Consider the following 57671-nt stretch of genomic DNA (forward strand, 5'->3'; position numbering starts at 1 on the left):
GGCGGGCCAGCCCGCGCGGCGCCGCCGGCGCGGAGCCGACCGGGTGCGCGACCAGCGGCGGCGCGGCGCCGCCCAGCAGCTCGTGCGCCTCGTCCAGCACCACCAGCGAGTGCGGGACCAGCACGATCGCGGTCGTCCCGCCGTACGGGGACGGCTGCAGCGAGACGCTGATGCCGTGCCGGTCGGCGAGCCGCGCGACGACGAACAGCCCGAGCCGCTCGGTGTCGACGAGGTCGAACTCCACGGTGCTGGACAGCCGCCGGTTCAGCTCGTCGCGCTCGTCGGGGTCGAGCCCGACGCCGCGGTCGACGATCTCGACGGCCAGCCCGTTGGCGACCGTGTCGAGCTTGACGGTGACCTCGGTGGTCGGCGGGGAGAACGACGCGGCGTTCTCGATCAGCTCGGCGAGCAGGTGGATGACGTCGGCGACGACGGTGCCGGTCACCGCCGCCGCGGACGCGCCGGTCACCTCGACCCGGGTGTAGTCCTCGACCTCGGCGATCGCGGCGCGGATGACGTCCTCGGCGGACACGGGGTGGTCCCAGGCGCGGACGGTCGGCGAGCCGGACAGGATGACCAGGCCCTCGGCGTGCCTGCGCATGCGGGTGGTGAGGTGGTCGAGCCGGAACAGGTCGTCCAGTTCCTCGGGGCTGGCGGCGCGGCGCTCCATCTGGTCCAGCAGCCGGAGCTGGCGGTGCAGCAGCGACTGGCTGCGCCACGACAGGTTCACGAACACCCGGTTGATGCTCGCGCGCAGGTCGGCCTCGCCGACCGCGGTACTCACCGCGGTCCGCTGGACGGCGCCGAACGCCTCGCCGACCAGCGCGATCTCGCGGGTGCCGCCGATCACCGGCGGCGGCACCTCGGCCTCCACGTCGACCTTGTCGCCGCGCCGCAGCCGCGCCACCACCCGCGGCAGCCGCTCGTGCGCCAGCTCCTGCGCGGTCCGCTGCAGGTGCCGCAGCTCCTCGGTGATGCGCCGGGCGAACAGCAGCGACAGCACCACCGACGCCGCGACGGCCAGCAGCCCGAGCCCGCCGATCAGGTAGAAGGCGAGCATGATGCGGCGGCCGGCGGGCTTGACGTCCTTGTTGCTCACCTGGTCGCCGGCCTTGGCGGCGGCCTGCAGCCAGACCGGGGACAGCGCCGAGATCGTGCCGCGCCACTCGCGCTGGGACGGGGCGAACCCGTTGTCCACCACCGCGTTCTCCAGCGCGGTGTAGGCGGTGTACTGCGAGGAGTTCGCCAGGTCCTCCATGATCTTGGAGATCGGGCCGTTCCCGGCGGCGCGGCCGAGCTCGAAGAACTGGGCGCGGGTGCTCGCCCAGCCGGCGAACGCGGTCCGCTCGTCGGAGCCGAGTGTGCCGCGCCGCAGCCCCGACACCAGGTCGGCCTCGCGCAGCATGAACTCGCGCGCCCAGTAGTTGTCCAGCAGCGCGTTGGTCTGCTGGTACACCGGGACGGCGTTGACGCTGACCAGCGTGGTGAGCACCCGGATCGTGCCGTCGATGATCTTGCTGTAGCCGCCGATCGCGCCGAGCGGGGTGGTCCCGTCGATGCTGATCTGTGCGCGCAGCGTCTCCAGCCCGTCGAACGCGCCGCTGAGCAGGCGGACGCGCCGCTCGACGGAGTCGTCCATCGCGCCGGTGGCGGCCGAGGAGAACGCGGACTTGCGGAACGCGGCGACCTTGGCGTCGGTGAGCGCGGCCTGCTCCTTGAACCGCGTCGCGTTCGCGGGCTTCTGGCGGGTCAGCGACGCGACGGCCGCGGTGCGCTCCTGCTGCATCGCCTCGATGACGGTGGTGGCCGGCACCCCGATCTTGTCGTACACCGTCGCGAAGTCGTACCGCTCGAGCGCGTTCGACAGCGTGACGCCGGTCGGGACGAGCCACAGGAGCAGCAGCGAGGCCAGCGGGACGGCCAGCAGCAGCGCGATCCGGCGCCTGATGCTGCGGGTGCGCGCCCGGCCGGTCCGGATGCGCGGACGCCGCGGCGTCGCGGGCGCCTCGTCGGGTCCCGTCACCGGATCACTCCCTGTGTGTGTGCGTCGCGGAGCTCGTTCCGTCGCCGAGCTGCAAAGGCCCGCAGCATACTGAGTCGGATTTATCGCTGACCAGGGGTATCAATTGTTATTTATCGGGTGCGTACGCAGTGTGACCTCGGATTCGGGGCGCCATGGGGTTCCGGTGGGAGGTGCTGGCCGCTTCCGGCTACCGCCGAGGATTGGCAACTCTAGATCTTGTTGGGGGTAAGCCCACATGTCACGCTTCGTGGAATTTGTCCCCCACGCAAACGGAGACACGGTCATGCGCAGAGCCGCGCTCGCCTCCCTCCTGGGGCTCTCGCTCGCCGCCGCCACACTGGCCGCGACCGACGCCCAGGCCGCCGGACCGGACCGGTCCCGGCTGGCCGAACTCGTGACGCTCAAGGCCGTCCGCGCGCACCAGCTCGACCTGCAGAAGATCGCGGACGCCAACGGCGGCAACCGGGCCGCCGGCCTGGACGGCAACAAGATCACCATCAAGTACATCGCCGACCAGCTGAAGCGGTACGGCTACCACCCGACCGTCCAGAACTTCTCCTTCGACTACTGGCAGGAGAACACGCCCGCCACGTTCGCCGAGACCGCGCCGGCGCCGAAGACCTACACCCCCGAGACCGACTTCGCGACGCTGCAGTACTCGGGGAGCGGCGACGTCACCGCCGCCGCGACGCCCGTCGACCCGGGGGCGACCGGAACCGGCAGCGGCTGCGAGGCCGGGGACTTCACCGGCTTCACCAAGGGGAACGTCGCGCTGATCCAGCGCGGCGGCTGCTTCTTCTCCGTCAAGGCCGACAACGCCATCGCCGCCGGCGCGAGCGCCGTCGTCATCTACCAGCTGCCCGGCGAACCCGGACCGGTGTCGGGCACCCTCACCACCCCGTACTCGATCCCGGTCGTCGGCCCGACCAACGCGGTCGGCACCGACCTGGTGAAGCAGGCGCAGAACGGCGGCGTGACGCTGCACGTCAAGACCGACACCACCGCCGAGAAGCGGCAGGCCGCCAACGTCATCGCCGACACCGGCCGCGGCCGTCCCGACAACGTCGTGGTCGTCGGCGCGCACAACGACAGCGTCACCGCGGGGCCCGGCATCAACGACGACGGCTCCGGCACCGCGACGCTGCTGGAGATGGCCAAGCAGATCCACAAGCTCGGCAAGAAGGTCCGCAACCAGGTGCGGTTCGCCTTCTGGGGTGCCGAGGAGGAGGGCCTGCTCGGCTCCCAGTACTACGTCGACAACCTGCCGCAGGCCGAGCGCGACAAGGTCGCGCTGATGCTCGACTTCGACATGCTCGCCTCGCCGAACTACGTCCGGTTCGTCTACGACGGCGACAACAGCGAGGGCGGCAACAACGTCGACACCCCGGCCGGGACCGGCGCGATCGAGAAGGCGTTCAACGACCACTTCTCCGGCCGGCACCTCGCCACCGACCCGACCGCGTTCGACGGCCGCTCCGACTACAACGCCTTCATCACCGCGGGCATCCCGGCCGGCGGCATCTTCACCGGCGCCGAGAAGATCAAGACCCCGGAGCAGGCGAAGGTGTACGGCGGCACCGCCGGCGTCGCCTACGACCCCTGCTACCACTCGGTGTGCGACCGCTACGACAACGTGAACCTGCAGGGCTTCGACCAGATGATCGACGCCACCGCGGCGGTCACCGAGCTGTTCGCGAACAGCACCCTCACCGTCAACGGCAACGCGCTCGCGCGCAAGCACGCGCTCGCGAAGAAGGTCCCGCCGGCCCGCCTCGGCTCCTACCTCACCCGCTGACCCCGCGTTGACCTGCGGCGTGTCGGCCCCAAAACCGCGGTTTTGAGGCCGACACGCCGCAACTCGACGAAGGCAGGGGTCAGGGCTTGCGGCCGACGCCGACCAGGAACCAGAAGCGGGACGGGTCGTCCGGCACGTCGCCGGGCGGGTCGGGGCGCCACAGCGGGCCGTGCACGAGACCGGGATCGAGCAGGTCGAAACCCGTGAAGAAGGCGCCGATCTCCTCGGCGGTGCGCAGCGTCGGCTCGCCCTGGGCGACCGCCTGCCGGTACACCTTCGTGACGGCCTCGCCGGTCTCCTGCTTGTGCGTGCCGTGGCTGACGGCCAGATGGCTGCCGGGCGCCAGCGGCGCGGTCAGCTCGGCCAGCACGCCGCCCGGGTCCTGCTCGTCGGTGATGAAGTGCAGGACGGCGACCAGCAGCAGCCCCACCGGCTCATCGAAGTCGATCATCTTCCGGACGGTCGGGTGGCCGAGGATGTCCGCGGGGCGGGTCAGGTCCGCCTGGACCACCGCGGCGTTCGGGTCCCCGTCCAGCAGCGCGGTGCTGTGCGCGACCGCCACCGGGTCGCGGTCGACGTAGACGACCCGAGCTTCCGGGGCCGTCCCGCGGACGATCTCGTGCACGTTGCCCTGCGTGGGGATGCCCGAGCCGATGTCGAGGAACTGCCGGACGCCGGCCTCGGCGGCGAGGAACCGCACCGCCCGCACCAGGAACGCCCGGTTCGCCGCCGCGATCGCGCGGGCCTGCGGCTCGATCGCCTCCAGCGTCCGGGCGATGTCGCGGTCGGCGGAGAAGTTGTGCGCGCCGCCCAGCAGGTAGTCGTAGACGCGCGCGACGCTCGCCCGGCTCGGGTCGATGCCGGTCGCCCAGTCCCGGTCGTTCAACGGGTCCCCTCTCGTTGTGCGTTCGGCGCGCCCGCGCCGGTCAGGTGCCGGTGCGGACGAGCATCACGGTGACGTCGTCGTGGTTCGGCGGGACGACGAGCTTGTCGACGACGCCGGCGCAGGCGTCCTCCAGCCGGTCCGCGCCGCCCGCGAGCGCGGCCCGCAGCGCTTCGATGCCGGCCTCCAGGTCGCGGGCGCGGGTCTCGATCAGCCCGTCGGTGTAGAGCACGAGGGTGGACCCGCCGGGGACGGCCACCCGGGTGTTCTCGTAGTCGGCGCCGTCCAGGCCGAGCGGCAGGCCCGGCGGCAGGTCGAGGACGGCGCAGCCGCCGCCTGGGTCCAGCAGGACCGGCGGGGGATGCCCGGCGCGGCATATCTCGGCGGTGCCGGACTCGGTGTCCAGCACGGCGCACGCGCACGTCGCGAACTGGACGGGCCCGATCCCCGGCGCGATGCGGTCCAGCCAGGTGAGGATCTGCGCCGGGTCCTTGCCGAGCATCGCGAGGGTGCGCGCGGCGGCGCGCAGCTGCACCATGGCCGCGGCGGCGGCCGACCCGTGCCCCATCGCGTCGCCGATGACGAGCGCGATCCGGCCGGACGGCAGCGGGATGATGTCGCACCAGTCGCCGCCGACGAGGTTGGCCTGCCCGGCGGGCACCGACCGGTGCGCCACCTGCACGCCCGGGACCGCGCCCGGCGGCAGCGGCAGCAGCCCCGTCTGCAGCGCCCGCGCCGCGGCGTGCTCGCGCTGGTAGCGGCGCGCGCCGTCCAGGCAGCGGGCGGTCAGCGCGGCGAGCTCCTCGGCGAGGGCGGCGTCGGCGGTGGTGAACGGCCCGGACACCGGCCCGCGCGCGAACACCACGAACCCGAGGACGGTCCCGGCGGCCCGCAGCGGGACGAGCAGGAAGTCGCACATGCCGGCCAGCAGCTCGCGGGCGGGCCGCGGCGGCGGCACCCGCGGCTCCAGGACGACGTGCCCTTCCAGCTCGGAGAACCGCTGCGGCGTCCCGTCGGTGAGGCACGCGGCGCAGGCGGTGCCGGCCGGGAACACCACCATCTCCCCGGCGGGGAACAGCGGCTCGAGGTCGGCGCCGGCCGCGCCGACCGCGATCCGGCGCGCCTCCACCGCCCGGACGCCGGGCGGGCGCGGCAGCTCGTCGCCGGCGATGAGCTGCTCGGCGACGTACACCCCGGCGCCGTCGGCGAACCCGCCGAGGGCGACCGCGACCAGGTGCCGCGCGACCCGCTCCATGTCCAGGACGCCGGCCATCCGGGTGCTCGCGGCGCTCAGCAGCCGGAGCCCTGTGGACTCGGATTCGGCGTTCACGTCCTACGCCTCCTGCGGGCGCTCGGGTGAATCGTGACGGGGGGCGCTGAACCGTGCAGACATGATCATTCCGCGCCTCCGGCGGTCGCCGCAAGACCTTCGCGGAAGGTCCCTCCGCTTTCGCGGGACGGCCCGGCGGCGGCGCCCCGGCGCGCGCGGCTGCGAGGATGGGGGCCATGACCGACCGGCCGCGCCTGCTGCTCCTGGACGGCCACTCGCTGGCCTACCGCGCGTTCTACGCCCTGCCGGTCGAGAACTTCAGCACGACGGCGGGCCAGCCCACCAACGCCGTCTACGGGTTCGCGAACATGCTGGCCAACGCGCTGCGCGACGAGCGCCCGACGCACCTCGCGGTCGCGTTCGACGTCTCGCGCCGCACGTTCCGCACCGAGGCGTTCCCCGAGTACAAGGCGACGCGGTCGCGCTCGCCCGAGGAGTTCGGGAGCCAGCTCGGGATCCTCGACGACCTGCTCGGCGCGATGAACGTCCCCGTGCTGCGGGCGCCCGGCTACGAGGCCGACGACGTCATCGCGACGCTCGCCACCAGGGCCGTCGCGGACGGCCTCGACGTCCTGGTCGTCACCGGCGACCGTGACGCGCTCCAGCTCGTCTCCGGCGACGTCACCGTCCTGTACTTCTACCGGACGGCGTCGGAGATGATCCGGTACACGCCGGAGGCGGTCGAGGCGAAGTACGGCCTGACGCCCGCGCAGTACCCCGACTTCGCGGCGCTGCGCGGCGACCCGTCCGACAACCTGCCGAGCATTCCCGGCATCGGAGAGAAGACCGCGGCGAAGTGGATCCGCGAGTACGGGTCGCTGGCCGCGCTGCTGGAGCGGGCGGACGAGGTGAAGGGCAAGGCGGGGGAGCGGCTGCGCGCCGCGCTCGACACGGTCCGGCTGAACCGGCGGCTCACCGAGCTGGTCCGCGACGTCGGCCTTCCCGTGGACGTCGGCGACCTGCGGCGCCGGCCCTACGACATCGCCGCGTTCACCTCGCTCCTGGACGACCTGGAGTTCCGCAACGCGAGCCTGCGGCAGCGCCTGTTCGCCGCCGACCCGGGCGGCGGCCGTCCCGAGGAGCCCACCGGGCCGGTGCTGCACGGCCATCAGCTCGGTCCGGACGAGCTGGCGCCGTGGCTCGCGGCCAGGGTGACCGGCCTGGTCGGCCTCGCCGTCGACTGCACCTGGGCGCGCGGGTCCGGTGGCATCGGGCTGATCGCGCTGGCCACCGCCGACGGGTTCGCCGCCGCGTTCGAGCCGTCCGCGCTGACCGCCGGAGACGAGGCCGCGTTCGCGCGATGGCTCGCCGACCCGGAGCGTCCCAAGGCCGTCCACGACGCCAAGGCGCTCCTGCGGGTCCTGCCGGAGCACGGGTGGCGGCTCGGCGGTGCCGCCATCGACACCGCGATGGCCGCCTACCTGCTGCTGCCCGGCCTCGCCGCGTACGGGGTCGCCGACGTCGCCGCCCGCCACCTCGGCCGCCGCCCGCCCGAAGAGGGCCCGGACGGGCTGATGCTGCAGGCCGTCGCCGTCCTCGACCTGGCCGAGAAGCTCGCCCCCGACCTGGCGTCCACCGGGATGGACGAGCTGCTCCGCGACGTCGAGCTGCCGCTGTCCGGCCTGCTCGCCCGCGCCGAGCGCACCGGCGTCGCCGTGGACGCCGAAGCCCTGCACGAGCTGGAACGGCATTTCGCCGACGGGATGGAGCGCGCCGCCGACGACGCCGCCGAGATCGCCGGCCGCCGCTTCAACCCCGGCTCCACCAAGCAGCTCCAGGAGGTGCTGTTCGGCGAGCTGGGACTGCCGAGGACGAAGAAGATCAAGTCGGGGTACTCCACCGACCTGGACGCGCTGACCTGGCTGGCGACGCAGACCGACAACGGTCTCCCGCAGATCCTGCTGCGCCACCGCGACCAGGCCCGGCTGCGCGCGACGGTCGCCGGGCTCGTCCGGGAGGTCGGCGCGGACGGCCGCGTCCACACCACGTTCCAGCAGACCGTCGCGGCGACCGGCCGGCTCACCTCCACCGAGCCGAACCTGCAGGTCATCCCCGTCCGCACCGAGGAGGGCCGGCGGATCCGCCGCGCGTTCCGGCCCGGCGAGGGCTTCGACGCGCTGCTGACCGCCGACTACGGCCAGCTCGAACTGCGCGTCATGGCGCATCTGTCGCAGGACCCGACGCTGGTCGCGGCGTTCGCGTCCGGCGAGGACCTACACAGCACGATGGCGGCGCGGGTCTTCCAGGTCGCTCCGGAGGCGGTGACCCCGGACATGCGCCGCAAGATCAAGGCGATGTCCTACGGGCTGGCCTACGGGCTCTCGGCGTTCGGGCTCGCCAAGCAGCTCGGCATCCCGATGGCGGAGGCGCGCCCGCTGATGGACGCCTACTTCGCGCGGCTCGGCGGCGTCCGCGACTACCTGGAGGAGGTCGTCGCGGAGGCACGCGTCACCGGCTACACCCGCACGCTCCTCGGCCGCCGCCGCTACCTGCCGCACCTGACCAGCGACAACAGGCAGCGGCGCGAGACGGCCGAGCGGATGGCGCTGAACGCCCCGGTGCAGGGCTCCGCCGCCGACATCGTCAAGATCGCGATGCTGCGGGTGGACGCGGCGCTCGCCGCCGCCGGGGCGCGCAGCCGGCTGCTGCTGCAGGTCCACGACGAGATCGTCCTGGAGGTCGCGCCGGGCGAGCACGACGCCGTCCGCGACCTCGTCCGCGACGGGATGACGGCCGCCTACCCGCTCAGCGTCGGCCTGGACGTGGCGATCGGCACGGGCGCCGACTGGGCGCAGGCCGCCCACTGACGCCCGCCCGCCGGGTCACTGGAACGCGGACTCGCCGGTGAGGGCGCGGCCGATGACCAGCGAGTGCACCTCGGAGGTGCCCTCGTAGGTGAGCACCGACTCCAGGTTCGCCGCGTGCCGGATCACCGGGTACTCCAGCGTGATGCCGTTGGCGCCGAGCAGCGTCCGGCACGTGCGGGCGATGTCGATGGCCTCGCGGACGTTGTTGAGCTTGCCGACGCTCACCTGCTCGGGGGTGATCGTCCCGGCCTCCTTCAGGCGGCCGAGGTGGATCGCCAGCAGCAGCCCCTTGCCCGCCTCCAGTGCCATGTCGGCGAGCTTCTGCTGGGTGAGCTGGTACGAGGCGAGGGGGCGGTCGAACACCCGCCGCTCGCCGACGTAGTCGATGGTCGTCTCCAGGCAGTCCAGGGCGGCGCCGATCGCGCCGAACACGATCCCGAAGCGCGCCTCGTTCAGGCAGCTCAGCGGCCCGGACAGGCCGCGCGCCTCCGGCAGCATCGCGTCCGCGGGCAGCCGCACCTCGTCCAGCACCAGCTCGCTGGTCACGCTGGCGCGCAGCGACAGCTTGCGCTCGATGTCGCGGGCCTGGAAGCCGGGGGTGCCGGCGGGGACGAGGAAGCCGCGGATGCCGTCGTCGGTGCGCGCCCACACGACCGCGACGTCGGCGACCGACCCGTTGGTGATCCACATCTTGGTGCCGGACAGCACCCAGTCGGAGCCGTCGCGGCGGGCCCGGGTGCGCATCCCGGCCGGGTCGGAGCCGAAGTCGGGCTCGGTAAGGCCGAAGCAGCCGATCGCCTCGCCGCGCGCCATCGCGGGCAGCCACTGCTGCTTCTGCTCCTCGCTGCCGTGCTTCCAGATCGCGAACATCGCGAGGGACCCCTGCACGGACACCAGGCTGCGCAGCCCCGAGTCGGCGGCCTCCAGCTCCAGGCAGGCCAGGCCGTAGGAGACGGCGCCCATCCCGGCGCAGCCGTAGCCCTCCAGGTGCATGCCCAGCACGCCGATGGAGCCGAACTGCCTGGCCAGCTCGCGCGCCGGGATGCCGCCCTTGTCGAACCATTCGGGCAGGTGGGGGCGCAGCTCCTTGTCACAGAGCTTGCGGACGGTGGCGCGGATCTCGCGCTCCTCGTCGGTGAGGAGCCCGTCGATGGCGAACAGGGCGGTGGGGTGGACGGTCCGGTGCCGCGGAGAGGTCGTCATGGCCCGGAGTCTAGTATTGGATCCAATATCCGTGATCCAGTGACCCCCGGCGTGGGAGGGTGGGCCGATGACGACCCAGCGCACGAGGCCGCCCACGGCCCAGCAGTTCGTCCTGGACGAGCTGCGCCGCGCCATCACCAGCGGCCGGCTGCGCCCGGGCGCGCCGATCCGGCAGGACGTGGTGGCCGAGGAGTTCGGCGTCAGCCGCGTCCCGCTGCGCGAGGCGCTCAAGACGCTGCAGGGCGAGGGCCTGGTCACCTACCACGCGCACCGCGGCTACCACGTCGAGGAGCTGTCCCTCGGCGACCTGCGCGAGGTGTACCGGATCCGCGCGCTGCTGGAGGACGAGGCCGTCCGCCGCGCCGCCGCCCTGATGACGGCCGCCGACCTGGACGTCCTCGACCGCGCCGAGGACGAGGTGGAGCGCGCCGCCCAGGCCGGGGACGTGCTCGCGATGGCGGCGGCGAACCGGGCGTTCCACATGGCGCTGTACGAGTACGCCGGCATGCCGCGCCTCGTCCGGCTCATCCGCACGCTGTGGGACTCCACCGACGCCTACCGCTCCATCTATTACGGCGAGGGCGTCAACCGGGAACGCGTCATCGGCGAGCACCGCGCGGCCGTCGCCGCACTGCGCGCCGGCGACGCCGAGGAGGCCGTCCGCGTCCTGGACGTGCACCGAGCGCACGCGGTCGCGGCCCTGGAACACCTCATGGCCCCGGTGAGCTGAGGGCCGGCGCGTCAGCGCTGAGCCGCGGCGCGTCAGCGGGGCAGGCCGCCGCCGTGCGGGCGGGTGCGGTCGGTCTCCGGCAGGGTGCGGATGACGCTGCGCAGGTGCTCGCGGGCGGCCCGCTCGGCGGCCGCGGCGTCGCGGGCGCAGACCGCCTCGATGATCGCCAGGTGCTCGGGCAGCGACACCGCCGGGCGGCCGGGGTGCATCGCCAGCTTGAACTGGTGCCGGACGCTCTGCGCGCGCAGCCGCTCCAGCACGCCGGCGGCGGTGCGCTGCCCGCTGATCTCGCGGATCTCGTGGTGCAGCCGCTCGTTCAGCCGGGAGTAGCCGAACACGTCGCCGGACGCGACGGCGGCGCGCATGCCGTCGCCGATCTCGGTGAGCAGCCGGACGCCGTCCTCGGTGATCCGCTCGGCGGCCTTCGCGGCGCACAGCCCCTCGATCACCATGCGCAGCTCGCTGATCTCGATGGCCTCCTCCAGGGAGACCGCGCGGACCCGGGCGCCGCGGTTCTGCACGCGCTCGATCAGCCCCTCGTTGGCCAGCTCCAGCAGCGCGGCGCGGACCGCCGCCCGGCTCGCGGCGAACCGTTCGGCGAGGTCGGCCTCGACCAGCCGCTGGTTGGGGACGAACTCGCCGGAGAGGATCGCCTCCCGGATCCCGGTCACCACCGGGGCGCCGGTGTCCCGGGCGTCGGCTGTCGGCACTGTCCCTCCCGTGGAACCCGTGCGAAGATATTGTCGCCAATTTTGTCGCGCCCCAGTCTAGCGGCCGGGGCGGTCGTGTCACCGTGCTCGAGGAGGCTCGAATGACGCAGGCTACCGGGCGCACGCCGGTCGTGGCCGTGCTCGGACTGGGCGAGGCCGGCGGCGCGATCGCGCGCGACCTGGTCGCCGCCGGCGCGGCCGTCCGGGCCTACGACCCCGCCGTCGCCGCCCCGGACGGGACGGTCGCGGCGGCCGGCGAGGCCGACGCCGCCGCGGGCGCCGACCTGGTGCTGAGCGTCAACAGCGCGCACGACGCCGAGGCGGCGCTGCGCGCCGGGATCCCGGGCGCGGGCGGCGCCGTCTGGGCCGAGCTGAACACCGCGTCCCCCGGGCTGAAGCGCCGGCTCGCCGCGATCGCGCGGGAGGGCGGCGTGCGGTTCGCCGACATCGCGATCATGGCGCCGGTGCCGGGCCGCGGCCTGTACACGCCCATGCTGGCCAGCGGGGACGCGGCGGCGGACGCCGCGGCGATCCTCACCGGGCTCGGCGCGGCCGTCGAGGTGATGGACGCCGAGGCGGGCGCCGCCGCGACCCGCAAGCTGCTGCGCAGCGTGTTCTTCAAGGGCCTGGCCGCGTCCGTCGTGGAGGCGCTGGAGGCGGCGCGCGCCGCCGGCTGCGAGGACTGGCTGCGCGGCAACATCGTCGAGGAGCTCGCCGCGGCGGGGGAGCCGACCGTCGACCGCCTCGTCCGCGGGACGCACAAGCACGCCGTCCGCCGTGCCGCCGAGATGGCCGCGGCGGCCGACATGCTCACCGAGCTGGACGTCCCGCCCACGATGGCCGCCGCCAGCCGCGACCTCCTCCGGCGCCTCCGTTGACTTGCGGCGTGTCGGCCTCAAGAGGCCGGTTTTAAGGCCGACACGCCGCAAGTCGACGCGTCAGAGGGGCGGGGTGCCGTGGGTGTGGAACGACTCGATCGTCTTCAGGCCCCACGCCTGGCCCTTGGCGCGCTCCGCCTCCGTCCAGGTGATCGGCTTCCAGTCGGGCGCCAGCACCAGCCGCGCGCACGGGTTGCACAGCTCGATCCGGTTGCCGCCCGGCTCGTAGACGTAGAGGAAGAACGTCTGCTGGATCGCGTGCTTGTGCGGGCCCGTCTCGATGAAGACGCCGTTGTCGAGGAAGATGTCGGCGGCCCGCAGGATGTCCTCGCGGGTGTCGGTCGCGAACGCGATGTGGTGCAGGCGCCCGTTCGCGCCCGTCCAGTCGCGGGTGTAGACGATGTCGTAGGACTTGTTGGTGAAGTGCAGCCAGCGTCCCGAGATGTCGCCGTTGTCGAGCTGGATCTGCTCGGTGGTGCGGCCGCCCAGCACGTCGATCAGGAACTCGGTGCTCGGCTCGACCTCCGCCGACAGGAAGTTGACGTGGTCGAGCCGCCGGACGCACACGCCCCGCGCCGGGTACGCCTGCGCCTGGTTCTTCAGCGCCGGCTTCAGCTCCGGCGGCGCCTCGTACCACTCGCTCTCCCAGTACAGCTCCAGCTCGTGGCCGTCGGGGTCGCGGAACACGTACGTCGGGCCGACGCCGGGGTCGCCGTCGCGCCAGCTGACGCCGAGCCCCGCCTCCTCGATCGCCTTCACCCGCCGGTCGAGGGCCTCCTGCGACCAGGTCCGCAGCGCGGTCCGGCGGATCCCGGACGTGCTGTGCGCGGTGAGCTTGACGGTGTGGTGCTCGTAGTCGTCCCACGTGCGCAGGTACACCGAGTCGCCCTCGGCGCCGACCTCGGTCATGCCCATGACGCGGGTGAAGAACCGCAGGCTCTCCTCCGGTACGGGCGTCAGCAGCTCGACGCTGCCGACATGCGCGATCTCATGCGTGATCAAAGGGACCTCCGGGGGAAGACGGTTCCGTCGAAGAGCTTGCGTGCGGTGCGGACGATGCTGGACCGCCGCACGGTCGTTCCGTCGAGCTCGACATCGACGTCCAGGGCGCCGGTGGGGTGCTCGATGCTCATCGGCACGCCGGGGGCGGGGAGGACGGCGAGGTCGTGGCCGACCGCGCCGTCCATCAGCACCGCGGTCGCCACCGTGACGGCGCCGAGCACGCCGATCGAGGTGTGGACGCGCAGCGGGATGAACGTGCGGGTGCAGATCGTCCCGCCGTCGCGGGGCGGTGCGACCAGCGTGGTCTTGGGGACGGACGCGCCCGACACGTCGCCGAGGCCCATCGCCTTCCCGGCCGCCAGCCGCAGCGACTGGATCCGGTCCCGCAGCCCGGCGAGCGCGGCGGGGTCCTCGTGGCCGGTGGCGCCGAGGTCGGACGCGGCGGCGACCACGACCGGCATCCCGTTGTCGATCAGGGTGACCTCGATGCCGGCGACGACGTCGCGGACGTTCCCGGTCGGCAGCAGCGCGCCGCAGGCCGAGCCCGCGGTGTCCTCGAAGTCCAGGACGATGGGCGCGGCGGTGCCCGGCACCCCGGAGATCGCGGTGCCACCGTCGTAGTCGACGGCGCCGTCCGGGGTCGGGAACGTCGCGGTCGCGATGGAGTCGGAGTTGACCATCCTGATCCGGGCGCTCGTGCGGTCCGGCGCCGCCGCGACGAGGCCGCGCTCGACCGCGAACGGGCCGATCCCGGCGAGCAGGTTGCCGCAGTTCTGCCGGTCGGAGACGGTCGGCTCCTCGACGCCGAGCTGCAGGAACAGGTACTCGACGTCGACGCCGGGCCGGCCGGACGGGGACACCACCGCGACTTTGCTGGTCAGCGGGTGCGCGCCGCCGATCCCGTCGATCTGCCGGGCGTCGGGCGCGCCCATGACGCGCAGCAGCAGCTCGTCGCGCTCGGCGGGGTCGGCGGGCAGGTCGTCGGCGAGGAAGTAGGCGCCCTTGGACGTCCCGCCCCGCATCATCATGCAGCGGATGCCGCCGATCATGACTCGCCGTACTCGCTGTAGGGGACGTACTCGATGCCCATGCCGGGCAGCCGCTCGCGCAGCCCGTAGCGGTCGAGGCCGAGTTCGCCCTTCTGGAAGGCCGCTCGTGTCGCGGCCTCCTTCTCCTCCCGCGCGCGCGCCGCCTTCACCGCGTCCGCGACGGTCTCGCGCGGGACGTGCACCACGCCGTCGTCGTCGGCGAGGATCGCGTCGCCGGCGCGGATGACCTGGCCGCCGATGGTCACCGGCACGTTGACCGCGCCGGGCGTGGCCTTCACCGTGCCCTGCGCGCTCACCGCCGCCGACCACACCGGGAACCCCATCTCGTGCAGGTCGGCGACGTCCCGCACCCCGGCGGCGGTGACGAGCCCGCGCACGCCCCGGTGCTGCAGCGCCGTCGCGAACAGCTCGCCGAACATCCCGTCGGTGGACGGCGACGTCGTCGCCACCACGAGCACGTCGCCCGGGCGGCACTGCTCGACCGCGACGTGGATCATCAGGTTGTCGCCGGGCCACGACAGCACGGTCACGGCCGTGCCGGCGATCCGCGACCCCAGGTGCACCGGGCGGATGCCGGGGCCGAGATAGCCGACCCGTCCCATCGCCTCGTGGACGGTCGCGACCCCGAAACCGGCCAGCTCGTCGACCGCGCCGGCGTCCGCGCGCGGCGGGTCGGTGACGACCACCGTCCTCACGCGAGCACCCCCGTCGTCTGCGGGTACACGCGCACGTACGCCTCGGCCATCGTCTCGTGCGCAAGCCCCAGGTTCGGGCCCGCGTTCCGCTTCAGCTGGACGCCGCGCCGCTTCGCCAGCTCGGTGTAGTACTCCCACATGTGCACCTGGGCGGGCAGGCACTCCATCGCCTTGCGCTTGCGCTCGAACACCGGGGTGATGTCCAGCAGCATGTCCGGCGTGAAGTCGCACATCTCCGGCTGGTGCGGCTCAAAGAAGAAGACCGGCGGCGCCCCCAGCGGCTCGCCCGGCGCGTCGTACCCGATGGCCTGCGCCAGCACCCGCGCCTGCATCGCCATCCGCGCCGCCGCCGGGTGGTCGCCGTTGTACGGGTCGGTCAGCGTGTGCGTGAGCACCACCGCGGGCTCGAACTCGCGGTACACCCGGACGAGGCGGTCCACCAGCTCGGGCGTCTCGCGCAGCGGGTAGTCGCCGGCGTCGAGGAACTCGATCTCGGCGCCCAGCTCGGCCGCCGCGGCCTCCGCCTCGCCCCGCCGCAGCTCCTTGATCTCCTCCAGGCCCTTGCCCGCGCGCCACGCCTTCGCCGACTCGCCGCGCTCCCCGTAGCTCAGGCACACGACCTTCGCCCGGTCGCCGCGCTCGGCGGCCAGCGCGATCGCCCCCGCGGCGCGCCACACGAAGTCACCGGCGTGCGCGCTCACCACGAGCAGCGGACTGGCGGCATCGGTGCTCATCAGAATCCTCCATCACAGCGAGAACCCGCCCCTGGACGGGGCCGGTCAGCACCGATCCTGAAACCTGTCGCCCAAATTGTCAACAATTCTGGCGCTTATCGTGGCCCAGTGGAGGGTGCTGGACGGGCCTCAGGCCGGACGGCGGTCGAGCGCCCCGGTCTCGGTGTCGGTCCCGGGCTCGGTGTCGTCGTCCTCGGTGAGGAAGCCGCCGGACTGGTGGTGCCACAGCCGGGCGTACGCGCCGTCGGCCTGGAGCAGCTCCCGGTGCGAGCCCTGCTCGAGGACGCGGCCCCGGTCGAGGACGACCAGCCGGTCCATGCGGACGACCGTGCTCAGGCGGTGCGCGACGACCAGCGCGGTCCGGTCGCGCATCAGGTGCCACAGCGCCTCCTGGACGAGGATCTCGCTCTCGGAGTCGAGGGCGCTGGTGGCCTCGTCCAGCAGCAGGATCGGGGCGTCCCGCAGGATCGCGCGGGCGAGCGCGAGGCGCTGCCGCTGCCCGCCGGAGAGCTTGACGCCGCGCTCGCCGACCAGGGTGCCGAGCCCGTCCGGGAGGCCGTCGGTGAACTCGGTGACGTGCGCCGCCCGCGCGGCGCGCAGGATCTCCTCCTCGGTGGCGCCAGGCCGGGCGAAGGCGATGTTGTCGCGCACCGACCGGTGGAACATCGCGGGCTCCTGCGGCACGTACGCGATCAGGGCGCGCAGGTCGGTCTGGCGCAGCCGCGCGATGTCCTGGCCGCCGACCAGGATGCGTCCGCCGTCGACGTCCATGAGGCGCAGCAGCAGCCGGGTGAGGGTGGTCTTTCCCCCGCCGGACCGGCCCACCAGCCCGATCTTGGCGCCCCCGGGGATCGCCAGGTCCAGCCCGTCGAACAGGGGCGGGCCGTCGCCGTGCGCGAAGCGCACCCGGTCGAAGCGGACCGACGCGTCGGCCGGGGCCGGCGGCTCCGGATCGGGCGGGTCGACGACGGCCGGCGGCGCCAGGAGCAGCTCGGTGAACTGCGCGGCCTCGGTGAGCGTGCTCTCGAGCCGCCGGTAGACCTGGTTGAACTCGAACATGATCCGGGTGGCGTTGGTGTAGTAGGTGAACGTCACCACGACGGCCTCCACCCCGAGCCCGCCGCGCAGCGCCACCGCGGCCAGCAGGCCGAGGACGCTCGTCAGGATCGACATCGGGGCGACGATCATGTCGACGCGCAGGTTGGCGTAGTCCCAGGAGAGCAGCGACAGCCGGCGCTGCTCGACCACCCGGGTCCGGTACTCCGCGGCCTCCCGGTCCTCGGCGGCGAACGCGCGGACCGTCTCCATGTTGGTCACCACGTCGGCGACGTGCCCCGACACCCGCACCTTGGCGGCCTCGCGCGCGTCCACCAGGGCCTGCCTGCGGCGGATGAGCGGGACGACGAGCAGGCCGGTCAGGACGATCATCCCGACGAGCACCACGACCAGCAGCGGGTGGAACCGCCACAGGACCACCGAGGCGAACGACAGCGGGATCACGTTGGCCATGATCGAGAAGGCGAGCGTGTCGGTGAAGTTCTCGAACCCGCTGGAGAAGTTCAGGATCCGCTTGGTGAGCGCGCCGGCGAAATTGTCGTGGAAGAACGCGGTCTCCTTGGCGAGCAGCTCGTCCATGCCGAGGATGCCGAGCCACTCGATCCCCCGGCCCTCCGTCCGGTTGATGCAGTGCAGGCCCGCCCGCCAGAACGCCTCGCCCGCCAGCATCAGGCCGGCGAAGCCGAGCAGGAAGGGCAGGAGCACGCCGGCGCCGGCGTCCCCGCTTCCGGCCAGGCGCCCGATCAGGGCGGCCACCACCAGCGGTGTCAGGTAGTAGAGGCACGTGTTGCCGATGGCCGGGAACGTCACCGCCGGGACCGAGACCCGCCAGTGCCGGCGCAGGGCGGCGCCGTAGTACCGCAACGCCAGCAGCACCGCCCGCCTGCGGGGAGCCGCGCCGTCCTGAGAACCCTTCCGTGCTCCTGGCAGAACCACGCGCCCCTCCCACGCCGCCGCGGCATTCATGCTGCCTCGAACCCGCCGGGGCGGGCGAACGCATTTCCGCGGGCGGCGCGGGCCGGCGAGCCGCGCCTTCCGAAAACGAGGAACATCGCGTCCCGGCGCACGCCGAAAGCGGGGGAGAAGGGCGGCATGCCGCCCTTCCGTGCGGCGTCGGCCGGGCAGGAGGACGCCCGGAAACGGGACGACTGTTATCCGCCGGCCGCACATCCGAATGTCCCCGAGCCGGTAGGGGCGGGCGGCTAGAGGTCGACGCTGATCCCCAGCCCGCGATCGCGGGCCGCGCGGTGGACCACGGCGGCCGCCGCGACGTCGAGGGCGGCGTGGCCGGTCGACTTGAAGAGCGTCAGCTCCGCGTCCGTGCCCCGGCCGGGGCGGCGCCCGGCGAGGACGTCGCCGATGAGGCGGGCGGACGCCGGGTCGGCCCCCTGCAGTTCCCAGGCGCCGGCCGGCGGCGGTTCGGTCACGGCGCCGGCCCACTCGACGAACAGCGAGGACGCCCGGAGGGTCTCGGCGTCGAACTCCGGGCCGTCGGAGCCGCCGACCGAGCTGAGGTGGGCGCCGTCGCGCAGCCACGAGCGCCGCAGGACCGGTTCGCGGCTGGAGGTGCAGCAGAACACGACGTCCGACGACCTGACCGCCGCCTCGACCCCGGTGGCGGACGCCCCGGGCAGGTCCGCCACCAGGTGCTCGGCCTTGCCGGGGTCGCGGGCGCCGACCACGAGTTCCACGCCGTCCATCCGGGTGACGAACTCGATCTGCGCGCGAGCCTGCGTCCCGGTGCCGATCACGGCGATCCGGGAGGCGCCGGGCCGGGCGAGCGCGCGCATGGCGACCGTCGCGGCCGCGGCCGTCCGGACCGCGGTGACCGCCTCGGCGTCCATGATGGCGAGCGGCCGTCCGGTCTCGGCGTCGAAGTGGGCGACGATGCCGCGGTGCGAGCCGTGGCCGCCCGCCGCGCCGGGGAAGACCGCCACCAGCTTCGCCGACAGCCCGAGCCCCGGGACGTGGCCCGGCATCGCGCCCAGCAGGCCGTGCCCCGAGCGGGCCGCGACGCGCGGCGGCGCCGACACCTCGCCGGCGCCGATCGCGACGAGGGCGGTGCGCACCGCCTCCGCCACCGCGTCCGGCCGCGCGGCCTCCCTGGTCCGCGCCCGGTCGAGGACGAGCACGCCGCCGTCCGCGAGGTCAGTCACGGCCGGCTCCCGCGTCCGGGCCGGCGAGCACGTGCTCCAGTTCCGCAGTGGCGGCGGCGAGGTGCTCCTGGAGCCCGGCGAGCGCGGGGTCGTCGAACTCGCCGTCCAGGCCGACGACCGTGATCGCGCACAGCGGGCGGCCGTTGCCGCCGAGGACCGCGCGGCTCAGCGACGCGATCACCTCGTCGTTGCGCCCGCGCTGCAGCGCGAAGCCGGTGCGGCGGGTCCGCTCGACGTCCTCCAGCAGGCCGTCCGGCGGATGCCCCTGCCGCTCGGCGGCGCGCAGGTACGGCACCCGGGCGGCCTCGTCGAGCGCGGAGACGAGGGCCATGGGCCCGGCGAAGGTGTGGATCGGCAGCAGCTCGCCCAGCAGGTCGGTGAACATCGCCAGCCGCGGCGGGCGGACCGCGTCGATCACGCGTCCGCCCTCGGGTTCGAGCACCTGGAGGTTCGCCATCATCCCCGTCCCGTCCGAGAGCGACTGGAGCACCGGCCGGCCCAGCACGGCCAGCGGGGCTCCGGCGGCGGCCTGGGAGAACCGCAGCACGACCGGCCCCGGCAGGTAGCGGTCCTCGCTGCGCATGATCCAGCCGCGCCGCACCAGGTCCACCAGGATGCGGTAGGCGGTGGCGCGGTGCATGCCCGTCTCGCCCGCCAGCTCGCTCAGGCGCAGCGGGCGGCCGGCCCGCACGGTGGACTCGATGAGGTCCAAGGCCTTGTCGACGGCGGAGCCGGCCGGTCTGGACAACGTCCCTCCACGGTCGCTGGACGGAACACCGATCTTCGGGCACTCTAACAGACGTTGCCATCCGCGCAACGATTGTTACGGTGTATGTAACGTACCTGGTCAAGGGCTGCTTGTAGCCCGGCCCGGGATCGAGAACGGAGACCGCGCGATCGCCATGACGGACGCCATCACCGATGCCATCACGGGCCAGGACGAGCCCCCGGTCGCGGAGAACGACCCGGCCCCCGCCCCGTTCGCGGCCGCCGAGCCGGGCCGCGTGACCGCCTACCGCGGCGTCTCGCTGATCGACGGGACTGGCGGCCCGGTCCGGCACGGCATGGCCGTGGTGACGGACGGCCCGGTGATCAAGGCGGTCGTCCCCGACGCCGACCTCGGCGCGTCGGGCCCGCCCGGCGCCGAGACGGTCGACATGCGCGGCATGTTCCTGCTCCCCGGCCTGATCGACGCCCACCAGCACCTGTCGACCCCGCCCAACCGCGTCCAGGCGGAGGCGATGATGCGGCGCCAGGTCCACGGCGGCGTCACCGCGATCCGCGAGATGGCCGGCGACCTGCGGCAGATGGCCGACCTCGCGCGCGCCGCGCTCGTCGGCGAGATCCCCGGCCCGGACGTCCACTGCGCCGCGCTGATGGCGGGCCCGGGGTTCTTCGACGACCCCCGCACCCATCAGGTGACCCAGGGTGCGAAAGCCGGCGCCGTGCCGTGGATGCAGGCGGTCGACGAGGACACCGCCCTGCCGCTGGCCGTCGCCGCGGCGCGCGGCACGGGCGCGATCGCCATCAAGATCTACGCCGACCTCGACGCCTCGCTGGTCGCCCGGATCGCCGCCGAGGCGCACCGCCAGGGGATGCTCGTGTGGGCGCACGCGGCCGTGTTCCCGGCGTTGCCCGGCGAGGTCGTCGCGGCGGGCGTCGACGTGGTGTCGCATGCGCACATGCTCGTCCACGACCTTCCCGGCGACCGGCCCGGCGCGTACCGACGGCAGCGCGGCCACCTCGCGGACGCCTACCGGCGCCTCCTCGACGCGCCCGTGGACGTCCTCGATCCGCTCTTCGGCGAGATGCGGCGCCGCGGGACGATCCTCGACGCGACCGCGAGCCTCATGGTCCGGATGCCTTCGAGCGCGCCCGGCGCGGCGGAACTCGCCCCGCGGGTGCTGCGGCGGCTGATCGACCGGGCGCGGCACGCGGGCGTCGCGATCTGCACCGGCACCGACTACGAGACGTCCCCGGGCAGCCGCTTCCCTTCGCTCCACGACGAACTCCGGTTCCTCGTCCGGTCGATGGGGATGCCGCCGCACGAGGTGATCCGCGCGGCCACCGCCACCGGTGCCGCCGCCATCGGGCTCCGGGACGCGGTCGGCACCGTCGAGCCCGGCAAGCAGGCCGACCTCCTCATCGTCGAGGCGGACCCGCACGAGGACATCGACAACCTCCGCCGGATCGTCACCACCGTCAAGCGCGGCAGGCGCTACGAGCGGGCCGACTACGACACCGCAGGCACCGGAGAAGGGAGCACCCGATGAGCGTCGACCTCGACGACCTCGTCATCGTCAACGCGCTCGGCGAGCTGGACAACCCGAACGCGCCCGCGTCGGCGGCCGCGTCCGCCGCGCTCGCCCCGACCAGCGCCCAGCTGACCATCGACGAGCGGACGCTCGCGGACGCGCACGCCTCCGGCGTGACCGCGATCAACGTGACGCTGGGCTACACGCTCGGCGACCTCCCGCCCTACCGGCACACCCTGGACGAGATCGCGACCTGGGACGCGATCATCGCCGCCCACCCGCGCGACCTGGTGCGCGTCGAGACCGCCGCCGGCATCGCCGAGGCCAAGCGGCAGGGCAGGATCGGCATCATCTACGGGTTCCAGAACGCCGCCGCCGTCGAGGACCGCCCCGAGCGGGTCGCGGAGTTCGCGGGCCTCGGCGTGCGGATCGTCCAGCTCACCTACAACCAGGCGAACCTGATCGGCGACGGCTCGATGGCGCCCGGCAACCGGGGCCTCACACCGCTCGGGCGCGAGGTCGTCGAGGCCCTCAACGAGCAGCGCCTCATGGTGGACCTCTCGCACAGCGGCGAGCGGACGTGCCTGGAGGCCGCGCGCGTGTCCGCGCAGCCGGTCTCGATCAACCACACGGGCTGCCGCGCCCTGGTCGACCTGCCCCGCAACAAGACCGATGAGGAGCTGCGACTGGTCGCCTCGCGGGGCGGTTTCGTCGGCATCTACTTCATGCCGTTCGTCAACGCCACCGGCCACGCCACGGCCGAGGACGTGGTGGCGCACATCGCGCACGCGGTCGACGTCTGCGGCGAGGACCACGTCGGCATCGGCACCGACGGCGCGATCACCGCGATCGACGACCTGGACGCCTACCGGGAGCGGCTCGCCGAGCAGGTGGCGCGGCGGCGGGCGGCCGGGGCGTCGGCGGCGGGGGAACGCGCCGACACCTACCCGTTCGTCGTCGACCTGCGCGGCGTCGACCAGTTCCGCGAGCTGGCGCGGCTGCTGGAGCGGCGCGGCTACACCTCGGCCCGGATCGAGAAGATCCTCGGCCTGAACTTCCTGAACTACGCGCGGACGGTCTGGGGGAGCTGACGCCCGCCGGGGCGCCGGAGGACGCGGCCGGCTAGACCGCGCCGTGCAGGGCGAGGGAGAGGGTGACGGCGCCGTCCACGACCGCGTCGAGGTCGGTGCCGAGCCGGCCGTCGGCCCACTGCTGGGCCAGCTCGGTCATGGCGCCGGTGAACATGGTGGCGGCGATGACGACCGGGAGCGGCGGGTCCTGGTCGCGGGTCATCGCGAGCACGCCCTCCAGCAGCGCGGTCTGCGCGGCGCGGCGGCGGGCGGCGAGGATCTCGTTGCCGCGTGCCTCGGCGAACAGCACGCGCCCGCGGCCCGGCTCGTCGCTGATGAACCGCAGGACGGCCCGGATGCCGGCGCGCGTGCGGGCGTCGGGGCGCGGGCCCGCGTCCTCCACCGCGCGGGCCAGGACGTCGGCGAGCGCGGTGGCCTGCTGGTCGTAGACCGCCGCGAGCAGCTCGGCGGTGTCGGCGAAGTTCTCGTAGAAGTAGCGCGTGTGCAGCTCGGCCTCGCGGCACACCGCGCGGACGGCGAGGGCGGCCTCGCCTCCGGCGGTGAACAGCCGGTACGCGGCCCGGACGAGCATGTCGCGGCGCTCGTCGCGGCGCCGGGCGGCGGGGATCCCGGCCCACCGGGTGTTCGCGGCCGTCCGGGCGTTCGCCATGGCGGCCACGATACCAAGTCTGGACACGCATGTACCCAAACACTTACGCTGAGGTCTGGACACGGTCGTATCCAGACTTTGACGGGAGCGCCGGGATGGCACCCAGGACGAACATCCTCGCGGCACGCTTCGAGCGGGCCTTCGACGCCGAGATCCGGTCCCGGTTCTTCCGGGGCCTGGAGTTCGCCGGACCCGAGGGCGACCCGGGCTGGTTCGGCCCGGACAGCGCGGTCTGGTACGTCCACTCGCACCTGCCGACCCTGGTCCTCGGCCTGGTCGGCGCCGCCTACATCGAGGGCCTCGACCCCAGCATCAGCTGGATGGCCTACGACCACTCCCGCATCCCCGAGCGGGTGGACGGCGTCCCGACCGGCGGCATCGACCCGGAGGGCGCCGCCGTCCGGCTCGGCCACTCGCTGTCGTTCTTCATCGGCACCGCCTACGGCTCCACCGAGACCGCCGAGCGGCTCGCGCGCACCGTCCGCGCCATGCACCACACCGTGAAGGGCACCCGCCCGGACGGCCTGCCCTACGACGCCGACGACCCCGACTGGCTGCGCTGGAACTACGCCACCGTCGTGTGGGGGCTCGCCACGGCGCACGAGCGCTACCACCGCAAGCCGCTGCGCGGCGCCGGCCTGGACCGCTACTACGGCGAGTTCGTCCGGGTGGGGGAGGCGCTCGGCGGCACCGACCTGCCCGCCACGAAGGCGGAGGTCGCCGAGTGCCTGGAGTCCTACCTGCCGCGCCTGGCCGTCACGCCGATCAAGGCGTTCGGGACGGGCCCGAACCTGCGCGGCAACGGCACCAAGCCGTGGGAGCCCGGCAGTCCGTTCATGGACTGGGCGGCCCGCGACATGCTCCCCCACTGGGCGCAGAAGCTGGCCCTCTACCAGCGGCCCAACCCGGTGGTGCTGCGCATGCGCCGCAGCGCCCTGTGGCTCGCGCTCAACGGGCTGTACGACGCGACCGGTCCGCTGACGGAGTTCCGGCAGGCCGAGGCCCGCGTCGCCGGCGGAACGTCCGCCCCCGTCGCCGCGACGGCGCCGGCCGAGCCCGACCCCGTCCTGACCCGCGAAGAGGTGGAGGCCACCGCGTAGCGGAACCACCGGCCTAGCGGGCGCGTTCCGCTCGGCTGGTGCCGAGGCAGGCCAGCACGGCGAGCGCGGACAGCGCCGCCATGCAGGCCAGCGCGTACCGGTAGCCGACGACGAGCTGCTGGACGCCCTGCCCCGAGACCCGCGACAGGTCCCCGGCGAACACGTGCGCGCGCAGCGCCGCCGGCACCGGCCCCGCGATGATCGAGAAGGCCAGGGCGGTGCTCACCACGACGCCGGTGTTCTGCACCATCAGCCGCATCGCGTTGACGATGCCGAGCCGGTGCGACGGCAGGCCGCTGAGCAGCGCCGTCGCGTTCGAGGGCAGGAACGTCCCCGACCCGGCGCCGAGCAGCATCAGGCCCGCCGCGACCGCCGCGTACGGGACGTCCCGCGCGATCACCGCCAGCAGTTCGACCAGGCCGAGCGTGGTGAGGGCGGTGGCGGCCACCGTCATCGTCCGGGCGCCGACGCGGTTCTCCAGGAAGCCGGCGCCGGTGGACGCCAGCACCGCGACCGCCGACATCGGCAGCACCTTGAGCCCGGCCGTGACGGGGTCGTCGCCCTGCGCGGACTGGAAGAACAGCGCGAGCAGCACGACGGCCCCCATCCGCGCGGTCGCGTTGAGGAACGTGGCGAGCTGCCCGAGCGCGAACGGGACGTCCCGGAACAGCGCGGTGTCGACGACGGGGCGGGCCGCGCGCCGCTCCACGGCGAGGAACACCGGCAGCAGCACCGCGAAGACCGCGACGCCGGCCAGCACGGCGGGGCTGTGCCAGCCACGCTCGTTGACCTGCGACAGCCCGAACAGGAGGCCGCCGAGCCCGGCGAGGACGAGCACGTTGCCGGGGACGTCGACGCCGCGCTCGCGCGACGCCGCCTCCACGGGCCGCAGCGCGACGGCGCCCCAGACCAGGCACAGCACGCCGAACGGGACGTTGTACCAGAACACCCACCGCCAGCCGAAGGCGTCGGTGAGGTAGCCGCCGAGCGTGGGCCCGGCGAGTTGCGCGATGGAGAACGAGGCGGTGTAGACGCCCATGGCGCGGCCGAGCCGCTCGCGCGGGAACGCGTCGGTGACGATGGCGGCGCTGTTGGCCAGCAGCATCGCGCCGCCCGCGGCCTGCAGGACGCGCAGGCCGACGACCGTCCAGGCGGTCGGGGCGAAGCCGAGCAGCAGGCTCGCGAAGGTGTAGGCGCCGAGGCCGGACAGGTACATCGCGCGGCGGCCGAACATGTCGGCGAACCGTCCGAACACCACGATGAGGACGGTGTTGGCCAGCATGAACGCCAGCAGCATCCAGTTCGCGGCGGCGGGCCCGGCGTGGAAGTGCCGCACGACCGAGGGCAGCGCGACGTTGAGGGTGTTGCCGCCGAGGCCGGTCAGGACGCTCGCCAGGCTCACCGCGGACAGCGTCCACCAGGGGTCGCCGGGCCGTCCGGCGGCGGGCTCCTGGTGCCGGACGGCGGGCGTCGTCCCGGTCACCCGGGCGCGCCGGCATCGACCATGCGGCGCCTCCCGGCCGACGAGACACGAAGCTCTTTCTAGATCTTGATACTAGAATTAAATTCGAGAATCTAGCCCTTGACGGTACTGAATGAACGGTCTTTTAATTCCGTGCATGGGCCGGATCGCGGGCGTCACGGCCGCCGAGACGCGGGAGCGGCTGCTGCGCGCGGCAGCGGACGTCTTCGCCGAGCGCGGCTACGACGGCACGCGCGTCGCCGACATCGCGGCCGCCGCCGGCGTCAGCAACGGCGCGCTGTACGCGCACTTCGGCTCCAAGGGCGAGCTGCTCGTCGCGGCGCTGCGCACGCACGGCCGGCAGATGCTCGCCGAGCTCGTCGCCGCCGACCCCGGGCGGCCCGTCACCGAGTCGCTGCTGATCATCGGGCGGTGGCTGCCGAAACGCCGCGACGCGCGCGGCCACCTGGTCGTGGAGGCGCTGGTGGCGGCCCGCCGGGACGCGGACGTGGCCCGGCCGATGCACGACTACATGGGCGAGCGCGCCGCGATGCTCGAGGAACTGGTGCGCGCCGCGCAGGCCGGCGGGGAGATGGACGGCGCGCTGTCGCCGGACGCGATCGCGCACTTCTGCCTCCTGCTGGCGATGGGCAGCGTGCTGGTCCCCCCGGAGATGCACGGGGTCGGCGACGAGGAGTGGTCGGCGCTGCTGACCCGCGTCGTGGCGGCCTTCGCGCCGACCCGCCCCGCGGCGGAGGCGGCCGGTCCCGAAGCGGAGACAGGAGGAACGCGATGAAGGTGCGGATCGATCCCGGGCGCTGCCAGGGGCACGGCCGCTGCTACGACCTGGCCCCCGGCCTGTTCGGCGAGGACGACGAGGGCTACGGCACCGTCCTCGGCGACGGCACCGTCCCGGCGGACGGAGAGCAGGACGCGCGCCGCGCGGCGGCCAACTGCCCCGAGCGCGCGATCACCGTCGTGAAGGAGGCGGAGGCATGACCACCGGCGACGAGACCACCACCCGCGAAGAGACCACCACCCGCGACGAGACGGGCGGCGCCGACGACGACCGCTTCACCCGCGGCTTCCAGGAGATGCGCGACAGCCGGCCGCTCGGCACCCGCAACGAGGTCGTCACCGGCCCGGTCGCGGACTGGGCGACCGACTTCTCGCACATGGAGCCCGAGTGGGCGGCCGACCCCTACCCGATCCAGGACGACCTGCGCGGACGCTGCCCGATCGCGCACACCGGCCGGTTCGGCGGCGGCTGGCTGCCGACCCGCTACGAGGACGTCAGCGCGATCGCCTACGACACCGAGCGGTTCTCGTCCCGGTCGATCGTCATGAGCAACTTCCGCCCGCCGCTGGAGTCGGCGCCGGTCGGCGGGGTGCCGCCGATCTCGTCCGACCCGCCGTTCCACCACGACGCGCGCAAGCTGCTGCTCCCGGCGTTCACCAAGACGGCCGTCTCCCGGCTGGAGCCCGCGACCCGCGCGTTCTGCCACTCCCTCATCGACGGCCTGCAGGACGGCGACGTCGTCGACGCCGCCCGCGACTACGCCCAGCACATCCCGATGCGCGTCATCGCCGACATGCTCGGCTTCCCGCCGGAGGACGGCCCGAAGTTCCGCGAGTTCGTCGAGAACGCGCTGGAGGGCGTCAACCGGCCGCCCGACGAGCGCATCGCGCGGATGGAGGAGCTGTTCGACTACCTGCTCGAACAGATCCGCGACCACGTCGACCGCCCGCGCGACGACCTCACCACCTACCTGATCAACGCCGAGCTGTACGGCCGCCGGCTCGACCCGTCGCACGTCTCCGGGACGATGGCGCTGCTGCTGATCGCGGGCATCGACACCACCTGGAGCGCGATCGGCGCGTCGCTGTGGCACCTGGCGAGGACGCCCGCGGACCGGGAGCGGCTGGTCGCCGAACCCGGCCTGCTGCCGACGGCGATGGAGGAGTTCCTGCGCGCCTACGCGCCGGTGACGATGGCGCGGCTGGTCAAGCAGGACATGCACTGGCGCGGCGCCGACATGAAGGCCGAGGACTGGGTCCTGCTGTCGTTCCCCGCCGCCAACCGCGACCCCGACCAGTTCGACCGCGCCGGCGAGGTCGTCATCGACCGCGAGGTCAACCGGCACGCCGCGTTCGGGCTCGGCATCCACCGGTGCGTCGGCTCGCACCTGGCCCGGATGGAGCTGCGCGTCGCCCTCGAAGTCTGGCTCGAGCGGTTCCCGCGCTTCACCCTCGACGACCCGTCGGCGGTGACGTGGGCCGCCGGGCAGGTCCGCGGGCCCCGCACCCTGCCGCTGCGCGTCGGCTGACCGCTTCGGCCGACCGGGCCGGCTGACCGCGCCGCGCCCGGCTGACCGCGCCCGGCCGGCCGGGCGCGGTCAGCCGGGCCCGGCCTGCGGCAGCTCGTCGCGGATGTCGAAGACGCGCTCCAGGCCGGTGACCCGCAGCACGTTGCGAACCCGCTCGGTCGGGCGCACCATCACGAACCGCCCTTGCATCGCCGCGATCCGCTTGCTCGCGCGGATCAGCACGTTCAACCCCGACGAGTCGCAGAACGTCATGCGCGTCACGTCCACGACGACCCGCGGCCGGCCCTGCGCGCCGATCGCCTTCGACAGGTGCTCGTCGAGCCGCCCGGCCGTGCCGAGGTCCAGCTCTCCGGCCACCGTCACGACCGTCCACCCGTCGTGCTCGGCGACCCCGAAACTCGCGCCGCCGTCCGGCGCGCCCCCAGCGGCCCCCATGCGCTCACCCTCCGATCGGTTCCCCGGCGCGCCGGGGGGTCACCGGCGCAGGAGCCGTGCGGCGCCCACCGCGGCCCCCGTGGCGGCGGCCCCCGCCGTCGCCGCGCCCACCAGGTACTTGTGCTTGGCGGCCCACAGCTGCGGGCTGTGCGGATGCGCCTCCTCGTCGAACCGCCCGTGCGCGCCGTAGTCGTGGCCGCCGGCGTCGTCGGCGGGCTCCCACAGGTTCGCGGCCTGGTCGCGCGGGCGCTTCTGGTCGGTCTGCTGCGAGGAGAACGCGGTCCGCGCCAGGTAGCGGTCCAGCAGCCCCGCGGCGAACTTGTTCGCGACCAGCGTGCCCACCGTGCTGCCGCCGACCCAGTACTCGCGGCGGCGCGGATGCTCCGCCGCGTACAGCAGCGCGTCCGCCGCGATCTCCGGCTGGTAGATCGGCGGGACCGGCTGCGCGCGGCGCGGCAGCCGCGACAGCACCCAGCTGAACTGCGGGGTGTTGACGCCCGGCATCTCCACCATCGTCACCTTGACGCCGGGGCACTCGTGCAGGAGCTCGGCGCGCAGCGCGTCGTGGAACCCCTGGACGGCGTGCTTGGCGCCGCAGTACCCGCTCTGCAGCGGGATGCCCCGGTACGCCAGCGCCGACCCGCACTGGACGATGACGCCGCGCTCGCGCGGCATCATCCGCTTGAGCGCCGCCCGCGTGCCGTTGACGTAGCCGAGGTAGGTGACCTCGGTGATCCGCTTGAACTCGGCCGGCTCGATCTCCCAGAACGGGGCGAACACCGACGAGAACGCCACGTTCACCCACACGTCGATCGACCCGAGCTCGTCTTCGACGCGCTGCGCGGCCTGCTCCACCCGGTCGTCGTCGGCGACGTCCACGCTGATCGGCAGCGCCCGCCCGCCGGCCCGCTCGACGTCGTCGGCGGCGCCGTCCAGGCCCTCCTCACCACGGGCGAGCAGGGCGATCCGCGCGCCGCGCGCGCCGAAGGCCCGCGCGGCGGCGCGTCCGATGCCGCCGCTGGCCCCGGTGATCACGACGACGCTGTCCCTGTCGATCCCGTACTTCATCGCGGCCCTCCAAACCGGCTCGGTCAGCACAGATCAGCAGTGCCCGCACAGACGCGTCCGTAACGCGCCGGGGCGCGGCGGCCGGACTTCGCCGCCCTACGCGGCGCACAGCGGAAGGCACAGGACCATGCAGGTGCCGGACGGCCGGTCGGCGACGCGCAGCGTGCCCTCGTGGGCGTCGGCGATCTGGCGGGCGATCGCCAGCCCGAGGCCCGTCCCCTCGGGTTCGCGGCTGCGCGCGTCGGGACGGCGGTAGAACCGGCGGAAGACCGCCTCCCGCTCGCCCGCCGGGATGCCCGGGCCGTCGTCGACCACCTGCAGGACGGCCAGCCCGTCGTCGCAGCCGAGCAGCACCTCCACCCGGCTGCCCGCGTGCCGTTCGGCGTTGGACACCAGGTTGCTCAGCAGCCGCGCCAGCCGTACCGCCGACCCGCGCACCCGCAGCCCGTGCTCCAGCCGCGCGGTGAGCGCGACGCCGGGATCGTGGCCGGCCAGTTCCTCCTCGACGAGCCGGGCCAGGTCCACGGTCTCGGTGAGGACGGGCGGGCCGGCCTCCAACCGGGCCAGCTCCAGCAGGTCCGCGACGATGTCGCCGAGCCGGTCGGCGTCGTGCAGCGCCGCGTGCAGGATCGCCTCCGAGTCCGACTCGGGGTCGGTGAGCGCGAGCTGCAGGCGGGTCTGCAGGCCGGTGAGCGGCGCCCGCAGGTCGTGCGAGGTGTCGGCGACCGCCTGCTGCTGCCGGCGCAGGGCGTCGTGCAGCGCCGCGTTCGCCCGCTCCTCCTCTTCGCGGGCGCGGTGCAGCCGCTGGTTGACCTCCTCCAGCTCCCGGGTCCGGGCGAACAGCTCGGCCTCCACCGCCTCGACCTGGTCTTCGGGCGACGTGCCGGAAGGGTGCGCCTCGCGCAGCTGCCGGATGTAGGAGGTCACCTCCTCCGCCCGGTGGATGAGGGCCGTGACCGTGCCGTCCGGGGCCTGCAGCGAGGCGTTGCGGATGCTCCAGTACCGCTCCTCGTACGTGCCGGGGCACTCGGGGTCCTCCACGTCGTAGCGCTGGAGCGGCATGATGTCGGTCTCGCCGGACTCCGCCACCCGCTCCAGGGAGGCCCGCACCTCGGCCATGCCGTGCCCTTCCGGGCCGCCGGGGAAGACCTTGTAGAAGGGGCGTCCGATCAGCTGCTCGCGTGAGTGCCCGGCGAGCCGTTCGTAGGCGCGGTTGACCGTGACGTACCGCAGGCCGGGCGTGAACACCGCGCAGCCGACCGGCATCGCATCGAAGACCGCCGACAGGTCGATCTCGGCCATCTTCTCTATCTATCCATTCAGGGCAAAAAGCCGGAATGCCGCAGGCATCTCGGCTGCAAAAACCCCGCCCTCACCCGGGCACGGACGGGCCGCGGCCGCGCCGCACGAACCGCGCGGCGGCCGCCTCCGGTGGCCCGGCCGGCTCCGGCGCCTCCGCGGCGCCGAGCTCCTCGATCACGTCGCGCATGGCGCCGCACAGCGCGTCCATGTCGGCCACCAGCGTCGCTTCCGCGCTGATCCCCATGTTCAGCATCCCGCTCCAGCCGAGCGCGCCGACCGCGAGCGGCGCGCCCGGCCCGGTCGGGACGATCGGGTGCGCCACCGCCATCGGGGCGCCGGCGAGCCGCGCCGGCGTGTTCGTGCCGGGGAGGTTCGTGGCGATCGCCTGGAACGTCCGGCCGCCGTACACGGCCCGCGCGAACGCGCCGTGCAGTACCGGCGGCAGCGCCCGCGCCGCCCGCTGCATCACGAACGCCGAGGCCAGCGCCCGGGTGCCGGAACGCAGCCGCTTGGTGGCCGCGGCCAGGGCGCGCAGCCGCTCGATCTCCGGCATCGGCCCGTACGGCAGGTCGACCATGACCGCCGAGGTGTGGTTGCCCTCGGGCGGCACCTCCGGCCCGCCCGTCATCAGCGGCACCGCGACCCGCAGGGCGCGCCCGCCCTCCGGCCCGGCGGCGGCCGGCCCGACCCGCCGCAGCCCGCCCGCCAGCGCGCACAGCACCACGTCCGTCACCCGCACGCGGTGCTTGCGGGCGAGGTCGCGGACCACCGGCATCGGCAGCCGGAACGTGCCGAACGCCCGCTCGCCGGTGCCGCTCGAAGGCAACCGGGTCCGCTGCCGCGACTCGGTCGCCAGCTGCGCGATCCCGACGAGCGTGCCGAGCGCGCGGCGCGTCGCCGACGGCCCGGCGCCCGCGACCGGCAGCGCGTCCGGGGGAGTGAGCAGCCGCAGCACATGGGTGATCACCCCCATGCCGTCGGCGACGACATGGTGCATCAGGAAGACCACCGCCGCCCGGTCGGGCGCGTAGCCGCGCACCAGGACCATCCGCCACATCGGCCGGTCGCGCGGCAGCGTCTCGCTCTGCAGCGCGCCGACCAGCGCGTTGAGCCCCGCGTCGCCGCTCTCGGCGAGGACCGCCTCGCGCACGTGCCAGTCCCAGTCGATCAGCGGGTGCTCGACCCAGCGGCGCCGCCGCACCCGCGACGCGGGCGACAGCCGCTGGCCGAGCCGGGGCAGCTCGTCCAGCCTCCCGCGCAGCGTCGCGATCACGTCCTCGCGGCTCGGCGTCCCGTCCGGCGTGTCGAGGAAGATCAGCCCGCCGACGTGCTGCGGCGTCCGGTCCGACTCGACGGCCAGGAAGAACGCGTCCTCGGGCGGGACGACCGGACGGCTCCGGCGGCCGGGGTCCCGGTCGGTCACGACGTAGGCGAACCAGACCACGACGACCGCGCCCGCCGCGTCCAGCACGTAGTGGTTCGCGGTCGCCACGATGACGTAGAGCGTGAGGAAGACGTGCAGGAGGCTCGCCGCCTGCAGGGACCGCCGCACCGGCAGCCGGGCCAGCTCGACGCTCACCCACAGCGCCCACGCGACGTGCAGCGACGGCATGGCCGCGAGCCGGTCGGCGTGGTCGACGACCGGGCTGCCCCACGAGCCCCAGGTGCCGTGCGCCAGCACGGTGTCGACGAATCCGAGGTCGGGCGCGAGGCGCGGCGGCGCGACCGGCCACAGCGCGAAGCAGACCGCGCCGATGACGTTGATCAGCGCGAACGCGGTGCGCGCGACGCGGTACCGGTCGGGATGCCGGCGGTACAGCCAGGCCAGCACCCACAGCGTGCTGACCACGTAGACGGTGGCGTACTCGTAGTTCGCGGCGACGGCGAGGGTCCGGTGGCCGGCGAGCCAGTCGTTGAGCGGCCGCTCGGCGGCGATGTGCAGCGTCCGCTCCAGGTCGTGGATCTGCCGGCCGTGGTCGGCGGCGGCCGCGTGCCGGTCGCCGATCGGGACGGCGGCGGCGACGGCGTACAGGGCGAACAGCGACAGCCCGAACGCGAGTTCGCGCGCGAGCGGGGGGCGGCGGCCCGGAAGCGCGGAGGGGGCGGTTTCTGGGGTCACCAATCTCTAGTAACCCAAAAACTTGGCCTATACACATATATATAGCCGGTTCGCGTTTACCAGGCGATCAACGGGTAATGGGGATCGGTGCGACCGGCAGAGCGCCGCCCCGCCCCGCGCGCCGCCCCCAAAGGAAACGATGTCCATCAGCGAGCGCTTATGGAACGAGACCTACGAACGCGAGACCAGGACCCGGCTGCAGGCCCGGGAGAACTTCCCGGTGGCCGCCCGCCTCCTGCCCGCCCGGTACCGGGCCCACCTGCTCGACGTCTACGGCTACGCCCGCCTCGTCGACGACATCGGCGACGAGGCGCCGCCGGATGAACGCGCCGGCCTGCTCGACCTCGTGGAGCGCGACCTCGACCGGATCTACGCCGGCACCGTGCCCGAGATCCCCGTCATGCGCGCGCTGGCCCGCACCGTCCACGAGCGCCGGATCCCCGCCGAGCCGTTCCGGCGCCTAGTGCTGGCGAACCGCCGCGACCAGGTCGTCACCCGCTACCGGACGTTCGGTGAGCTGCTCGACTACTGCACGCTCTCCGCCGACCCCGTCGGCCACATCGTGCTGCACGTCTTCGGCGCCGCCACCCCCGCGCGCCTCCGCCTCTCCGACCGGATCTGCTCCGCGCTGCAGATCATCGAGCACTGCCAGGACGTCGGCGAGGACCACCGCGACGGCCGCGTCTACCTGCCGGAGGACGACCTGCGCCGGTTCGGCTGCACCGAGGACGACTTCCGCGCCGCGGCCACCCCGACCCGGCTGCGCGGTGTCATCGCCGTCCAGGCGGGAAGGGCAGGACGACTGCTCGCCGAGGGGGCGCCACTCGTCCGGACCCTGCCGGGGTTCGCGCGCGTCGCCGTGGCCGGGTACGCGGCGGGCGGGTCCGCCGCGCTCGCCGCGCTGGACCGCCGCGCCTACGACGTCCTGGCGGATCCGCCACGCCCGAGGAAGACGCGGCTGCTGGCCGAGTGGTCGCGGATGCTGGGAAGGAGATGAGATGGACGCAGCCGGCGCCTACCGGCACTGCGAAGAGGTCGTCCGTTCGCAGGCGCGCAACTTCTCGTACGGGATCCGCCTCCTGCCCCCGCCGAAGCGCCGCGCGCTGAGCGCCGTCTACGCCTTCGCGCGGCGGATCGACGACATCGGCGACGACATCGACGCGCCTCCCGATACGAGGCTGGCCGCGCTGGCCGCCGAGCGGGACCGCCTCGCCGGCCTCGACGCCCACCCGGACGACCCCGTGATGGTCGCCCTCGCGGACGCGGCGCGCCGCATGCCGGTCCCGCTGGAGGCGTTCGGCGAGCTGATCGACGGCTGCGAGGCCGACGTCCGCGGCGCCGCCTACGACACCTTCGACGACCTGCTCTGGTACTGCCGGTGCGTCGCCGGTTCGATCGGCCGGCTGTCGCTCGGCGTGTTCGGCACCGGCGACCTCCGGGTCGCGCGGGCGCGCGCCGACGCGCTCGGCGTCGCGCTGCAGCTCACCAACATCCTGCGGGACGTCCGCGAGGACCGGCTCGGCGGCCGCGTCTACCTGCCGGCGAAGGACCTCGCGCGGTTCGGCTGCACGCTGGACCAGGACGCGTCCGGCCGCTTCACCGACCCGCCGGAGCAGCTCGCGACGCTCGTCCGGTTCCAGGCGGCGCGCGCGGGCGAGTGGTACGGCAACGGTCTGCGGCTGCTGCCGATGCTCGACCGGCGCAGCGCCGCGTGCACGGGGACGATGGCCGGCATCTACCGGCGCCTGCTGCGGCGCATCACCGCCGACCCGGCGAGCGCGCTGGCGAGCCGCATGTCACTGCCCGCGTGGGAGAAGGCGGCCGTCGCCGCGACGGCGCTCACCGGGATCCGGCGGTGAACCCCCGGGGGAACGCCGCCGCCGTCGTCGGCGGCGGCCTCGCCGGGATCAGCGCCGCGCTCGCCCTGCTGGAGGCGGGCGTGCGGACCACCCTCTACGAGGCGCGTCCGCGGCTCGGGGGCGCGACCCACTCGTTCGACCGCGACGGCCTGACCGTCGACAACGGGCAGCACGTCTTCCTGAAGTGCTGCACCGCCTACCGGGGGCTGCTGGAGCGGCTGGACGCGCTGGACTTCGTCCGCGTCCAGGACCGCCTCGACATCCCCGTCCTCACACCGGACGGCCCTGCCGGAAGGCTGCGCCGGGCGAATGCGCCGGGGCCGCTGCACCTGCTGCCCGCGCTCGCCCGGTACCGGCTGATGCCGCCGGGCGACCGGCTGCGGGCCGTCCGCGCGTCGCTGGCCCTGCAGGGCGTCGACCCGCAGGACCCGGCGCTCGACGGGCAGGCGATGGGCGCCTGGCTCGCCGCCCACGGCCAGCGCGAACGCGCCCGCACCGCGCTGTGGGAGCTGTTCCTGATCTCGGCGCTGAACATCGGCGTGGACGACGCCGCGATGGGCCCCGCGGCGATGGTGTGCAAGCAGGGCCTGCTCGGCCGCTCCGACGCCGCCGACATCGGCGTCCCGACCGTCCCGCTCGGCGAGCTGCACGGCGTGCTCGCGGCGAAGCGGATCGAGCGGCTCGGCGGGCGGGTCCACCTGAAGGCGAAGGTGTCGGCGGTCGAGGCCGGGCCGAAGCTCGTGGTGGACGGCGAACCGGTCGCCGCGGACGCCGTCGTCGTCGCGGTGCCGCACCGGGCGGCGGCACCGCTCGTCCCGGCGCAGGCGTGCCCGGACCGGGACCGCTGGGCCGGCCTCGGCGCCAGCCCGATCATCAACGTCCACGTCGTCTACGACCGGCCGGTCATGGACGTACCGTTCGCCGCCGCCGTCGACTCGGTTGTGCAATGGGTGTTCGACCGCACCGAGATCAGCGGGCTGGCCGACGGCCAGTACCTCGCCGTATCGGTGTCGGCCGCCGACGACTGGATCGACACGCCCGCCGCCGACGTCCGAGCCGCCTTCCTGCCCGCCCTGGAACGGCTGTTCCCCGCCGCCCGCCGGGCCCGCGTCACCGACTTCTTCGTCACCCGCGAACGTCACGCGACGTTCCGCCAGAGCCCCGGCAGCGGCGCGCTGCGTCCCGCGTCCGCGACGCGCCTGCCCGGGCTGTTCCTCGCCGGCGCGTGGACCGACACGGGCTGGCCCGACACCATGGAGGGGGCAGTGCGCAGTGGACTGACCGCCGCCCGGCTGGTCCGGCGGCACCTGGACGGGGTGAGCGGCCGATGACCGCCGTCCCCGGCTCGATCACCGGCGGGCGCGCCCTCGTCGACGAGGCGATGCGCGCCTGCGTGGACCGGCTCGACCCGGCCAACCGGCGCGTCATCGCCTACCACCTCGGCTGGACCGACGCCGACGGCCGGCCCGCCGCGGCCGGCGGCAAGGCGCTGCGCCCCGCGCTGGCGATGCTGTCGGGGCGGGCCGCCGGCGCGCCGCCGCAGAACGCGCTGCCCGGCGCGGTCGCCGTGGAGTTCGTGCACGCGTTCTCGCTGCTGCACGACGACATCATGGACGGCGACCGGACCCGCCGGCACCGCCCCGCCGCGTGGACGGTGTTCGGCGCCGCCGCCGCGATCCTCGCCGGCGACGCGCTGCTGACGCTGTCGGAGGAGCTGCTGCTGGAGCACCACACGCGCGGCGCGCACTGGGCCGCGGAGGCGCTGACCGCCGCCACCCAGCGGCTCATCTCCGGCCAGGCCCTCGACATGGGCTTCGAGACGCGCGCCGACGTCACCCTCGACGAGTGCCTGACGATGGCGTCCGACAAGACCGGCGCGCTGCTGGCCTGCGCCAGCTCCATCGGCGCGATGCTCGGCGAGGCGCCCGCCGAGCTGGTCACCGCCCTCACCGGGTACGGGACGGAGATGGGACTGGCGTTCCAGCTCGTCGACGACCTGCTCGGCATCTGGGGGAGCCCGGAGACGACCGGCAAGCCCGTGCTGTCCGACCTGCGCGCCCGCAAGAAGTCGCTGCCGGTCGTGGCCGCGCTCACCGCCGGGACGCCCGGGTCCGCGCGGCTCGCCGAGCTGTACGCCGCGCCCGGCGACCCCGCCGAGTCCGACCTGCTGGAGATGGCGGAGCTGGTCGAGGCCGCGGGCGGCCGCGCCTGGGCCGAGGCGGAGGCGGACCGCCGCGTCGCGCTGGCCGCCAAGCACGTCGACGACGTCGAGATGGACGACGCGGTCCGCGCCGAGCTCCGCGACGTCGCGCTGTTCGTCACCGCCCGGGACCACTGACCGGCGGATCCCGCCCCCGGGACCACCCCGCACCCGAGAAAACGGAGACCGTCAGAAAGCAGGATGCCGAATGACCACGACGGAAGCCCCCGGACTCACCGAAGCGGCCGCGGCCGCCGTCGAGGCGGCCCGCGACCACCTGCTCGGCCTGCAGTCGGCCGAGGGCTGGTGGAAGGCGGAGCTGGAGACCAACGTCACCATGGACGCCGAGGACCTGCTGCTGCGCCAGTTCCTCGGCATCCGCACCGATGCGGAGACCGCCGCGGCGGCGCGCTGGATCCGCTCGCAGCAGCGCTCCGACGGGACGTGGGCGAACTTCCACGGAGGCCCGCCGGACCCGTCCACCACCATCGAGGCGTACGCCGCGCTGCGGCTCGCCGGCGACCCCCCGGACGCCGCGCACATGCGCAAGGCCGCCGCCTACGCGCGCGAGGCCGGCGGCATCGAGGGCAGCCGCGTGTTCACCCGCATCTGGCTCGCGCTGTTCGGCCAGTGGTCCTGGGACGACCTGCCCGTCATGCCGCCGGAGCTGATGTTCCTGCCGAGCCGCGTCCCGCTGAACGTCTACAGCTGGGCCTGCTGGGCGCGGCAGACGATCGTCCCGCTGACCGTCCTCGGGTCGCTGCGCCCCGTCCGGTCCCTGCCGTTCGACCTGCCTGAGCTGCGCGCGGGCCGGCGCCCCGTCCAGAACGCGACCGGCTGGGGGAAGGCGTTCAACGCCCTCGACCGGTTCCTGCACGTCTACGAGAAGGCCCCGGTGCGGCCCCTGCGGAACGCCGCGCTGCGCCGCGCCGCGGAGTGGATCGTCGCGCGGCAGGAGGCGGACGGCTGCTGGGGCGGCATCCAGCCGCCGTGGGTGTACTCGCTGATGGCGCTGAGCCTGCTCGGCTACGACCTCGACCATCCGGTGATGAAGCGCGGCCTCGCCGGGCTCGACCGGTTCACGATCGAGGACGGGAAGGGCCGCCGCCTGGAGGCGTGCCAGTCGCCGGTCTGGGACACCGTCCTCGCGATGAACGCGCTGTCGGACGCGGGCGCGCCCGCCGGCGACCCGGCGCTGCTGCGCGCCGCCCGCTGGATCGTGGACGAGGAGATCCACGGGCCGGGGGACTGGTCGGTGCGCCGCCCGGACCTGCCGCCGGGCGGCTGGGCGTTCGAGTTCGACAACGACCTGTACCCCGACACCGACGACACCGCCGAGGCGATCCTCGCGCTGCGCCGCTCCGGGCTGCCCGAGGCCCGCGGCCCGATCGACCGGGCCGTCCGCTGGATGTCCGGGATGGCCTCCAAGGACGGCGGGTTCGCCGCCTTCGACGCCGACAACACCCAGGAACTGTGCACCAAGCTGCCGTTCTGCGACTTCGGCGCCGTCATCGACCCGCCGTCGGCGGACGTCACCGCGCACGTGGTCGAGGCCCTCGCCAAGGAGGGCCACGCGGAGTCGCCCGTCACCAAGCGCGCCGTCGTGTGGCTGCTGAAGGCGCAGGAGGCCGACGGGTCCTGGTTCGGCCGGTGGGGCGCCAACCACGTCTACGGCACGGGCGGCGTGGTCCCCGCGCTGATCGCCGCGGGCGTCCGCCCGGACAAGCCGCCGATCCGCCGCGCCGTCGCCTGGCTGGAGCACCACCAGAACCCCGACGGCGGCTGGGGCGAGGACCTGCGCTCCTACGACGACCCGTCCTGGATCGGGCGCGGCACGTCCACCCCGTCGCAGACGGCCTGGGCGCTGCTCGCGCTCCTCGCCGCCGGCGAACGCTCCCCGGCCGTCGAAGCCGGCGTCCGCTGGCTCGTCGACAACCAGCGCCCGGACGGCACCTGGGACGAGGACCAGTTCACCGGCACCGGCTTCCCCGGCGACTTCTACATCAACTACCACCTGTACCGGCTGGTGTTCCCCATCAGCGCCCTCGGCCGCTACCTGGGACGGGACCGGTGACACGGCTCGCCGTGTGCGCGGCGCTCGGCACCGAGGCCCGGGCACTCGCACGCGAGCAGATCGTCCACACCCCGCCCGACGTCCCGCTCGGCCCCGCCGAGATCACCGAGTTCACCCCGCCGAAGGAGGTCCGACCATAATGCCGATGCCACTGCGCCAGAGCGTCCGCGTCGCCTCGCACATCATGACCAACAAGGCGCGCGGCAAGGACAAGTTCCCGCTCATCATGGAGCTCGAGCCGCTGTTCGCCTGCAACCTCGCATGCGCGGGCTGCGGCAAGATCCAGCACCCCGCCGACGTGCTGAAGCGGCGCATGCCGGTCGAGCAGGCCATCGCCGCCGTCAAGGAATGCGGCGCCCCGATGGTGTCGATCGCCGGCGGCGAACCGCTCATGCACCCGCAGATCGGCGAGATGGTCGACGAACTCGTCAAGATGAAGAAGTTCGTCTTCCTCTGCACGAACGCGCTGCTCGTCCCCAAGAAGCTCGACAAGTTCAAGCCGTCGCCCTACTTCGCCTTCACCGTCCACATCGACGGCCTCCAGGAAAGGCACGACGAGTCCGTCTGCAAGGAGGGCGTCTTCGACGACGCGGTCGCCGCCGTCAAACTCATCAAGGAACGCGGCTTCCGCGTCACCACCAACACCACGTTCTTCAACACCGACACCCCGCAGACCGTCATCGACGTCCTGAACTACCTCAACGACGACCTCCAGGTCGACGAGATGATGCTCTCGCCCGGCTACGCCTACGACAAGGCGCCCGACCAGGAGCACTTCCTCGGCGTCCAGGAGACCCGCGAACTGTTCCGCAAGGCCTTCGCGGACGGCAACCGCAAGCGCTGGCGCCTGAACCACTCACCCCTGTTCCTCGACTTCCTCGAAGGCAAGGCCGACTTCGGCTGCACCGCCTGGGCGATCCCGTCCTACTCCCTCTTCGGCTGGCAGCGCCCCTGCTACCTGATGTCGGACGGCTACGCGCAGACCTACCAGGAACTGCTCGACGACACCGACTGGGAGTCCTACGGCCGCGGCCGCGACCCGCGCTGCGCCAACTGCATGGCCCACTGCGGCTACGAGCCGACCGCGGTCTTCACCACCCTCGGCTCCCTAAAACAATCCCTACGCGCCCTACGCGAAAACTAACCCGCACCCACACACAGGCCACGAACCGCACACCCACCCAACCCACCGGAGCCGCGCACCTTCCACACACCCACACACACCGCCCGTCCCGCACACTCATGCACCCGCGTGCCCACAAACGGGCACGCGCCCGCGCGCACACACCCAAGCAGCCTCACACCCGCGCGGCATCGCCCCGCTCGGGCGGGCTCACACCCGCGCGCACCGTGCCGCGCCGCCCACCCGCACCGCTCACGCGTGTGCACGCTCTTGAGCAGCGCACCCACACACGTCCCCCGCCTACAATTCATGTCTCCAGTGCACGCCCAGACGCAGCGCAGGTCCCCACCCTGCACGCGCGCCAAACGCCCCACACTTGTAGACACGCACGTCCGCAGCGCGCTTGTCCACCCAAGCGCCCCGCATACAACGCACGCCTGCGCTCACTACGCCCATGCCCAACGCACACTTGCACGCTCGCCCGTGCACGGCGCGCGCCCGCATGCGACCTGCGCCCGCGCTCAGTGCGTGCCCGCATACGACGTCCGCCCGCATATGATTCGGCGCTCGTATGAGCGCGTGTTCCGGACACACAGTTGCCCGCACACGGTGTCCTAGCGCGGGCCCTACGCTCCGCGAAGGTCGGCGCCCGCGCAGGCACAAGCCTGCACTCGCCGCACGCCCACGCTCACCGCGCACTTGCACAACGCATGTCCGCAGCACGCTCGTCCGCGCAACACGCACTCGCGCGGGGCGCGTGCCCGCACTCGCTACGCCCCTGCGCAGCGCACATCTGCACGCCCGTTCGCGCCCCACGCCCCGTTTGCCCCCACGGGCGCTCGCGCACGGGGTGCGCTCGCAAAGGACGTGCGTCGGGCTTCGGGGGCGGGCCGGGATCAGGTCATGCGTGGGGCGGGTGCCCGCCTGGGGCGTCCGGGTGCTGGTGCGCGCGGGTATTGGGGCGCGCATCGGGGCCCGCACGGGGTGCGGGCCCCGATGCGCGTCTCGTGCACGCGGGGTGGGGGTCAGGTGCCGTACATCTGTTCGCGCAGGTGGCGCAGTGTCTTGCTGAGCAGGCGCGAGACGTGCATCTGGGATATGCCGAGCTCCTGTGCGATCTGCGACTGGGTCTTGTTGCCGAAGAAGCGCAGCAGCACGATCGTCCGCTCCCGCTTCGGCAACTGGGCCAGCAGGGCGTGGAGTGCCTCGCCGTCGACGACGTGCTGGAGTGCGGCGTCCTCGGTCCCGAGCCGCTCCGCGAGCGGGCTCGCGTCGGGGTCGTCGCCGCCGGTGCAGTCCAGAGAGAGCGGCCTGTAGGACTCCCACGCCAGGAGGGCGTCGGTGACCTCCTCCACGGTGACGCCGAGTACGGTGGCGAGCTCGCCGGGCGTGGGGGATCGGCCGTGCGCTTGAAGGAATCGCTGGGTGGCGCGCTGCAATCGGGGTCGCAGCTCCTGGATACGACGGGACACGCGGATGCCCCACGTCCGGTCCCGAAAGTAGCGGCGGACCTCCCCGAGCACCATCGGGTAGGCGTAGACGAAGAACTGGTCGCCGCGTTCGGGATCGAACCTGTTGATGGCGTTGACGAGGCCGAGGTAGGCCACCTGCGCCAGATCCTCCACCGGTTCTCCCCGGTGGGCGTAGCGGTGCGCGATCCGCTGCACCATCGGTGCGTGCATCCGGACGAGCGCCGCGCGCAGTTTCTCTCTGCGGGCGCCGTCCGTGTCGGGACGGTTCATCTCCATCAACAGTGCCTCGGCGGACTGGCCCGCCGGGCCGGCGCCCGCACGGGGCGGGGCCGCGACCGATGTCGCTGGGGAGCTCAGACCGATCACCTCCTGTCGAAGCCGGAGCCGTGCTCGAGACCTCAATACATCGTCTCACGATATAAAGGTCTGTGCTCGATCCTCCGGTTTCGGCAGGTCGTGGTCGTTTGTGAATCACCGCGGCGAGGGGTGGCAGGGTGCGCGATACCAGCTGGGTCGGGCACAGCTGGCCGAGTCGTGCTTCGGCCTGCCTCTTCGCCCGTCCTGCGGCTGGAGCCGGGTAGGACGCAGCCGACGTCGGGATGCCGACCACCTGTCCGTCCAGGCAAAGCGCCGCCGTGGGCCTACGCCCCGCGCCGCTCTCGCCGCGCCACGCCGACGCCAGCCGCCTCGCGCCATGCCGCTGCAGGCCGCGCCGCCCCGATGCTCTTTGCCCGCGCTGACGTCCCTTGCCCGCGCTGACGTCCCTTGCCCGCGCCGCGCTAAATGGTGTTGCTGCCTCTGCTCCGTTCGCGTGTGCGCGTCGCGTGCATGCCATGGCTCTGCAGCGTCGACGCTGTGTCCGCAGCGTTATGTGTGGGCGGTTGCTGTTACGGCGACGTCCCAGTGCCTTGGCGTACCAGCGCCACTACCTCACACCGTTGCGCTGGCCCGTGCGGCGTTGTCCGGGTGCCAGCGTGCTGGTGGCAGGTTCGGCGGGTTGTACCGCATCGGTGCTGGTGCTTGGCGCTCGGTCGGTACTTGATGGGTTGGCGCTGCAGGGCCGTCGGGCGAGGGTGGGTTGTGGTCATTGGGGGCGGGGGGAGGGGGTGTCGTGGCGGAGGGCGAGGGTGATCGGCACGGTGGCGGCCACTGCGGCGACGGCGATGCCGAGGGCGATCCGGAAGCCCGTCGCGAATGCCGCGCCGGCCAGGAGCGGGCCGAACACGGCGACGCCCGCGGACGAGCCGACTTGGCGGCCGGTGTTGAACGCGGCGGTCGCGGCGCCGGTGAGCGCGGCGGGGACCGACTCCACGAGGCGCGTCGTCATGGCGGCGACGACGATGCCGGCGCCCAGGCCCGCCGGGGTCATGGCCAGCAGCATCGGCCACGCTTGCGGCAGTGGCCCGGCGAACAGGATCGCCGCGATCGCGCCGCCGAACAGCAGCTCACCGGCGAGGAGCGCGGCGGTGGTGCCGAACCGTGCAAGCAGTGTCGGCGTCACGAGGTTGCCGAGCGCGATCAGGCCGGTGAAGGGCAGGAAGGAGAGGCCGGCCACAAGTGGTGGTTCGCCTTTGACGTCCTGCAGCAGCAGGCTCAAGGCGAACATCACGCCGTAGAAGGTGAAGTTGAACAGCACGCCGAGCGCGGACGTGCCGGAGAAGCCCGCGCGCCGGAAGAGGCCGAGCGGCAGCAGCGGATCGGCGGCCCTGCGCTCCACGAGGGCGAACGCGACGATCCCCGCCGCGAAGACGGCGCCTGCGGCCGCCACCGCCGGGTGCGTCCAGCCCAGGTGCGGGCCCTCGATCATGCCGAAGACCAGGCCCGCGATGGCGGCGCCCGCGGTGAGCTGGCCGCCGACGTCGATCCGGCGCGGACGTGCCGGGACCGCTCCGACCCGAAGGAGCGTCACCACGGCCGCCACCGCACCGAGGAGGACGTTCACAAGGAACACCGCACGCCACCCGGCTGCGGCGATCAGTACTCCGCCGACCAGCGGCCCGGCGGCCAGGCCGACGCCGCCGGTCGCGCCCCAGACGGCCACGGCGCGGGCCCGCCCGGCGGCGTCGCGCGCCCCGGACGTCGCCAGGGTCAGCGAGCTGGGCAGCAGTAGCGCGGCGCCCGTGCCCATGGCGAGCTGCGCGGCGATCAGCACCGGGACGGCCCCGGCGGCGGCCGCGACGGCGGACGCGGGCGCGACGACGGCCAGCCCCGCGAGGAACACCCGGCGGGCGCCGAGGACGTCCGCGAGCGCTCCGGCGCTGATCAGCCCGGCGGCCAGCGTCAGCGTGTAGCCGTTGACGATCCATTCCCCGGCGGCCGGCCCGCCGTGCAGGTCGCGCAGCATCGTCGGCAGCGCGAGCGTCACGATCGTGGTTCCGAGGAACACCATGAACGCCGCCGCCGATCCCGCCGCGAGCGCGGACCGGTCCCTTCCTTCGGTATCCGGCTTCGTGGCTAGAGGCCGTCTGACCAGCGTCTTCGTGTTCATGCACACCCCTTCGACAAGCGGACTGTGATCGTCCGGTTGTCGACGCTAGCACAAGCGGACGGTACTCGTCCATTTAACTGGAGGCTGTCCGTCCGCTTGCTGGTACATTGAGCGCATGGACGTGACGTGGCCCGCAGTAGACCGGCTGCTGGACGACGGGACCGGGCACCGGCCCCGCGCCGATGCCCGCCGCAACGTGGAACGCCTGGTGGCGGCGGCTCACGAGGCCGCCCGCGAGGCCGGTACGGAGATCACCGCGCATGACGTCGCGCGCCGCGCCGGCGTCGGGATCGGCACCTTCTACCGCCGCGTCGGCTCACTGGAGGAGCTGCTGAAGGCCGTCCTGGACGAGCTGATCGCTGAGATCAACGCGACCGGTGACGCGTGCCTGGCCGCCGACGACCCGTGGGACGGCTTCCGCGAGTTCGCCACGTCCTACATCCGCCGCCGCAACGAGTTGTGCGACATCAGCGAGGCGCTCGGCGACGTCCTCGGCAACTCCCGCGCCGACCTGCGCGACCGCATCCGGCGGCTGGTCGAGCGGGCGCAGGACGCGGGCGCGATGCGCGCCGACGTCAGCTGGACCGACGTCGCGTTCCTGCTGGTGTCGGCGGCGACCGGCCCGCACACCCTCGGCCTGCGGGGCGGCGAGGCGCAGTGGGACCGCAACCTGCACGTCATCCTGGACGGCCTGCGCGCCCCCGGCTCCGGCGATCTGCCCGGCGAGCCCCCGCGGGTGCCGTGAGCGGGGTCAGGGCCGGCACCGCGCGGGGGAGACGGCGCCGGCCCTGAGTCGCGGTGGTCAGCCGAGCCCGTCGTCGAGCGCCTTGGTCAGCACGCCGGGGTCGCCGGACATCTCCCAGATCATCGCGCCGAGCAGGTGCTTGCTCTTCAGCCAGGCCGCCTTCTTCCCGATGGACCAGGCGTCGTCGAACGACCACCACTGGCCGCCGTCGCCGGTGAAGCAGGATGTCGCGACGGCCTGCTCATCGTGCGCGACCGTGCAGTTCGGAAGGCTGGAGATCAGGTTGCCGTAGCCGCGCGTCCCCGCCTCCTCCTGGAACTGGCCGGGCGCCGCGCCGTTGGCGGCCTGCCATTCGCCGCCCTTGCCGCCGTCGGTGACGCCCTGCCAGCCGCGGCCGTAGTAGGCGAGTCCGATCGTCAGCTTGCGCGGGTTCACGCCGGCGTCGAGGTAGGCGTTCACCGCGTTCTCGACGCTGAAGTGGAACGGGTAGGGGTCGTTGGTGTCGGTGTAAAGGTTGGCCTGGTGGCCGGTCCGGTTCGGCTCCCAGGAGTTGTCGCTGCCCGAGCCGTGGAAGTCGTAGCCCTGGATGTTGAAGATGTCCAGGTACTTGGCGACCTGCGGCAGGTCCCAGCCGGCCTGGATCTTCGCCGGGTCCGCGGGGGTGAACGCGGTCAGCTCGTAGCGCTCGCGGGTCTGCGTGGTCAGCGCGTCCAGCTGGCGCCGGAACTCGGCGATGAGCAGCGTGTTGTTCTGCTTGTCGGCCGCGCTGACGTGGTTGCCGGGGTGCCCGTCCGAGCCCGGCCACTCCCAGTCGAGGTCGACGCCGTCGAAGATCCCGGCGGCCGCGCCCGCACCGCCCGCGCTCTCGTATTCGGGCAGGTCGCCCTTGATGTAGGTGTCGATGCAGGAGCTGACGAACTTCTTCCGCGAGGCGTCCGTCGCGGCGACGTCGGAGAAGTACTTCGAGTACGTCCAGCCGCCGATCGAGATGAGGATCTTCAGCTTCGGGTACTTCGCCTTCAGCTTCTTCAGCTGGTTGAAGTTGCCGCGCAGCTTCTCCCAGCCCGTGTCGGCCACGCCGTCCACCGACTGCGCCGCGCTGAACGGGCGGCCGTAGTCCGCCTCGGCGTCGCCCGCGTTGTCGCCCTGGCTCGGGTCCTCGGGATCGGATGTGGTGCCCTTCGTGACGCCCTGCAGGCACGTCAGGTTCTTCGGGTCGATGTTGGCGAACGCGTAGTTGAGGTGGGTCAGCCGCGCCGCATTGCCCGTCGTGTCCAGGTTCTTCACGAAGTACTGCCGCCCATAGATGCCCCATTGGACGAAGTAGCCGACCCGCGCGTACCCGCTCACCACGTCGTCCGTCGTGACCTTCACCGCCGCGCTCTCCGCCGACACGTTGTCGTACAGGTCGCGCGCCCGGACGGTGAACGTGTACTCGGTGGACGGTGACAGTCCCGCGACCGTCGCGGACGTCCCGGTCACCGTCGTGGCGACCTTCCCGTCCACCAGCACGTCGTAGTTCGCGATGCCGGTGTTGTCGGTCGATGCGTTCCACGCCAGCGTGACGCTCGCTGAATCCTTACCTGTGCTGTGCAGCCCGGCCGGGACGGACGGCGCCTGCGTGTCGTCGCCCGGATTGTTCGTCTTCACGGTGACGGGTGCGCTCGCCACGGACAGGTTCCCCTTCCGGTCGCGGGCCTTCACCGTGAACGTGTACTCGGTGTTCGGCGTGAGCCCGGTGACGGTCGCGCTGGTACCGGGCACCGTCGTCGCGAGAGCCGACCCGTTGTACACCTCGTAGGCGGTGACCGGCAGGCTCCCCGCCTTCGCCGCGTCCCAGCTCAGCGAGACGGTCTTGGTCGTCTTCACCGTCGACTTCAGCCCGCCCGGCGCGCTCGGCGGGACGTCCGCGGACCCGTCGCAGTTGGCGTCGTTGATCCGGCAGCTCGTCGGCTCCGCGCCGGACTTGCTGACGGTGAACACCGGACTGTACGGCTCCGTCGTCTTCCCCGCCCCGACCGACGAGTTGTAGTAGGTGGACGACAGGGTGACGGTCGTGCCGCTCTGGCTGATAGTCCCGTTCTGGGCGCCGCTCGCGGTGACGCCGTCCGGCAGGTCGAACACGATCGTCCAGCCGTCCACCGCCGTGTCGGTATTGTTCGCGACGACGAACTTCGCCTGCGTCCCGCTCACCGAGTACTCCGCGGTCACCGCCTTGACCGTCGGCGGCGGCTCGCCGGTCCCGTCGCAGTTCGCGCCGTTGAGCAGGCAGTTCGTCGGCTGCGAGGCGGAACTCAACGTGAACGTCGGGCTGTACGGCTCGGTGCTCCCGCCCGCCTTGACGGTGTTGATGTAGAACGCGGGCGTGAGCGTCACCTTCGTCCCGTTCTGGGACACCGTGGCGTTCTGCGGGTTGCTCACCGTCACGCCCGCCGGCAGCTCGAATGTCAGCTTCCAGCCGCTCACATCGGACGTCCCGGGATTGGCGACCACGTACTTCCCGGTCGTCCCGGAGAGGCTGAACGCGGCGGTCAACCGCGAGGCCGCCCGCGCGGGAGCGACCGCCAGTGCCGCGACGACCACGAACGACGCCAGGACCGCGAGGAATCTTCGCATGCCGAACACCTGCTTCCGGGGTGGTGGTGCTACGACGACCCGGCCGCCCCCGAACCGGCAATTGATAGGAAGGTTTCCTATCAATTAACGAGCAAGGTAACCGCCCGCCCCCTCGCCGACAACCCCCGGTCGCCCAGCCCCCGCGCCAACCACCCCAGCTAGCGCACCGAACCAGTCGGAATCCACCAGAATCTCGGCACAAAGAGCCGAACGATCCACCGGCCCCCGTCAACACCTGACAACCCAGGCTTCCCCGAAACGCAATCCCCCGGGCCAACACGAAGAGGGAGTGACGGCCCGCGCTTTCCGCGGGCACATCACTCCCAACTTGATCGTGGGCGATACTGGGATTGAACCAGTGACCTCTACCGTGTCAAGGTAGCGCTCTCCCACTGAGCTAATCGCCCGTGCACGTGGTCTCCGGGGGGAGACACGGCGGTTGAGGTGGAGACGGGATTTGAACCCGTGTACACGGCTTTGCAGGCCGTTGCCTCGCCTCTCGGCCACTCCACCAGAAGAGACCTTCTGGATCACAGCCTGAAAGGCCCCTCAGAGCGGAAGACGGGATTTGAACCCGCGACCCTCACCTTGGCAAGGTGATGCTCTACCCCTGAGCCACTTCCGCGTGTGCTGCCCGGTGCCTTGCGGCCCCTTGCGGCGACGGGGAAAACATTAGCGCGTCCGCGGCCGTTCCCCAAACCGGGTTTCCGGCGAGGCGCGCAGAGGATGCTTCGGTGCTGGTCGAAGGGTGCGGCGCCTAGGGTCGAGGTATGGCAGAACTTGCTGTTACTTCGGACATCGCGCCGGTGGCGGCGTTGCTGGCCGATCGGGCGCGGGCGGCGATGCTGACGGCGCTGCTGGACGGGCGTCCGCTGGCGGCGGGGGAGCTGGCGCGGACGGCGGGGGTGAGCGCGCAGACCGCGAGCGCGCACCTGGCGAGGCTGCTGGAGGCCGGGTTCGTCACGGTGGTGAAGCAGGGGCGGCACCGGTACTACCGGCTGCAGAACGCCGAGGTGGCGCAGGTGATCGAGGCGCTGTCGCGGATCGGCCCGCAGGTCGAGGTGCGGAGCCTGCGGCAGTCGCGGGACGCGCGGCGGCTGCACACGGCGCGGACGTGCTACGACCACCTGGCCGGCGAGGCGGGGGTGGCGCTGTTCGCGGCGCTGGTGGACGGCGGCCTGATCGAGCGGGACGGCGAGGAGGCGTTCGAGGTCACCGAGAAGGGCGAGGACCGGCTGGGTGTGCTGGGGCTGGACGTGCCGGCGTTGCGCCGGTCGCGCCGCCGGTTCGCGTGGGAGTGCCTGGACTGGACGGAGCGGCGGCCGCATCTGAACGGGGCGCTGGGCGCGGCGCTGACGGCCCGGATGATCGAGCTGGGCTGGTTCGAGCGGGGGACGACGCGGCGGGCGCTGAAGGTGACGGAGGGCGGCCTGAAGGGCCTGGCCGACTCGTTCGGGTGCGTGCTGATGCTCTGACTCGGCCGGATGAACTCGAAACCCGTCCCCCGGGAGCCGTACTGTGGGGCTATCGGCCGGGTGACGCGGACTCCCGGCGGGGGAGGTGGCTTCAGGTGACGGCGCAGGCCGAGGGCGGTCGGGCCAGGATCTGGCTGAACGGTGAGATGGTCGATCCCGAGCGGGCCGTGGTGTCGGTGTTCGACCACGGCATGCTGGTCGGCGACGGGGTCTTCGAGACGGTGAAGGCCGCGCACGGCGAGCCGTTCGCGCTGACCCGGCACCTGCGGCGGCTGGCGGCCTCGGCGGCGGGGCTCGGGCTGCGCGAGCCCGATCACGACGCGCTCGCGCAGGGCGTGCTGGAGGTGCTGGCGGCGGCGCCGAAGTGGCCGCTGGCGCGGGTCCGGATCACCTACACCAGCGGTCCGGGGCCGCTCGGCTCGGCCCGCGGCGACGCGGGCCCGACGGTGTCGATCATCGTGGACGAGCAGGCGCCGTTCCCGCCCGCGGGCGCCGTGACGGTGGTGCCGTGGCCGCGCAACGAGCGGGGCGCGCTGTCCGGCCTGAAGACGACGTCGTACGCCGACAACGCGCTGGCGCTCGCCTACGCCAAGGAGCGCGGCGGCGGTGAGGCGATCTTCGGCAACCTCGCGGGGAACCTGTGCGAGGGCACGGGCAGCAACGTGTTCCTCGTCCGCGGCGGGCGGCTGGTCACGCCGCCGCTGTCGTCGGGCTGCCTGGCCGGGGTGACGCGCGCGCTGGTGCTGGAGTGGTGCGGCGGCGAGGAGGAGGACGTCCCGCTGGAGGAGCTGTACCGCGCGGAGGAGGCGTTCCTGACGTCGACGACCCGCGACATCCAGCCGATCCGGGCGGTGGACGGCACCGTCCTGCCCGAGGCCCCGGGGCCGATCACCGCGAAGGCGATGGAGGCTTTCGCGGCCCGCTCCGCCGAGCTGATGGACCCCTGATCAAGAAAACGATCTCCTGGGTCTTTACGTGATCGCCTTCTTCGGTGACGTTAAGTGGTGACGCTTGTAGGAGGTCACCCGTGGTCAGCTCCCGTAGGGACTTCTCCAGAAGGCGAATCGGCCGGGCCCGGATCGGCGCGGCGGCCGCGCTCGTACTGGCGGGCGCGACGCTCGCCGGCTGCGGCGGCGGCGGATCCTCGACCGATCCGGATCGGGGCAAGGACGCCAAGAGCTTCACCCTCACCGTCACCCGGAACGCCATAGCGGGCGGTAAGAACGCCGGCGAGGCCGAGTGGCTCGCCAACACCGTCATCCCGAAGTTCGTCGCCGCCGAGAAGGCCAAGGGGATCACCGCGAAGGTGACCTTCCGCGGCCAGGGCGTCGACGACGAGGCCTACAAGACCAAGCTCGCGCTGGACCTGAAGTCGCGGTCCGGCGCCGACATCATGGACATCGACGGCATCTGGGTGGGGGAGTTCGCCCAGGCCGGCTACATCAAGCCGCTGAGCGAGGCGGTGGGCGCCCCGGCGGACGCCTGGGACGGCTGGGCGCAGATCCCCGCTTCGGTCCAGCAGCTGGCGCTGTTCGACTCGAAGAAGTACGGCATCCCGTCCGGCACCGACGGACGGCTCCTGTACTTCAACAAGAAGCTGTTCGCGCAGGCGGGCCTGCCGGCGGACTGGCAGCCGAAGAGCTGGCAGGACATCATCGCGGCCGGGCGCGCGCTCAAGAAGCTCTCCGGCGTGACCCCGATCCAGCTGGACGCGGGCACCGCGATGGGCGAGGCGACCAGCATGCAGGGCGTCCTTCCCCTGCTGGCGGGCGCGGGCGCGCAGATCTACCAGGACGGCAAGTGGACCGGCGGCGGGCAGGCGGTCAAGAGCGTCCTCGGCCTGTACGCGCAGATCTACGGCTCCGAGAAGCTCGGCGACCCGAAGCTCCAGGAGGAGGCGAAGGGCCGCGACAAGTCGTTCGAGGAGTTCGCCGCCGGCAAGATCGGGATCCTGGCGGAGGGCGACTACCTCTGGCGGGACGTGCTGAACCCCAAGGACGGCGTCGCGAAGATGAAGACCCGCGACAGCGACGTCGGGTTCGCGCTGATCCCGGCGGTGTCGCCCGGCAAGGGTGTGCGCGGCCAGTCGTTCGTGAGCATGTCCGGTGGGCCGCTGACCGTGATGAACCCGAACACCAAGTACCCGCAGCAGGCGTTCGCGTTCATGGAGTTCATGAACTCGGCGGAGATGGTCAAGGCGCGCACGGCGGGGACTCCCGAGATCACGTCCCGGACGGACGTGAACAAGCAGATCCTCACGGGCGACCCGCTGCTGACGTTCGTCTCGGAGAAGGTCCTGCCGGTCACGTCCTACCGGCCGGGCCTGGCGGTCTACCCGCAGGTGTCGACGGCGCTGCAGGAGGCCACGGCGGCGGTCGTGTCGGGCAAGAGCCCCGACCAGGCCGCCGCGCAGTACACCAAGAAGCTGGAAGGGATCGTCGGTGGCCCCTCTCACGTCTCCGCCCAGTGAGGCGGCGCGCGGCGGTGGCGGCACCGCCGCGGCGTCCGCCGGCGGGGACGCGGCGGGGCTCGGACGCGGGCGCGCGGCGGCGTTCGTCGCGCCCGCGCTCGTCCTCGTCGCGGTGTTCCTCGTCTTCCCTGCGCTCTGGACGCTCTACCTCGGCACGACCGACTACCGGCTGACGGGCCTCGCGGCGAGCAGACCCAAGTTCGTCGGCGTGCAGAACTACGGCGACGTGCTCGGCGACGGCGACTTCCACCACTCGCTGTGGTTGACGCTGCAGTTCGTGCTCGGCTCGGCGGTCATCGGGCAGACGCTGCTCGGGTTCGCGATCGCGTGGGTGATGCGCGACCGGACGGGGTTCGTCCGGCGGGTCGTCGAGGCGCTGGTGCTGCTGGCGTGGATCCTGCCCGGCTCGGTGATCGCCTTCCTGTGGATCGCGCTGCTGGACCGCGACGGCGGCACGCTGAACGCGCTGCTCGGCACCCCGGGCACGGCCTGGCTGATCGACCATCCGATGGCGTGCGTGATCGTGTTCAACGTCTGGCACGGCACCGCGTTCTCGATGATGCTGTACGGCGCCGCGCTCGGGAACGTTCCACCGTCGCACCTGGAGACCGCCCGCCTCGCCGGCGCGTCCACGTTCCAGACGCTGCGGGACGCGGTGCTGCCGCGCATCCGCGGGCACGTGCTGACCAGCCTGCTGCTGATCAGCCTGTGGACGTTCAACGACTTCACCCCGTTCCTGATCACCGCGGGCGGGCCGGACCGGCAGTCGGAGATCATGTCGGTGTACGTGTACCGGACCGCGCTCGGCGACGGCCGGCTCGGCTTCGGCGCCGCCATCTCGCTGATCATGATCCTGATCAACCTGGTGATCGCGCTGGTCTACCTGCGCGCGCTGCGCGAGCGCGGCCGGCGCGCGTCCCGGCAGGCGGTGGCCGCATGAACGCCCTGGTCAGAGAGGTGCTGCGGCGGATCGGGCTGGCCACGTTCGTGTCCGCCGTGCTCGGCTTCTTCGCGCTGCCGCTGCTGTGGCTCGCCTTCACCCCGTTCGACTCCAGCCCCGGCATCGCGGCGTCCCTGCCCGACTTCACCCTGCACAACTTCAAGATCCTGATGGACAACCCGTACGCGCTGGAGTCGCTGCGCAACTCGGTGCTGCTCGCCGCCGGGACGGCCCTGCTCGTGGTCGTCTGCGCGGCGCTCGCGGCGTACGCGCTGAGCCGCGTCCGGGTGCCGGGACGGGACGCGCTGCTGTACGTCCTGCTCCTGCTGTCGTCCATCATCACCGGGACGGCGGCGATGGTGCCGATCTTCCTGCTGGCGTTCAACCTGCACCTGATCGACTCGCGGCTCGGCGTGATCCTGGTGCTGACCGGCGGGCTGCTCCCGGCCGCGATCTTCCTGCTGAAGGACTTCACGGACTCGACGCCGACGTCCTACGAGGAGGCGGCGCGGGTGTTCGGCGCGTCGCCGCTGCAGATCCTGCGGCACGTGGTCGTCCCGGTGATCCGGCCGGGCCTCGCCACGGTCGGGGTGTGGACGGTCGCGCAGGTGTGGGGCGACTTCCTGATGCCGTTCCTGCTGCTGCGCAACCCGGACAAGGCGCCCGCGTCCGTGATCATGTACACGTTCTACACCGAGGGCGGCCAGCCCGACCTGCCCCTGATCTCCACGTTCTCGCTGCTGTACTCCCTGCCGGTCGTGGCCATGTACCTGTTCGTGAGCCGCCGGTACGGGTTCCGCTTCCACGGAGGGATCAAGCGCTGATGGCGGCCATCACCATTCGGGAGCTGACGAAGGTCTATCCGGGCGGCGTGCGGGCCCTGGACGCTCTCGACCTCGACGTGGCGGACGGCGAGTTCTTCGCGCTGCTCGGCCCGTCCGGCTGCGGCAAGACCACGCTGCTGCGGACCGTCGCCGGGCTGGAGGCCGCGACGTCCGGGACGATCGCGCTCGGCGGCGCCGACGTGACGCGGCTCCCGCCGGGCCGCCGCGACGTCGGCATGGTGTTCCAGGACTACGCGCTCTTCCCGCACATGAGCGTCCTGGACAACATCGCCTACCCGCTGAAGATCAAGAAGCGGGCCAAGGCCGACCGGCACGCCCGCGCCGCCGAGGCCGCCGACTACCTGGGCCTGGAGGGGTTGGAGAGGCGGCGTCCCGGCGAGCTGTCGGGCGGCCAGCAGCAGCGCGTCGCGCTGGCCCGCGCACTGGTCGCCGAACCGCGGATCTTCCTGCTGGACGAACCGCTCTCCAACCTCGACGCCAGGCTGCGCCTCGAAGCCCGCACGTTCCTCAAGCGGCTGCAGAAGGAACTGGCCGTGACCACCGTGTTCGTCACCCACGACCAGGCCGAGGCGCTCGCGCTCGCCGACCGCATCGCGGTCATGGAGAAGGGACGGATCCGGCAGCTCGGCACGCCCACCGAGGTGTTCCGCCGCCCCGCGAACCTGTTCGTCGCGTCGTTCATCGGCTCCACGCCCATGAACCTGCTCCCCGGACGCGTCGAGGACGACCGCGTCATCGCGGCCGGCGCCGCTCTCCCCCTACCGGACGAGGCGCGCGCGCGGATCCCGGCGGGGGAGGAGATCGTCTGCGGGGTACGACCCGAGTACCTCGACTACGGCGACCGTCCGGTCGACGGAGCGTTCGCCGGACGGGTGTCCGTGGTCGAGCACCTGGGCGGCAGCGCCCTGGTGACGCTGGACGTGGAGGGCGAGCCGGTGCACGTCGTCGTGGGGGAGGGGCACGAGCCCGCGCCCGGCGACGAGGGCTGGGCGCTGCCGCGGCCCGGCCGCGTCCTGCTGTACCGCGACGGCGAGCTGGTGACCGCGGCGGACGAGCCCGACGTGCCCGAACCGAGGATGGCCCCGACAGGGAAGGACAACGGATGACCGTTCATCGGGGGAGATGGACCCTGGAAGACCGCCTCGAGCAGGGGCTGCGGGAGCTGCCGTTCGACGTCCCGGCCGGGACGGCGGCGGTCACGGTGGAGCTGTCGTTCGACGGCGGCGTCATCGATCTCGGCTGCGGCGGGCCCGGCGGGTTCCGCGGCTGGTCGGGCGGCGCCCGCCGCACCTATACGGTCGCCGCCGACTGGGCGACCCCCGGCTACCTGCCGGGCGAGCTGGAACCGGGCACCTGGAACGTCTGGCTCGGCCTGCACCGGATCCCGCCCGACGGCGTCCCGTACGAGGTCACGGTGACGACGTCGTCGTCGCTGCCGCCGCGTCCTGAGGCTCCGGCGCCGCCACCGCGTCCCGAACGCCCGCCGCGCCGCGACCTGCCCGCCCCGTCCGGAATGCGGTGGCTCGCGGGGGACCTGCACTCCCACACCGTGCACAGCGACGGCACGCTCACCGTCCACGAGCTGGCCTGCCTCGCCGCGTCGCGAGGGCTGGACTACCTCGCGGTGACCGACCACAACACCGTCAGCCACCACCCCGAGCTGCCCACCGCCGGCGCGCACGCGGGCGTCTTGCTGCTGCCCGGCCAGGAGGTCACCACCGACCTCGGGCATGCCAACGTGTTCGGCGACACCGGCTGGGTCGACTTCCGCCGCCCGAGCGCCGACTGGGCCGCGTTCGCGCAGTCCCGCGGCGGGATCATGTCGATCAACCACCCGCTCAGCGGCGACTGCGCGTGGCGCCGCCCGCTGCCGCCCGAGTCCCGGCCGCGGTTCGCCGAGATCTGGCATCCGTCCTGGTGGGACCGGCGCTGGGGTGCCCCGCTCGCGTGGGCGGACGTGTGGCGGCCCACCGGGATCGTCCCGCTCGGCGGCAGCGACTTCCACGACCCCGGGCAGTTCAAGAACCTCGGCGAGCCCGTCACCTGGGCGCTCACCGAGGACGACCGGGTCCTCGACGCGCTCGCCGCCGGGCGCGTGGCGATCGCGGCGGGCCCGGACGCGCCCGTCCTGCTGCGCGTCGAGGACGACCTGATCGCGCTGGACGCCGACGGCACCGTCCTGTGCCGGCCGGACGGCCGGCGCGTCGCGGTGCGCGGCGACAAGGTCCGGATCCCGGCGGAGGGGCCGGGGATGCACCGCCTGGAGACCCACGAGAACGAGGTGATCGCACTGTGCGGCTGAACGCCCCCGAGATCGTCGTCGTGCCCCACACCCACTGGGACCGCGAGTGGTACCTGCCGTTCCAGCGGTTCCGGCTGCGGCTGGTGTCGCTGATGGACGGCGTCGTCGACCGGATGGAGGCCGACCCCCGCTGGCGCTTCACCCTCGACGGCCAGATGGCCGCCGTCGACGACTACCTGGAGATCCGGCCGGAGCGGCGCGAGCGGGTCGCGGCGCTGGTCCGGGACGGGCGGCTCGCCGTCGGGCCGTGGCAGATCCTGCACGACGAGTTCCTGTGCTCGGGGGAGAACATCGTCCGGAACCTCGAGCTCGGACTGCGGCGCGCCGAGGAGCTCGGCGCGGCGATGATGGTCGGCTACCTGCCCGACCAGTTCGGGCACTGCGCGCAGACGCCGCAGATCCTGAAGCTCGCCGGGATCGAGCACGCGTGCGTGTGGCGCGGCGTCCCGGACCGGGTCCGGACGCGCTCGTTCGCGTGGGAGGCACCCGACGGCACCGCGATCCGCACCCAGTACCTGCCCGAGGGCGGCTACGGCAACGCGGCGTCGATGTTCGAGGAGTTCGCGGACGGCGCGTCGCTGCTGCCGGGCCGCGCCGCCGGGTTCGCCGAGGCGATGGGCAGCTGGTACCCCGACGGCGGCCCGCTGCTGGCGATGTACGGCGCCGACCACACCGCGCCCGCCGCCGACCTCGCCGACCGCGTCGGCGGCGCCGGGACCGAGATGCGGCTGGACACCCTCGCCGGCTACTTCGCCGGCCAGGACCCCGCTGCGGACGGCCTGACCCGGGTCCGCGGGGAGCTGCGCTCGCACGCCCGCGCCAACATCCTGCCCGGCGTGATCTCGGTGCGTCCGCGGCTGAAGCAGCTGATGGGACGCGCCGAGCGGCTCGTCGAGCGGTACGCCGAGCCGCTCGCGGCGCTCTGGTACGCGGGCGACGCGCAGCGGTTCCTCGACCTGGCGTGGCGGCGGCTCGTCGAGGTCAGCTGCCACGACTCGGTCACCGGCTGCGGCAGCGACGAGACCGCCGAGCAGGTCGCCGCCCGGATGGCGGAGGCCGAGCAGCTCGGCCGCGCCGTCTGCGACCTGGTCACCGCCGAGCGCGCCGCCGCCGTCCCGCTGGGCGCCCACCTGGTCTTCAACCCGACGCCCGATACCCGCGCCGGCCTGGTGTTCCTCGACGTCCCCGGCGACGGCGAGCCGGGGTTGGAGACGGGCGACGGGCGCCCGGTGCCCGTCCAGGTCCTGGGGACGGCGCCGACCGTGCTGGACGACGCCGTCCACCCCGCGTCCGCCCTGCCCGTCCTGCTGGAGAGGGTGTACGGGCGGGTGCTGTTCGGGCAGGAGATCCGCGACTGGTCGGTATCGCGGGACGAGCGCACCCTCACCTTCCACGTCACGGCCCGCGCGGACACCCCGTTCGACATCGGCGACGTGCGGGCGGCGCTGACCGGCGCCGAGGGGGAGTGGCGCGTCCGGATCCTGGCCGACCCGCGCCGGGAGGTCGCCGCGCTCGTCGAGGTGCCCGCGCTGGGCCTGGCGGCCGTCCGCACGGGCGCGCCCGCCGCCCCGGATGCACCGGTCACTGCCGACGGGAACGTCCTGGACAACGGCCTGCTGCGCGCCGAGGTCCGCGGCGATGGCACGATCGGGCTGCGGACGCCCGGCGGCGCCCTGGTCGAAGGCGTCGGCCGGATCGTGGACGGCGGCGACCTCGGCGACTCCTACAACCATGCCCCGCCCGCCGCCGACCGCCTCGTCGGCGACCCGTCGTCGGTGCGGGTCGAACCCGTCTGGGCCGGGCCGCTGGTCGCCGCGCTCGACATCGTCCGGACGTACCGCTGGCCCGCGTCCGGCGACGTCGCGGCCGACGCCCGGTCGGAGGCCGAGGAGGACGTCACCGTCGTCACCCGCGCCGAGCTGCGCACCGGCGAGCCGTTCCTGCGGCTGCGCGTCACCTTCGACAACCGCTGCGCTGACCACCGCGTCCGGCTGCATGTGCCGCTGCCCCGGCGGGCGGAGTCGTCGTTCGCCGAGGGGCAGTTCGCGGTCGTCGAGCGCGGGCTGACGGCCGAGGGCGGGTTCGGGGAGCGGCCGCTGCCGACCTATCCTGCGAACGGGTTCGTGGCGGCCGGGGGCCTGGCCGTCCTGCTGGAGCACGTCACCGAGTACGAGGTTGTGGGCGAGGGGCGCGAGCTGGCCAT

Annotated in this window: 47 protein-coding genes and 3 tRNA genes (1 of these 50 running past the window's edge); 26 read left to right on the forward strand and 24 right to left on the reverse strand. The window is 73.2% G+C overall.

The genetic code is table 11. From position 1 onward, the window contains the following. Positions 1–2023 (reverse strand): sensor histidine kinase (locus J4709_RS48775; RefSeq protein WP_208252336.1); only part of this gene is annotated, 2023 nt, incomplete at its 3' end. Positions 2024–2306: 283 nt separating this feature from the next. Here J4709_RS48775 and J4709_RS48780 point away from each other — a divergent pair. After that, a complete protein-coding gene (locus J4709_RS48780; protein WP_208252337.1) occupies positions 2307–3818 on the forward strand; it encodes a M20/M25/M40 family metallo-hydrolase in 1512 nt (503 codons plus the stop codon). Between the two features lie 79 nt (positions 3819–3897). On the opposite strand, the gene J4709_RS48785 is transcribed toward J4709_RS48780, so the two are convergent. Beyond that, on the reverse strand, positions 3898–4704 hold the full coding sequence (locus J4709_RS48785) for an SAM-dependent methyltransferase (protein ID WP_232385226.1): 807 nt from the start codon (positions 4702–4704) through the stop codon (positions 3898–3900). Between the two features lie 40 nt (positions 4705–4744). Continuing rightward, positions 4745–6031 (reverse strand): PP2C family protein-serine/threonine phosphatase, encoded by a 1287-nt coding sequence (locus tag J4709_RS48790; protein WP_208252338.1) that lies wholly within the window; start codon positions 6029–6031, stop codon positions 4745–4747. A 176-nt stretch (positions 6032–6207) separates the two neighbouring features. On the opposite strand from J4709_RS48790, the gene polA reads away from it, so the two are divergent. Beyond that, positions 6208–8838, forward strand: a complete 2631-nt coding sequence (gene polA, locus J4709_RS48795) for a DNA polymerase I (RefSeq protein ID WP_208252339.1) — start codon at positions 6208–6210, stop codon at positions 8836–8838. Between the two features lie 15 nt (positions 8839–8853). On the opposite strand, the gene J4709_RS48800 is transcribed toward polA, so the two are convergent. Beyond that, complete coding sequence (locus tag J4709_RS48800) at positions 8854–10041, reverse strand: acyl-CoA dehydrogenase family protein (RefSeq protein ID WP_208252340.1); 1188 nt, start codon at positions 10039–10041, stop codon at positions 8854–8856. 67 nt (positions 10042–10108) lie between these two features. Between J4709_RS48800 and J4709_RS48805 the strand changes: the two genes are divergently transcribed. After that, a complete protein-coding gene (locus J4709_RS48805) occupies positions 10109–10771 on the forward strand; it encodes a GntR family transcriptional regulator (protein ID WP_208252341.1) in 663 nt (220 codons plus the stop codon). A 32-nt stretch (positions 10772–10803) separates the two neighbouring features. Here J4709_RS48805 and J4709_RS56055 read toward each other — a convergent pair whose 3' ends face one another. Continuing rightward, complete coding sequence (locus tag J4709_RS56055) at positions 10804–11481, reverse strand: GntR family transcriptional regulator (protein WP_307802135.1); 678 nt, start codon at positions 11479–11481, stop codon at positions 10804–10806. 101 nt (positions 11482–11582) lie between these two features. Between J4709_RS56055 and J4709_RS48815 the strand changes: the two genes are divergently transcribed. After that, complete coding sequence (locus tag J4709_RS48815) at positions 11583–12359, forward strand: NAD(P)-dependent oxidoreductase (protein WP_208252342.1); 777 nt, start codon at positions 11583–11585, stop codon at positions 12357–12359. Positions 12360–12419: 60 nt separating this feature from the next. On the opposite strand, the gene J4709_RS48820 is transcribed toward J4709_RS48815, so the two are convergent. From J4709_RS48820 to J4709_RS48850, 7 genes are all read right to left on the reverse strand, one after another. Continuing rightward, positions 12420–13361, reverse strand: a complete 942-nt coding sequence (locus tag J4709_RS48820) for a catechol 2,3-dioxygenase (protein ID WP_208252343.1) — start codon at positions 13359–13361, stop codon at positions 12420–12422. Further along, positions 13358–14410 carry a 4-oxalomesaconate tautomerase gene (locus J4709_RS48825; protein WP_232385227.1) on the reverse strand — a complete coding sequence of 351 codons (1053 nt, stop codon included), beginning with the start codon at positions 14408–14410 and terminating at the stop codon, positions 13358–13360. Before J4709_RS48825 ends, J4709_RS48820 begins: the two co-directional genes overlap by 4 nt. Further along, positions 14407–15105: a 4-carboxy-4-hydroxy-2-oxoadipate aldolase/oxaloacetate decarboxylase gene (locus J4709_RS48830; protein ID WP_208252344.1), complete on the reverse strand. Its 699-nt coding sequence runs from the start codon at positions 15103–15105 to the stop codon at positions 14407–14409. Before J4709_RS48830 ends, J4709_RS48825 begins: the two co-directional genes overlap by 4 nt. After that, complete coding sequence (locus J4709_RS48835) at positions 15102–15839, reverse strand: PIG-L deacetylase family protein (protein WP_208252345.1); 738 nt, start codon at positions 15837–15839, stop codon at positions 15102–15104. Before J4709_RS48835 ends, J4709_RS48830 begins: the two co-directional genes overlap by 4 nt. A gap of 129 nt (positions 15840–15968) precedes the next feature. Beyond that, a complete protein-coding gene (locus J4709_RS48840; RefSeq protein WP_307802136.1) occupies positions 15969–17831 on the reverse strand; it encodes an ABC transporter ATP-binding protein in 1863 nt (620 codons plus the stop codon). Positions 17832–18097: 266 nt separating this feature from the next. After that, positions 18098–19051: an ornithine cyclodeaminase family protein gene (locus J4709_RS48845; RefSeq protein WP_208252346.1), complete on the reverse strand. Its 954-nt coding sequence runs from the start codon at positions 19049–19051 to the stop codon at positions 18098–18100. Further along, the gene (locus J4709_RS48850; RefSeq protein WP_208252347.1) at positions 19044–19799 is read right to left on the reverse strand and encodes an IclR family transcriptional regulator; all 756 of its coding nucleotides are present in this window, start codon (positions 19797–19799) and stop codon (positions 19044–19046) included. The genes J4709_RS48845 and J4709_RS48850 overlap by 8 nt, the downstream gene beginning before the upstream one ends. 154 nt (positions 19800–19953) lie before the next feature. Here J4709_RS48850 and J4709_RS48855 point away from each other — a divergent pair, with 154 nt between their 5' ends. Further along, the gene (locus J4709_RS48855; protein ID WP_208252348.1) at positions 19954–21324 is read left to right on the forward strand and encodes an amidohydrolase family protein; all 1371 of its coding nucleotides are present in this window, start codon (positions 19954–19956) and stop codon (positions 21322–21324) included. Continuing rightward, the gene (locus tag J4709_RS48860; RefSeq protein ID WP_208252349.1) at positions 21321–22397 is read left to right on the forward strand and encodes a dipeptidase; all 1077 of its coding nucleotides are present in this window, start codon (positions 21321–21323) and stop codon (positions 22395–22397) included. The genes J4709_RS48855 and J4709_RS48860 overlap by 4 nt, the downstream gene beginning before the upstream one ends. Positions 22398–22428: 31 nt before the next feature. On the opposite strand, the gene J4709_RS48865 is transcribed toward J4709_RS48860, so the two are convergent. Continuing rightward, positions 22429–23046 carry a TetR/AcrR family transcriptional regulator gene (locus J4709_RS48865; RefSeq protein WP_208252350.1) on the reverse strand — a complete coding sequence of 206 codons (618 nt, stop codon included), beginning with the start codon at positions 23044–23046 and terminating at the stop codon, positions 22429–22431. Between the two features lie 95 nt (positions 23047–23141). Between J4709_RS48865 and J4709_RS48870 the strand changes: the two genes are divergently transcribed. After that, positions 23142–24146: an oxygenase MpaB family protein gene (locus J4709_RS48870; protein WP_208252351.1), complete on the forward strand. Its 1005-nt coding sequence runs from the start codon at positions 23142–23144 to the stop codon at positions 24144–24146. Positions 24147–24159: 13 nt separating this feature from the next. Here J4709_RS48870 and J4709_RS48875 read toward each other — a convergent pair whose 3' ends face one another. After that, positions 24160–25629: an MFS transporter gene (locus J4709_RS48875; RefSeq protein ID WP_208252352.1), complete on the reverse strand. Its 1470-nt coding sequence runs from the start codon at positions 25627–25629 to the stop codon at positions 24160–24162. Positions 25630–25765: 136 nt separating this feature from the next. Between J4709_RS48875 and J4709_RS48880 the strand changes: the two genes are divergently transcribed. The 3 genes from J4709_RS48880 to J4709_RS48890 are packed head-to-tail and all read left to right on the forward strand — an operon-like array spanning position 25766 to position 27935. After that, a complete protein-coding gene (locus tag J4709_RS48880) occupies positions 25766–26404 on the forward strand; it encodes a TetR/AcrR family transcriptional regulator (RefSeq protein ID WP_208252353.1) in 639 nt (212 codons plus the stop codon). Then, positions 26401–26607 carry a ferredoxin gene (locus tag J4709_RS48885; protein ID WP_208252354.1) on the forward strand — a complete coding sequence of 69 codons (207 nt, stop codon included), beginning with the start codon at positions 26401–26403 and terminating at the stop codon, positions 26605–26607. Before J4709_RS48880 ends, J4709_RS48885 begins: the two co-directional genes overlap by 4 nt. Continuing rightward, positions 26604–27935, forward strand: coding sequence for a cytochrome P450 (locus tag J4709_RS48890; protein ID WP_232385228.1), 1332 nt, complete (start codon positions 26604–26606; stop codon positions 27933–27935). The genes J4709_RS48885 and J4709_RS48890 overlap by 4 nt, the downstream gene beginning before the upstream one ends. 69 nt (positions 27936–28004) lie before the next feature. Here J4709_RS48890 and J4709_RS48895 read toward each other — a convergent pair whose 3' ends face one another. From J4709_RS48895 to J4709_RS48910, 4 genes are all read right to left on the reverse strand, one after another. Then, positions 28005–28370 carry an STAS domain-containing protein gene (locus J4709_RS48895; RefSeq protein WP_208252355.1) on the reverse strand — a complete coding sequence of 122 codons (366 nt, stop codon included), beginning with the start codon at positions 28368–28370 and terminating at the stop codon, positions 28005–28007. A 39-nt stretch (positions 28371–28409) separates the two neighbouring features. Continuing rightward, entirely contained in the window at positions 28410–29438 is a 1029-nt protein-coding gene (locus J4709_RS48900; protein WP_208252356.1) for an SDR family oxidoreductase, read from the reverse strand. Positions 29439–29534: 96 nt separating this feature from the next. Beyond that, positions 29535–30740: a PAS domain-containing sensor histidine kinase gene (locus J4709_RS48905; protein WP_208252357.1), complete on the reverse strand. Its 1206-nt coding sequence runs from the start codon at positions 30738–30740 to the stop codon at positions 29535–29537. Between the two features lie 70 nt (positions 30741–30810). Further along, positions 30811–32859: a bifunctional phosphatase PAP2/O-acyltransferase family protein gene (locus J4709_RS48910; protein ID WP_208252358.1), complete on the reverse strand. Its 2049-nt coding sequence runs from the start codon at positions 32857–32859 to the stop codon at positions 30811–30813. Between the two features lie 139 nt (positions 32860–32998). Between J4709_RS48910 and hpnC the strand changes: the two genes are divergently transcribed. The 7 genes from hpnC (at position 32999) to hpnH (ending at position 40136) form a co-directional block, all read left to right on the forward strand. After that, positions 32999–33856, forward strand: coding sequence for a squalene synthase HpnC (gene hpnC, locus J4709_RS48915; protein ID WP_208252359.1), 858 nt, complete (start codon positions 32999–33001; stop codon positions 33854–33856). Position 33857: 1 nt separating this feature from the next. Further along, on the forward strand, positions 33858–34718 hold the full coding sequence (hpnD, locus tag J4709_RS48920) for a presqualene diphosphate synthase HpnD (protein WP_208252360.1): 861 nt from the start codon (positions 33858–33860) through the stop codon (positions 34716–34718). Further along, entirely contained in the window at positions 34715–36049 is a 1335-nt protein-coding gene (hpnE, locus tag J4709_RS48925; protein WP_208252361.1) for a hydroxysqualene dehydroxylase HpnE, read from the forward strand. The genes hpnD and hpnE overlap by 4 nt, the downstream gene beginning before the upstream one ends. Beyond that, complete coding sequence (locus tag J4709_RS48930; RefSeq protein ID WP_208252362.1) at positions 36046–37056, forward strand: polyprenyl synthetase family protein; 1011 nt, start codon at positions 36046–36048, stop codon at positions 37054–37056. Before hpnE ends, J4709_RS48930 begins: the two co-directional genes overlap by 4 nt. Before the next feature lie 70 nt (positions 37057–37126). Beyond that, positions 37127–38992, forward strand: a complete 1866-nt coding sequence (gene shc, locus J4709_RS48935; RefSeq protein WP_208252363.1) for a squalene--hopene cyclase — start codon at positions 37127–37129, stop codon at positions 38990–38992. Next, entirely contained in the window at positions 38989–39132 is a 144-nt protein-coding gene (locus J4709_RS48940) for a hypothetical protein (protein ID WP_208252364.1), read from the forward strand. Before shc ends, J4709_RS48940 begins: the two co-directional genes overlap by 4 nt. 5 nt (positions 39133–39137) lie before the next feature. Continuing rightward, positions 39138–40136, forward strand: coding sequence for an adenosyl-hopene transferase HpnH (hpnH, locus tag J4709_RS48945; RefSeq protein ID WP_232385230.1), 999 nt, complete (start codon positions 39138–39140; stop codon positions 40134–40136). 1004 nt (positions 40137–41140) lie between these two features. Here the strand turns inward: hpnH and J4709_RS48950 are convergent. Both J4709_RS48950 and J4709_RS48955 read right to left on the reverse strand, forming a co-directional pair. Continuing rightward, a complete protein-coding gene (locus J4709_RS48950; RefSeq protein WP_232385231.1) occupies positions 41141–41857 on the reverse strand; it encodes a SigB/SigF/SigG family RNA polymerase sigma factor in 717 nt (238 codons plus the stop codon). An 814-nt stretch (positions 41858–42671) separates the two neighbouring features. Next, positions 42672–44075, reverse strand: a complete 1404-nt coding sequence (locus tag J4709_RS48955; RefSeq protein ID WP_208252367.1) for an MFS transporter — start codon at positions 44073–44075, stop codon at positions 42672–42674. 115 nt (positions 44076–44190) lie between these two features. Between J4709_RS48955 and J4709_RS48960 the strand changes: the two genes are divergently transcribed. Further along, positions 44191–44820: a TetR/AcrR family transcriptional regulator gene (locus J4709_RS48960; RefSeq protein ID WP_208252368.1), complete on the forward strand. Its 630-nt coding sequence runs from the start codon at positions 44191–44193 to the stop codon at positions 44818–44820. 57 nt (positions 44821–44877) lie between these two features. On the opposite strand, the gene J4709_RS48965 is transcribed toward J4709_RS48960, so the two are convergent. The 4 genes from J4709_RS48965 to J4709_RS48980 form a co-directional block, all read right to left on the reverse strand. Next, positions 44878–47436 (reverse strand): glycosyl hydrolase family 18 protein, encoded by a 2559-nt coding sequence (locus J4709_RS48965; RefSeq protein ID WP_208252369.1) that lies wholly within the window; start codon positions 47434–47436, stop codon positions 44878–44880. A 335-nt stretch (positions 47437–47771) separates the two neighbouring features. After that, positions 47772–47843 (reverse strand) — tRNA-Val (locus J4709_RS48970). A 35-nt stretch (positions 47844–47878) separates the two neighbouring features. Continuing rightward, a tRNA-Cys gene (locus tag J4709_RS48975) sits at positions 47879–47949 on the reverse strand. Between the two features lie 40 nt (positions 47950–47989). Continuing rightward, positions 47990–48061, reverse strand: a tRNA-Gly gene (locus tag J4709_RS48980). A gap of 145 nt (positions 48062–48206) precedes the next feature. Here J4709_RS48980 and J4709_RS48985 point away from each other — a divergent pair. The 8 genes from J4709_RS48985 to J4709_RS49020 form a co-directional block, all read left to right on the forward strand. Then, positions 48207–48911, forward strand: a complete 705-nt coding sequence (locus tag J4709_RS48985) for an ArsR/SmtB family transcription factor (protein WP_208252370.1) — start codon at positions 48207–48209, stop codon at positions 48909–48911. Positions 48912–49057: 146 nt separating this feature from the next. Continuing rightward, positions 49058–49858 carry an aminotransferase class IV gene (locus J4709_RS48990; RefSeq protein WP_208252391.1) on the forward strand — a complete coding sequence of 267 codons (801 nt, stop codon included), beginning with the start codon at positions 49058–49060 and terminating at the stop codon, positions 49856–49858. A gap of 80 nt (positions 49859–49938) precedes the next feature. Continuing rightward, on the forward strand, positions 49939–51381 hold the full coding sequence (locus J4709_RS48995; RefSeq protein ID WP_307802137.1) for an extracellular solute-binding protein: 1443 nt from the start codon (positions 49939–49941) through the stop codon (positions 51379–51381). Further along, a complete protein-coding gene (locus J4709_RS54335) occupies positions 51353–52321 on the forward strand; it encodes a carbohydrate ABC transporter permease (RefSeq protein WP_208252371.1) in 969 nt (322 codons plus the stop codon). Before J4709_RS48995 ends, J4709_RS54335 begins: the two co-directional genes overlap by 29 nt. Continuing rightward, the gene (locus tag J4709_RS49005; RefSeq protein ID WP_208252372.1) at positions 52318–53145 is read left to right on the forward strand and encodes a carbohydrate ABC transporter permease; all 828 of its coding nucleotides are present in this window, start codon (positions 52318–52320) and stop codon (positions 53143–53145) included. The genes J4709_RS54335 and J4709_RS49005 overlap by 4 nt, the downstream gene beginning before the upstream one ends. Beyond that, positions 53145–54272, forward strand: coding sequence for an ABC transporter ATP-binding protein (locus J4709_RS49010; protein WP_208252373.1), 1128 nt, complete (start codon positions 53145–53147; stop codon positions 54270–54272). Before J4709_RS49005 ends, J4709_RS49010 begins: the two co-directional genes overlap by 1 nt. Further along, positions 54269–55468 carry a CehA/McbA family metallohydrolase gene (locus J4709_RS49015; RefSeq protein ID WP_208252374.1) on the forward strand — a complete coding sequence of 400 codons (1200 nt, stop codon included), beginning with the start codon at positions 54269–54271 and terminating at the stop codon, positions 55466–55468. The genes J4709_RS49010 and J4709_RS49015 overlap by 4 nt, the downstream gene beginning before the upstream one ends. Continuing rightward, positions 55459–57671, forward strand: partial view of a glycoside hydrolase family 38 N-terminal domain-containing protein gene (locus J4709_RS49020; RefSeq protein ID WP_208252375.1) — the 5' portion only. The gene runs 493 nt beyond the window's last position; 2213 of the gene's 2706 nt are visible here — the first part of the coding sequence; it begins with the start codon at positions 55459–55461; its stop codon lies off the right edge, out of view. The genes J4709_RS49015 and J4709_RS49020 overlap by 10 nt, the downstream gene beginning before the upstream one ends.

The sequence above is a fragment of the Actinomadura violacea genome (assembly GCF_017573465.1).
GTDB lineage: Bacteria > Actinomycetota > Actinomycetes > Streptosporangiales > Streptosporangiaceae > Spirillospora > Spirillospora violacea.

Coding starts and splice junctions, on each gene's coding strand:
- J4709_RS49010 (WP_208252373.1), top strand. CDS start 53,145: ATGGCGGCCATCACCATTCGGGAGCTGACGAAGGTCTATCCGGGCGGC.
- J4709_RS49005 (WP_208252372.1), top strand. CDS start 52,318: ATGAACGCCCTGGTCAGAGAGGTGCTGCGGCGGATCGGGCTGGCCACG.
- hpnD (WP_208252360.1), top strand. CDS start 33,858: ATGGACGCAGCCGGCGCCTACCGGCACTGCGAAGAGGTCGTCCGTTCG.
- J4709_RS48805 (WP_208252341.1), top strand. CDS start 10,109: ATGACGACCCAGCGCACGAGGCCGCCCACGGCCCAGCAGTTCGTCCTG.
- J4709_RS48835 (WP_208252345.1), bottom strand. CDS start 15,839: ATGAGCACCGATGCCGCCAGTCCGCTGCTCGTGGTGAGCGCGCACGCC.
- J4709_RS48825 (WP_232385227.1), bottom strand. CDS start 14,410: ATGATCGGCGGCATCCGCTGCATGATGATGCGGGGCGGGACGTCCAAG.
- J4709_RS48930 (WP_208252362.1), top strand. CDS start 36,046: ATGACCGCCGTCCCCGGCTCGATCACCGGCGGGCGCGCCCTCGTCGAC.
- J4709_RS48880 (WP_208252353.1), top strand. CDS start 25,766: ATGGGCCGGATCGCGGGCGTCACGGCCGCCGAGACGCGGGAGCGGCTG.
- J4709_RS48885 (WP_208252354.1), top strand. CDS start 26,401: ATGAAGGTGCGGATCGATCCCGGGCGCTGCCAGGGGCACGGCCGCTGC.
- J4709_RS48815 (WP_208252342.1), top strand. CDS start 11,583: ATGACGCAGGCTACCGGGCGCACGCCGGTCGTGGCCGTGCTCGGACTG.
- J4709_RS48865 (WP_208252350.1), bottom strand. CDS start 23,046: ATGGCGAACGCCCGGACGGCCGCGAACACCCGGTGGGCCGGGATCCCC.
- J4709_RS48890 (WP_232385228.1), top strand. CDS start 26,604: ATGACCACCGGCGACGAGACCACCACCCGCGAAGAGACCACCACCCGC.
- J4709_RS48800 (WP_208252340.1), bottom strand. CDS start 10,041: ATGACGACCTCTCCGCGGCACCGGACCGTCCACCCCACCGCCCTGTTC.
- J4709_RS48950 (WP_232385231.1), bottom strand. CDS start 41,857: ATGAACCGTCCCGACACGGACGGCGCCCGCAGAGAGAAACTGCGCGCG.
- J4709_RS48900 (WP_208252356.1), bottom strand. CDS start 29,438: ATGAAGTACGGGATCGACAGGGACAGCGTCGTCGTGATCACCGGGGCC.
- J4709_RS48990 (WP_208252391.1), top strand. CDS start 49,058: ATGGTCGATCCCGAGCGGGCCGTGGTGTCGGTGTTCGACCACGGCATG.
- J4709_RS48905 (WP_208252357.1), bottom strand. CDS start 30,740: ATGGCCGAGATCGACCTGTCGGCGGTCTTCGATGCGATGCCGGTCGGC.
- shc (WP_208252363.1), top strand. CDS start 37,127: ATGACCACGACGGAAGCCCCCGGACTCACCGAAGCGGCCGCGGCCGCC.
- J4709_RS48780 (WP_208252337.1), top strand. CDS start 2,307: ATGCGCAGAGCCGCGCTCGCCTCCCTCCTGGGGCTCTCGCTCGCCGCC.
- J4709_RS48870 (WP_208252351.1), top strand. CDS start 23,142: ATGGCACCCAGGACGAACATCCTCGCGGCACGCTTCGAGCGGGCCTTC.
- J4709_RS49015 (WP_208252374.1), top strand. CDS start 54,269: ATGACCGTTCATCGGGGGAGATGGACCCTGGAAGACCGCCTCGAGCAG.
- J4709_RS48965 (WP_208252369.1), bottom strand. CDS start 47,436: ATGCGAAGATTCCTCGCGGTCCTGGCGTCGTTCGTGGTCGTCGCGGCA.
- J4709_RS48955 (WP_208252367.1), bottom strand. CDS start 44,075: ATGAACACGAAGACGCTGGTCAGACGGCCTCTAGCCACGAAGCCGGAT.
- J4709_RS48895 (WP_208252355.1), bottom strand. CDS start 28,370: ATGGGGGCCGCTGGGGGCGCGCCGGACGGCGGCGCGAGTTTCGGGGTC.
- polA (WP_208252339.1), top strand. CDS start 6,208: ATGACCGACCGGCCGCGCCTGCTGCTCCTGGACGGCCACTCGCTGGCC.
- hpnC (WP_208252359.1), top strand. CDS start 32,999: ATGTCCATCAGCGAGCGCTTATGGAACGAGACCTACGAACGCGAGACC.
- J4709_RS48960 (WP_208252368.1), top strand. CDS start 44,191: ATGGACGTGACGTGGCCCGCAGTAGACCGGCTGCTGGACGACGGGACC.
- J4709_RS48985 (WP_208252370.1), top strand. CDS start 48,207: ATGGCAGAACTTGCTGTTACTTCGGACATCGCGCCGGTGGCGGCGTTG.
- J4709_RS48860 (WP_208252349.1), top strand. CDS start 21,321: ATGAGCGTCGACCTCGACGACCTCGTCATCGTCAACGCGCTCGGCGAG.
- hpnH (WP_232385230.1), top strand. CDS start 39,138: ATGCCACTGCGCCAGAGCGTCCGCGTCGCCTCGCACATCATGACCAAC.
- J4709_RS48855 (WP_208252348.1), top strand. CDS start 19,954: ATGACGGACGCCATCACCGATGCCATCACGGGCCAGGACGAGCCCCCG.